The organism is Pseudooceanicola atlanticus, from assembly GCF_000768315.1.
GTDB classification, from domain to species: Bacteria; Pseudomonadota; Alphaproteobacteria; order Rhodobacterales; family Rhodobacteraceae; genus Pseudooceanicola; species Pseudooceanicola atlanticus.
Map to the genome: position 1 here is coordinate 1 of NZ_AQQX01000012.1, position 56,991 is coordinate 56,991.

At 62.2% G+C, this 56,991-nt stretch carries 55 protein-coding genes and 1 pseudogene (1 of these 56 only partly in view); 27 read left to right on the top strand and 29 right to left on the bottom strand.

The window, feature by feature from the left end:
* Positions 1-5: 5 nt before the first annotated feature.
* The 3 genes from ATO9_RS18480 to ATO9_RS25105 all read left to right on the top strand — a co-directional run bounded on the left by ATO9_RS18480 (position 6) and on the right by ATO9_RS25105 (position 2,305).
* A protein-coding gene (locus ATO9_RS18480; RefSeq protein WP_156127915.1) for an IS3 family transposase occupies positions 6-1,081 on the top strand; the annotation gives its coding sequence in 2 pieces (ribosomal slippage) (positions 6-219 and positions 219-1,081; 1,077 coding nt in all).
* A 94-nt stretch (positions 1,082-1,175) separates the two neighbouring features.
* Positions 1,176-1,328 carry a hypothetical protein gene (locus ATO9_RS24380; protein WP_156127913.1) on the top strand — a complete coding sequence of 51 codons (153 nt, stop codon included), beginning with the start codon at positions 1,176-1,178 and terminating at the stop codon, positions 1,326-1,328.
* Positions 1,329-1,723: 395 nt separating this feature from the next.
* Positions 1,724-2,305 carry an SDR family oxidoreductase gene (locus ATO9_RS25105; RefSeq protein ID WP_444544312.1) on the top strand — a complete coding sequence of 194 codons (582 nt, stop codon included), beginning with the start codon at positions 1,724-1,726 and terminating at the stop codon, positions 2,303-2,305.
* Here ATO9_RS25105 and ATO9_RS25110 read toward each other — a convergent pair whose 3' ends face one another.
* Both ATO9_RS25110 and ATO9_RS24950 read right to left on the bottom strand, forming a co-directional pair.
* Positions 2,306-2,686 (bottom strand): CoA transferase, encoded by a 381-nt coding sequence (locus tag ATO9_RS25110; protein WP_198952311.1) that lies wholly within the window; start codon positions 2,684-2,686, stop codon positions 2,306-2,308.
* Positions 2,661-3,185, bottom strand: a complete 525-nt coding sequence (locus tag ATO9_RS24950; protein WP_268892969.1) for a CoA transferase — start codon at positions 3,183-3,185, stop codon at positions 2,661-2,663. The genes ATO9_RS25110 and ATO9_RS24950 overlap by 26 nt, the downstream gene beginning before the upstream one ends.
* A gap of 249 nt (positions 3,186-3,434) precedes the next feature.
* Here ATO9_RS24950 and ATO9_RS18490 point away from each other — a divergent pair, with 249 nt between their 5' ends.
* From ATO9_RS18490 to ATO9_RS24620, 4 genes are all read left to right on the top strand, one after another.
* Positions 3,435-4,193, top strand: a complete 759-nt coding sequence (locus tag ATO9_RS18490) for an ABC transporter substrate-binding protein (protein ID WP_043752970.1) — start codon at positions 3,435-3,437, stop codon at positions 4,191-4,193.
* 60 nt (positions 4,194-4,253) lie between these two features.
* Positions 4,254-4,550 carry a hypothetical protein gene (locus tag ATO9_RS18495; RefSeq protein ID WP_133119767.1) on the top strand — a complete coding sequence of 99 codons (297 nt, stop codon included), beginning with the start codon at positions 4,254-4,256 and terminating at the stop codon, positions 4,548-4,550.
* A gap of 117 nt (positions 4,551-4,667) precedes the next feature.
* Entirely contained in the window at positions 4,668-5,024 is a 357-nt protein-coding gene (locus tag ATO9_RS25065) for an ATP-binding cassette domain-containing protein (RefSeq protein ID WP_198952313.1), read from the top strand.
* Positions 5,006-5,263, top strand: a complete 258-nt coding sequence (locus tag ATO9_RS24620; RefSeq protein ID WP_048534156.1) for an ATP-binding cassette domain-containing protein — start codon at positions 5,006-5,008, stop codon at positions 5,261-5,263. Before ATO9_RS25065 ends, ATO9_RS24620 begins: the two co-directional genes overlap by 19 nt.
* A 74-nt stretch (positions 5,264-5,337) precedes the next feature.
* On the opposite strand, the gene ATO9_RS18505 is transcribed toward ATO9_RS24620, so the two are convergent.
* From ATO9_RS18505 to ATO9_RS18555, 11 genes are all read right to left on the bottom strand, one after another.
* Positions 5,338-6,492, bottom strand: coding sequence for an acyl-CoA dehydrogenase family protein (locus ATO9_RS18505; RefSeq protein WP_043752977.1), 1,155 nt, complete (start codon positions 6,490-6,492; stop codon positions 5,338-5,340).
* 6 nt (positions 6,493-6,498) lie between these two features.
* The gene (locus ATO9_RS18510; RefSeq protein WP_043752980.1) at positions 6,499-7,620 is read right to left on the bottom strand and encodes a CaiB/BaiF CoA transferase family protein; all 1,122 of its coding nucleotides are present in this window, start codon (positions 7,618-7,620) and stop codon (positions 6,499-6,501) included.
* On the bottom strand, positions 7,617-8,435 hold the full coding sequence (locus tag ATO9_RS18515) for a citryl-CoA lyase (protein ID WP_043752984.1): 819 nt from the start codon (positions 8,433-8,435) through the stop codon (positions 7,617-7,619). Before ATO9_RS18515 ends, ATO9_RS18510 begins: the two co-directional genes overlap by 4 nt.
* A complete protein-coding gene (locus ATO9_RS18520) occupies positions 8,432-10,543 on the bottom strand; it encodes an acetate--CoA ligase family protein (RefSeq protein ID WP_202076229.1) in 2,112 nt (703 codons plus the stop codon). The genes ATO9_RS18515 and ATO9_RS18520 overlap by 4 nt, the downstream gene beginning before the upstream one ends.
* On the bottom strand, positions 10,536-11,027 hold the full coding sequence (locus ATO9_RS18525; RefSeq protein ID WP_027264371.1) for a MaoC family dehydratase: 492 nt from the start codon (positions 11,025-11,027) through the stop codon (positions 10,536-10,538). Before ATO9_RS18525 ends, ATO9_RS18520 begins: the two co-directional genes overlap by 8 nt.
* A complete protein-coding gene (locus tag ATO9_RS18530) occupies positions 11,024-12,532 on the bottom strand; it encodes a class I adenylate-forming enzyme family protein (protein ID WP_043752990.1) in 1,509 nt (502 codons plus the stop codon). The genes ATO9_RS18525 and ATO9_RS18530 overlap by 4 nt, the downstream gene beginning before the upstream one ends.
* Before the next feature lie 16 nt (positions 12,533-12,548).
* A complete protein-coding gene (locus ATO9_RS18535) occupies positions 12,549-13,721 on the bottom strand; it encodes an acyl-CoA dehydrogenase family protein (RefSeq protein ID WP_048534161.1) in 1,173 nt (390 codons plus the stop codon).
* Positions 13,714-14,463 (bottom strand): SDR family NAD(P)-dependent oxidoreductase, encoded by a 750-nt coding sequence (locus tag ATO9_RS18540; protein ID WP_027264368.1) that lies wholly within the window; start codon positions 14,461-14,463, stop codon positions 13,714-13,716. Before ATO9_RS18540 ends, ATO9_RS18535 begins: the two co-directional genes overlap by 8 nt.
* A gap of 19 nt (positions 14,464-14,482) precedes the next feature.
* On the bottom strand, positions 14,483-15,772 hold the full coding sequence (locus ATO9_RS18545; RefSeq protein WP_043752993.1) for a TRAP transporter large permease: 1,290 nt from the start codon (positions 15,770-15,772) through the stop codon (positions 14,483-14,485).
* A 2-nt stretch (positions 15,773-15,774) separates the two neighbouring features.
* A complete protein-coding gene (locus ATO9_RS18550) occupies positions 15,775-16,242 on the bottom strand; it encodes a TRAP transporter small permease (RefSeq protein ID WP_157815108.1) in 468 nt (155 codons plus the stop codon).
* A gap of 113 nt (positions 16,243-16,355) precedes the next feature.
* The gene (locus ATO9_RS18555; RefSeq protein WP_156127914.1) at positions 16,356-17,459 is read right to left on the bottom strand and encodes a TRAP transporter substrate-binding protein; all 1,104 of its coding nucleotides are present in this window, start codon (positions 17,457-17,459) and stop codon (positions 16,356-16,358) included.
* Between the two features lie 252 nt (positions 17,460-17,711).
* Between ATO9_RS18555 and tnpA the strand changes: the two genes are divergently transcribed.
* The 3 genes and pseudogenes from tnpA to tnpC all read left to right on the top strand — a co-directional run bounded on the left by tnpA (position 17,712) and on the right by tnpC (position 20,076).
* The gene (gene tnpA, locus ATO9_RS18560; protein ID WP_043752998.1) at positions 17,712-18,119 is read left to right on the top strand and encodes an IS66-like element accessory protein TnpA; all 408 of its coding nucleotides are present in this window, start codon (positions 17,712-17,714) and stop codon (positions 18,117-18,119) included.
* The gene (gene tnpB / locus ATO9_RS18565; RefSeq protein ID WP_043753001.1) at positions 18,113-18,466 is read left to right on the top strand and encodes an IS66 family insertion sequence element accessory protein TnpB; all 354 of its coding nucleotides are present in this window, start codon (positions 18,113-18,115) and stop codon (positions 18,464-18,466) included. Before tnpA ends, tnpB begins: the two co-directional genes overlap by 7 nt.
* 54 nt (positions 18,467-18,520) lie before the next feature.
* Positions 18,521-20,076, top strand: a pseudogene (gene tnpC / locus ATO9_RS18570) (IS66 family transposase).
* A gap of 332 nt (positions 20,077-20,408) precedes the next feature.
* Here the strand turns inward: tnpC and ATO9_RS18580 are convergent.
* The 4 genes from ATO9_RS18580 to ATO9_RS18595 all read right to left on the bottom strand — a co-directional run bounded on the left by ATO9_RS18580 (position 20,409) and on the right by ATO9_RS18595 (position 25,899).
* A complete protein-coding gene (locus ATO9_RS18580; protein ID WP_043753004.1) occupies positions 20,409-21,212 on the bottom strand; it encodes an IclR family transcriptional regulator in 804 nt (267 codons plus the stop codon).
* A 143-nt stretch (positions 21,213-21,355) separates the two neighbouring features.
* Entirely contained in the window at positions 21,356-23,470 is a 2,115-nt protein-coding gene (locus ATO9_RS18585; protein ID WP_337588283.1) for an acetate--CoA ligase family protein, read from the bottom strand.
* Between the two features lie 23 nt (positions 23,471-23,493).
* Entirely contained in the window at positions 23,494-24,660 is a 1,167-nt protein-coding gene (locus ATO9_RS18590) for an acyl-CoA dehydrogenase family protein (RefSeq protein WP_043753010.1), read from the bottom strand.
* Positions 24,661-24,690: 30 nt separating this feature from the next.
* On the bottom strand, positions 24,691-25,899 hold the full coding sequence (locus ATO9_RS18595; RefSeq protein ID WP_043753015.1) for a CaiB/BaiF CoA transferase family protein: 1,209 nt from the start codon (positions 25,897-25,899) through the stop codon (positions 24,691-24,693).
* A 162-nt stretch (positions 25,900-26,061) separates the two neighbouring features.
* Here ATO9_RS18595 and ATO9_RS18600 point away from each other — a divergent pair, with 162 nt between their 5' ends.
* Genes ATO9_RS18600 through ATO9_RS18625 form a run of 6 tightly spaced genes read left to right on the top strand, consistent with a single transcriptional unit; the run spans position 26,062 to position 31,410 of the window.
* Positions 26,062-27,477, top strand: a complete 1,416-nt coding sequence (locus ATO9_RS18600; RefSeq protein WP_238318806.1) for an acetate--CoA ligase family protein — start codon at positions 26,062-26,064, stop codon at positions 27,475-27,477.
* Positions 27,474-28,145, top strand: a complete 672-nt coding sequence (locus ATO9_RS18605) for an acetate--CoA ligase family protein (protein WP_043753019.1) — start codon at positions 27,474-27,476, stop codon at positions 28,143-28,145. The genes ATO9_RS18600 and ATO9_RS18605 overlap by 4 nt, the downstream gene beginning before the upstream one ends.
* 59 nt (positions 28,146-28,204) lie before the next feature.
* Complete coding sequence (locus ATO9_RS18610) at positions 28,205-28,642, top strand: MaoC/PaaZ C-terminal domain-containing protein (RefSeq protein WP_048534163.1); 438 nt, start codon at positions 28,205-28,207, stop codon at positions 28,640-28,642.
* Complete coding sequence (locus ATO9_RS18615; RefSeq protein WP_043753022.1) at positions 28,639-29,781, top strand: acyl-CoA dehydrogenase family protein; 1,143 nt, start codon at positions 28,639-28,641, stop codon at positions 29,779-29,781. The genes ATO9_RS18610 and ATO9_RS18615 overlap by 4 nt, the downstream gene beginning before the upstream one ends.
* 47 nt (positions 29,782-29,828) lie before the next feature.
* On the top strand, positions 29,829-31,001 hold the full coding sequence (locus tag ATO9_RS18620; protein WP_043753025.1) for an acetyl-CoA acetyltransferase: 1,173 nt from the start codon (positions 29,829-29,831) through the stop codon (positions 30,999-31,001).
* Positions 31,002-31,005: 4 nt separating this feature from the next.
* Complete coding sequence (locus ATO9_RS18625) at positions 31,006-31,410, top strand: Zn-ribbon domain-containing OB-fold protein (protein ID WP_043753026.1); 405 nt, start codon at positions 31,006-31,008, stop codon at positions 31,408-31,410.
* An 83-nt stretch (positions 31,411-31,493) separates the two neighbouring features.
* On the opposite strand, the gene ATO9_RS18630 is transcribed toward ATO9_RS18625, so the two are convergent.
* The 5 genes from ATO9_RS18630 to ATO9_RS18650 all read right to left on the bottom strand — a co-directional run bounded on the left by ATO9_RS18630 (position 31,494) and on the right by ATO9_RS18650 (position 37,812).
* The gene (locus ATO9_RS18630) at positions 31,494-33,437 is read right to left on the bottom strand and encodes a TRAP transporter permease (protein WP_229737788.1); all 1,944 of its coding nucleotides are present in this window, start codon (positions 33,435-33,437) and stop codon (positions 31,494-31,496) included.
* A gap of 89 nt (positions 33,438-33,526) precedes the next feature.
* Positions 33,527-34,498: a TAXI family TRAP transporter solute-binding subunit gene (locus ATO9_RS18635; RefSeq protein ID WP_043753029.1), complete on the bottom strand. Its 972-nt coding sequence runs from the start codon at positions 34,496-34,498 to the stop codon at positions 33,527-33,529.
* Positions 34,499-34,544: 46 nt separating this feature from the next.
* The gene (locus ATO9_RS18640) at positions 34,545-35,312 is read right to left on the bottom strand and encodes a CoA-transferase (RefSeq protein ID WP_043753031.1); all 768 of its coding nucleotides are present in this window, start codon (positions 35,310-35,312) and stop codon (positions 34,545-34,547) included.
* A complete protein-coding gene (locus ATO9_RS18645) occupies positions 35,309-36,169 on the bottom strand; it encodes a CoA transferase subunit A (RefSeq protein ID WP_043753034.1) in 861 nt (286 codons plus the stop codon). The genes ATO9_RS18640 and ATO9_RS18645 overlap by 4 nt, the downstream gene beginning before the upstream one ends.
* 224 nt (positions 36,170-36,393) lie before the next feature.
* Positions 36,394-37,812: a hypothetical protein gene (locus ATO9_RS18650; protein ID WP_229737786.1), complete on the bottom strand. Its 1,419-nt coding sequence runs from the start codon at positions 37,810-37,812 to the stop codon at positions 36,394-36,396.
* Positions 37,813-38,037: 225 nt separating this feature from the next.
* Between ATO9_RS18650 and ATO9_RS18655 the strand changes: the two genes are divergently transcribed.
* From ATO9_RS18655 to ATO9_RS18665, 3 genes are read left to right on the top strand one after another with little or no spacing between them, the layout of a single operon-like run.
* Entirely contained in the window at positions 38,038-39,765 is a 1,728-nt protein-coding gene (locus ATO9_RS18655) for an MmgE/PrpD family protein (protein WP_229737785.1), read from the top strand.
* A complete protein-coding gene (locus ATO9_RS18660) occupies positions 39,765-40,823 on the top strand; it encodes an acyl-CoA dehydrogenase family protein (protein ID WP_043753041.1) in 1,059 nt (352 codons plus the stop codon). The genes ATO9_RS18655 and ATO9_RS18660 overlap by 1 nt, the downstream gene beginning before the upstream one ends.
* Positions 40,820-41,968 (top strand): acyl-CoA dehydrogenase family protein, encoded by a 1,149-nt coding sequence (locus ATO9_RS18665; protein WP_043753043.1) that lies wholly within the window; start codon positions 40,820-40,822, stop codon positions 41,966-41,968. Before ATO9_RS18660 ends, ATO9_RS18665 begins: the two co-directional genes overlap by 4 nt.
* 40 nt (positions 41,969-42,008) lie before the next feature.
* On the opposite strand, the gene ATO9_RS18670 is transcribed toward ATO9_RS18665, so the two are convergent.
* Positions 42,009-42,827, bottom strand: a complete 819-nt coding sequence (locus ATO9_RS18670; protein ID WP_081979669.1) for an IclR family transcriptional regulator — start codon at positions 42,825-42,827, stop codon at positions 42,009-42,011.
* 34 nt (positions 42,828-42,861) lie between these two features.
* Positions 42,862-43,344 (bottom strand): MaoC family dehydratase, encoded by a 483-nt coding sequence (locus tag ATO9_RS18675; RefSeq protein ID WP_043753047.1) that lies wholly within the window; start codon positions 43,342-43,344, stop codon positions 42,862-42,864.
* 317 nt (positions 43,345-43,661) lie between these two features.
* Between ATO9_RS18675 and ATO9_RS18680 the strand changes: the two genes are divergently transcribed.
* The 8 genes from ATO9_RS18680 to ATO9_RS18715 all read left to right on the top strand — a co-directional run bounded on the left by ATO9_RS18680 (position 43,662) and on the right by ATO9_RS18715 (position 52,038).
* Positions 43,662-44,774, top strand: a complete 1,113-nt coding sequence (locus ATO9_RS18680) for an acyl-CoA dehydrogenase family protein (RefSeq protein WP_043753048.1) — start codon at positions 43,662-43,664, stop codon at positions 44,772-44,774.
* Positions 44,775-44,790: 16 nt separating this feature from the next.
* Positions 44,791-46,017 carry an acyl-CoA dehydrogenase family protein gene (locus ATO9_RS18685; RefSeq protein WP_043753050.1) on the top strand — a complete coding sequence of 409 codons (1,227 nt, stop codon included), beginning with the start codon at positions 44,791-44,793 and terminating at the stop codon, positions 46,015-46,017.
* 49 nt (positions 46,018-46,066) lie between these two features.
* A complete protein-coding gene (locus tag ATO9_RS18690; RefSeq protein WP_048534165.1) occupies positions 46,067-47,212 on the top strand; it encodes a TAXI family TRAP transporter solute-binding subunit in 1,146 nt (381 codons plus the stop codon).
* A gap of 67 nt (positions 47,213-47,279) precedes the next feature.
* On the top strand, positions 47,280-49,247 hold the full coding sequence (locus ATO9_RS18695) for a TRAP transporter permease (RefSeq protein WP_043753051.1): 1,968 nt from the start codon (positions 47,280-47,282) through the stop codon (positions 49,245-49,247).
* Between the two features lies 1 nt (position 49,248).
* Positions 49,249-49,662 carry a PaaI family thioesterase gene (locus ATO9_RS18700; RefSeq protein WP_043753053.1) on the top strand — a complete coding sequence of 138 codons (414 nt, stop codon included), beginning with the start codon at positions 49,249-49,251 and terminating at the stop codon, positions 49,660-49,662.
* A 60-nt stretch (positions 49,663-49,722) separates the two neighbouring features.
* The gene (locus ATO9_RS18705) at positions 49,723-50,499 is read left to right on the top strand and encodes an SDR family NAD(P)-dependent oxidoreductase (RefSeq protein WP_043753055.1); all 777 of its coding nucleotides are present in this window, start codon (positions 49,723-49,725) and stop codon (positions 50,497-50,499) included.
* Between the two features lies 1 nt (position 50,500).
* A complete protein-coding gene (locus tag ATO9_RS18710) occupies positions 50,501-50,884 on the top strand; it encodes a Zn-ribbon domain-containing OB-fold protein (RefSeq protein WP_043753056.1) in 384 nt (127 codons plus the stop codon).
* Between the two features lie 8 nt (positions 50,885-50,892).
* Complete coding sequence (locus ATO9_RS18715) at positions 50,893-52,038, top strand: thiolase (RefSeq protein ID WP_148562940.1); 1,146 nt, start codon at positions 50,893-50,895, stop codon at positions 52,036-52,038.
* A gap of 68 nt (positions 52,039-52,106) precedes the next feature.
* Here the strand turns inward: ATO9_RS18715 and ATO9_RS18720 are convergent, their stop codons facing one another.
* From ATO9_RS18720 to ATO9_RS18740, 5 genes are all read right to left on the bottom strand, one after another.
* A complete protein-coding gene (locus ATO9_RS18720) occupies positions 52,107-53,240 on the bottom strand; it encodes a C4-dicarboxylate TRAP transporter substrate-binding protein (RefSeq protein ID WP_043753061.1) in 1,134 nt (377 codons plus the stop codon).
* Between the two features lie 66 nt (positions 53,241-53,306).
* Positions 53,307-54,614 (bottom strand): TRAP transporter large permease, encoded by a 1,308-nt coding sequence (locus ATO9_RS18725; RefSeq protein WP_043753062.1) that lies wholly within the window; start codon positions 54,612-54,614, stop codon positions 53,307-53,309.
* Between the two features lie 10 nt (positions 54,615-54,624).
* The gene (locus ATO9_RS18730; RefSeq protein WP_043753064.1) at positions 54,625-55,146 is read right to left on the bottom strand and encodes a TRAP transporter small permease subunit; all 522 of its coding nucleotides are present in this window, start codon (positions 55,144-55,146) and stop codon (positions 54,625-54,627) included.
* Between the two features lie 41 nt (positions 55,147-55,187).
* Positions 55,188-55,964 (bottom strand): enoyl-CoA hydratase/isomerase family protein, encoded by a 777-nt coding sequence (locus ATO9_RS18735; protein WP_043753066.1) that lies wholly within the window; start codon positions 55,962-55,964, stop codon positions 55,188-55,190.
* 28 nt (positions 55,965-55,992) lie between these two features.
* Positions 55,993-56,991: the 3' portion of an acyl-CoA dehydrogenase family protein gene (locus ATO9_RS18740; protein WP_229737781.1), read on the bottom strand. The gene runs 144 nt beyond the window's last position; the window shows 999 of its 1,143 coding nt (coding positions 145-1,143); its start codon lies off the right edge, out of view; it ends in the stop codon at positions 55,993-55,995.

Sequence of the window (56,991 nt, forward strand, 5' to 3'; positions counted from 1 at the left end):
TGCAAATCATAGCTTATGTCAGTGTCCGAATTTCGGGGGGTAGCTCAGTTCGCCAGATCGGCGTGACGCAGCAGACTTACTATCGATGGCGCAAAGAGTATGGCGGCATGAGCCGGGACCAGCTCAAACGTCTGAAGCAGCTCGAGACTGAGAATGCCCGGCTCAGGCGCGCGGTTTCAGATCTGACGTTGGACAAGATGATCCTGACCGAGGCCGCCCGGGGAAACTACTGAGCCCCGCCCGCCGTCGTCGATGTATCGACCATGTGCGGCAGACCCTTGGCGTATCTGAGCGCCGGGCCTGCCGCACATTGGGACAGCATCGCTCGACACAGCGCAAGGTGCCCAACGGTTTGCCGGATGAAGAACGGCTGACCGATGACATCATCGCGCTGACGCGAGAGTTTGGGCGCTACGGGTATCGCATGATCACCGGGATGCTGAACAACAGCGGCTGGCATGTGAACCACAAGCGCGTCGAACGGATCTGGCGGCGGGAGGGGCTTAAAGTCCCGCTGAAACAACCCAAGAAGGGTCGGCTTTGGCTGAATGACGGCTCGTGCGTTCGGCTCCGGCCGGAACGCCCGAACCATGTCTGGTCCTATGACTTTGTCCAGGACCGGACCCACGACGGGCGAGTATATCGCACGCTCAACATCATTGACGAGTTCACGAAGGAGGCGCTGGTGATCCGTGTCAAACGCAAGCTCAATTCTGGCGATGTGGTGGATGCCTTGATTGACCTGTTCATCCTGCGCGGTCCGCCGGAATACATACGGTCCGACAATGGCGCTGAATTTATTGCCAAGAAGGTGCGGGCCTGGATTGGCGCAGTCGGTGCCAAGACGGCCTTCATTGCGCCAGGATCACCTTGGGAGAACGGTTACTGCGAAAGCTTCAACGCAAGATTCCGGGACGAGTTGCTGAACGGCGAGGTCTTCTACACGCTACGCGAAGCCCAAATCCTGATCGAGAGATGGCGTCGACACTACAACACTGTCAGGCCGCACAGCGCTCTTGGGTATCGTCCACCAGCTCCCGAGAGCATCGTCTCGATAGACCAGAGGCCGACCATGCACTAACAATCAAACCGGACCACTCGATGGGGGCAGATCAGGATGCGAAACTGCCGACCGCCAGAACCTTGAAGTCAAGCAGCAGATCGCCGAGGCGGGCGTGACCTTCGTTGACCTGCCCGCCGGAGATGTCGAAAAGCTGAACCAGATCCTGTCGACGGTTGGGTCCGAATGGGCCGAGCAACTCGATGCCCAAGGCAAGCCCGGAACCGAGATCCTGGAAGCCTTCCGGTCCGCGCTGAAAAGGAACTGATACCAGATCGTGGACGGCCCGGCTCCTGTGTCGGGCCAGGCCACCAAAAACGCGCAGAAGTCAGCCGGTGGGTGCATCTGAATCCTGCCCTTCGACACTCAGCCTGGTCGTCCGTTATGCAGCTGAAGTCCGGGCGAGCCGTGCATACGTTCGGCCACATTGATCTGGCGTAGATGCGCCTCGCCGGTCCCGATCTCGGCGACGAGTTGATGCGCGAACGGCGCGGGCGAATTGGGTTTCGGCGATATGGCGCAGATGGGCGGCAGCGAGAGTGTCCGACCTTTTGTGTATGACTGATCCGGTCCATGCTTCATCGAAAGGACGCATGAATGACCATCTCGAAAGAAATCCTGGATGGATAACGTACAGGATCTTCCGCACATTTGATTCCGGCGATGGTTCCTTTCAGACTGGCTGACCCGGACGGTCAGAAGGATATACTTGGGACAACGATCATGCAGCGCCCGGCCCAACCGGAAGAAGTAGCCGGGGCGGTGCCGTTTCTGGCGTCCGACGAGGCATCCTATATGACCGGATCCGAAATGGTGGTCGATGGCGGCTATACCGCGCAGCAAAATGGGCGGAGCCGGAAGCTTGGGACAGGCGGGTCCGGTTGGCCGCGAACCGATCCTGGCCAGCCGGGCACCGGCTGCCCGCCTGGCCTGGTTCCGTCAGGCGTCGGCACGCGGAAGGCGGATTTCGGACAGAACCTCCTCCGTGTGCTCGCCCAGCCGCGGTGGCAGCCGGCGCACCCGGCCGGGGCTGTCCGAGAACTGGACCGGTATCCGGAGCGTCACGACGGCGCCCTCTGTCGGGTGCTCGTGGCGCTCGAAATACCCGGTTTGAACCAGATAGGGATCAACCAGCAGATCCTCCAGGCTGTTGGCCGGTCCATTCGGCACGTCGGCCGCGTCGAACCGGCGGCGCCACTCGGCGGTTGTATTCCCCGCGATTGCCTCGGCGAGGAACCAATATAACTAGTCAATGTGATCGGTGCGCAACTCTGCTGTGGCAAATCGTGGATCGTCGCGCAGCTCGGGCCGGCCTATGGCGTCGAAGAGACGCAGCCACTGGTTGTCCATCGCCGCCATCACACAGATGTGCCCGTCCTGCGTTGGATAAGGCCGATGATGGGGCGAGAATACCCGGCTGTAACCCATGCCCAGATCGGGCCGGTCGAGCGTTGCGCCCCAGAGATGCTCGATCAGATTGAAGTTGACCATCGCATCCATCATCGGCACGTTTACCTGCTGCCCGTGGCCGGTGCGCTCGCGCCAGACGAAGGCCATCGCGATGGACGATGCCTGGATGTAACCGCATAGTTGTCGGCGATTACCGTGGGTAATAGCGCGGCTCATCGGTGGCCCGGGCCATCATCCCGGCTACGCCGCTGGCGCCCTGGATCACATCGTCGAAAGCAAGCCAGTCGCGGCGCTCGCCATCCAGCCGGAAGCCAGAAGACGAGGCATGAATGATGCGGGGATTGACCGCGCGGATCGCCTCGTAGTCGACGCCCAGCCGTTCGGCGGCGCCGGGGCGTATCGAATGCACCAGCACGTCCGCGGAACGCACCAGATCAAGGAGCGCGGCCCGCGCGTCGGGTTTCTTCAGGTCGAGCACGACCGAGCGTTTGTTGCGGTTTGTATTGAGGAACAGTGCCCCCATCTTCGGGTTGCGCGACGGTCCCACCTGGCGTGTGTAGTTGCCGTCGGGTGACTCGATCTTGATGACGTCGGCCCCCATGTCGCCGAGGATCTGGATCGCCACCGGTCCAAGCACGTTGACCGAAAGATCAAGCACCCTGTAACCCGCAAGCGGTCCGTCCCCCTCGGCTGGCTGCTGCGGCTGACTGTCCATTTTCTTTTCCCTTTGCGGTATCGCACCCTTCGAGTCAGCAATGCGCGCCGTAGTCTGGCGGTCAGTCGACCCGCGACCCAAGGGCTCAGCGCCGCGAGCGAAGCTTGCGATCGCTGTATTGCTGTTCTGACGGCGTGCGTGGTCGTGGCGCTTCCGTGACGAACTTGTCCCATAGGGCCTCCTTCCATTCCTGCGAAAGGATCACACCATTAAACCGTGGGATCAAACACCTAAGCCGAAGAAATCGTGATGCCGGCGATCGTCGCCATGTCGGGAGCGATCGCCGTGACCGGACAGGATGCGCAAAAGGGGATCGCAGTTGCCCTTGAGCACATCAACGCCGATGGCGGCGTCGCCGGTCGGCCGCTGAAGATCCAACTTTACGACACACAGGGCAATCCCGGGGTGGTGCGCCAGGTGATGGAGCGGTTGACCCGCCTCGAGCGGGCTCCGGTCATCCTTGGCTGCGAGATCAGCGCAGGCACATCGGCTGCGGCGCAGTTCGCCGAGCAGGCGCGGGTTCCTCACCTGAACTCGCCGGCGGTGTCGGCCGAGCTCCTCGAGCGCGGTTACAAATGGTATTTCTCCGATCAGATCACAGCCGATACCGAGGCGGCCACGGTCGTGGAATTCTTCGAACACCTGATGACGCAAGGCGACGTCGTCCCGGCGTTGCTTTATGAAGACAGCCCGCGCGGCGCCGGAACCATCGAGCGGATCGAAGTTCTGCTGGAGGAGCGGGGCATCGAGATCGCCGCCAGCGCGCCGTATTCGCGCAGCGATCGCAACCTTCTGCCGCCGGTCAAGCGGGTGCAGACATCGAGTGCCAACATGGTGATCTGGGCCGGCTACACCGAAGATGTGGTGACCAAGCTCCAGGCAATGCAGCAGCATGACTTCAAGCCCTACATTGTCGGAATCAGTGGCGGTCCGGGTGATGTGCGCACCCCGCAACTGGTGGACAGGGGCTTCGTCGAGGACGTCAATCTCAGCACGGTGGACTACTAAAATCCCGACATGGACCGCGCCCAGCGTTTTGTGAAGGCTTACGAGTAACGGCACGGCATCGTGCCGTCAAGCTATGCGTCGATGTGCAACCGCGGTGTCTACACGCTGAAGGCCGTGCTGGAGAAGACGCTTGAGTCCGGCCAGAAACTGACGACCGAGAACCTTCGCGCCGCCATCCTTAAGATCGACATCCCCGGCGATCAGCTGATCTCGCCGTTCTCGCGGATCAAATTCGACGAACACGGCAGGAACGTCGGATCGCAGAACCTGATCGCGCAATGGAAGAACGGCGGCACGAAAAAGGTCACGATCTGGCCGCCAGAGGTGGCTGTGGAAGAGCCCAATCCTCTGAACTGATGCGAAAACTATAACCGGGGCCCAAGATGAAGCTGTCGATCGAGTCTCTCGTCTCCGGTTACGGTCTGCTCGACGCGCTCCACGGCGTCAGCATCGAGATCGGCCGAGGGCGAGGTCGTGGCTGTGATCGGACCGAACGGCGCGGGCAAATCTACCCTTCTGCGCACGATTTCGGGCCTTGTGGCCGCCCGTTCCAGAGCGATCCGCCACGATGGCAAGGAAATCGGCGGTTTTGCCGCCAGCGAGATTCCGCGCCTCGGCCTCGTCCATGTTCCTGAGGCGCGGCACGTCTTCGGGTCACTCACGGTCGAGCAAAATCTGATCGTGGGTGCGAGCGCCGCACTCGACGCGAAAGACCGAAAGGACGCCCTTTCCGATGCTGAGCCAGAAGGCCCGCGAACTTGCCGGAGGGCTCTCAGGCGGTCAGCAGCAGATGCTGGCGATCGGGCGCGCTTATGGCCCGGCCCAGCATGATCATGCTCGACGAGCCGTCGCTCGGCCCCGCGCCTCTGATGGTCGAGCAGATGTACGAGGCCCTCGACGGTCGGCGCCGCACCGGCCTGAGCATTCTTCTGGTGAAACAGGATGTCTACATGGCGCTGGATTTCGCCAGCCGCGCCTATGTTCTGGAAAACGGGACAATCGCCCTCGCCGCAGCCTCTGACGTCTTGCGCCACGACGATCACGTGCGCCGTTCGTATTTGGGAATCTGACCCGCCCTGTGCCCGCATTCCGCCTGCCATTCAGACCGGCAGCGGCGACAGACCGTGCGCAAACTGCGGACCGATCAGCCCCGTAGCGCCGAGATGCCCAGGGCCCCCTGTGCCAGAAGCAGCGCCTGAAGCTGGTTGGTGCCTTCAGCGATCGTGAGATGTCGCACATCGCGATAATAGCGCTCGACGGGGAAATCACGGGTGTATCCGGCCCCGCCGTGCACTTGCAGGGCAGTCTCGCAAACCCGCAGAGCCGTATCGGAGTTGTGACGCTTGGCCATGGAACAGGCCCGGCCGCGATCCGGTGCCCCGCGATCCAGCGCGTCAGCGGCCCGGCACGCCAGCAACCGCGAGGTTTCCACGCCAGTCAACATATCTGCGATCATCTGCTGGACCAGTTGAAACCCGCCGATCTTGCGTCCGAACTGTTCTCGCGCGCCCGCATATCGCAGCGCCGCCTCATAGGCGGCAATTGACAGGCCCAGGCAGGTGAAAGAAACGAAACAGCGCCCCACGTTCAGATAATGCTTGGCGATGGCGAACGCCTCGCCCTCGGCGCCGATCAGGTGGTCTGCGGGCAGCAATACGTCCTCAAACAGCAGCTCGCCTAGCGGGCATGAATTCATGCCCATGCTGCGGACCTCTCGGGTTGAAAACCCTGCTGTTCCCGCCTCGACCACGAAGGCCGATACCTCCGCGCGTTCGCCGTCGCCCGACCGCGCGAAAACCACCCCGAGATCGGCCCCGGTCCCGCTGGAGATATACAGTTTGCGTCCGTTCAGCCGCCAGCCATCACCGTCGCGCCGGGCCCGTGTTTCCACGTTGCTGGCGTCCGAGCCGACGTTCGGCTCGGTCAGCGCAAAAAAGGCTGTCTTGCGACCCGAAACCAGATCGCCCAGCCACATTGCCTGTTGCTCCGGCGTTCCATGCTGCGCGACGATCATCAGGACAAGGTTCGACGTGCTGACGATGCTGCGCAGCGACGGCCATACCTGAGACAGCTCGCACAGCAGCGCGCAATATGTCAGATAATCAAGCCCGGCACCGCCTTGCGCCTCTGGCAAAAGACCGCCCAGCAGGCCGAACTCGCCCATCTTCTGCAACACTTCGGGCGGCGGCGGACGGTGGGCATCCTCGTGCGCCTCGACCAGGGGCGCCACCTCGGCGTCAAGGTATTTGCGGAAGCTGCGCCGCGCCGTTTCCTGCCAGTCGTCCAGCTCAAACTGCATCGGTCCTCACTCCAGCTTTTCGGCTTGGTCCAGAATTTCGGCCTGATGCTCGCCCACTGCCGGGACGTGGCCCGCCGGATCACTCATCCCAGCCATCGGCACCGGGAAGGCCATCACCTGGGCCGCGCCGGCTGAGCGCACCATCCCGCGCGCCTTGAGCTGCGGGTCCCGGGCCAGATCCTCCAGCCCGTTGACCGGGGCGAAGGGAACATCCTCGGCCTCGAAGATCTCCGCCCAATGCGCATAGGGACGCGCGGCGATCAGCGGGGTCAGGGCGGCGCGGATATCATCCGTGCGGTCGGTGCGTGCGGCGAAGTCGTCAAGCGCAGGATCGTCGAAGCCCGTCATCCCGGTGGCACGGATCAGGCGGCGGAAGAAATGCGTCTCGATCGCGCCGATGGTGATGTATTTACCGTCGGCGGTCGCGAAGATACCATAGGCGGCGCGGCGCAGGATATCGGCCTTTGTGATCTCGCGCCCGGCCTGGCGTCCGGCGTCCCACACACCGTAGCGCGGGGCGACCCAGCTGGCCAGCGCGTCGGTGATCGCCACGTCCAGATACTGGCCCCGCCCCGTGGCGTCGCGTCCGCGCAACGCAGCAAGAATGGTGATGATGGCATACATGGCTGCCGAGAGATCCCCGATCGGCACGCCCGTCGTGTATTCAGGCGGTCCGTCGGGCGCGCCCGAGATCGCCACCGCGCCCGCCATCGCCGCGTAGTTCAGATCATGCCCCGGCCAGTCGCGCGCCGGCCCGGTCTGACCATAGCCGCTGACCGAACAGTAGACGAGGCCGGGATTGAGCGCCGAAAGCGTCTCATAGTCGATGCCCAGCCGCGCGGTCACGCCCGGGCGATAACCCTCGATCACGACGTCCGCCCGTTTGGCCAGCCGCAGGAAAGCCGCGCGGTCTGTGTCATCCTTTAGGTTCAGGGCGATGCTTTTCTTGCCGCGGTTCACGGCGGCAAAGAGGCCGGGGAACATGGCGCGCGCGGCGTCGCCCGCGGGACGTTCGACCTTGATGACCTCGGCCCCCATCTCGGCCAGTTGCTGCGTTGCATAGGGCCCAGGCAGAAGCTCGGTCAGATCGAGAACGCGAAGCCCCGAAAGCGGTGCAGTGCCAGTCATTTTTGCTCTCCCGTGCTGTCTGCGCGGTCCGGGTCGGCAATCCCGGCGCATTCCGCCGAGTCGTCCTGTTCCAGGATCATGTCCCAGATCTTCTGACCCTGCGGATTTTCGAGCTCTTCCATCAGATGCGCCAGAAGCCCGGCGGATCGGCCAATCAGGGCGAAGGCCCGCGCCCAGATCGGGGCAAGCCCCATGTCCGAAACGGTGGCCCCGACCGCGCCGGCGGCGTTGATGGGCAGCAGACGTCCATATTCCTCGCGGGCGGCGGCCTCGACGGCCGCCATGAAGCGCCAGTGCCGCCCGTCGAACCCATTCTCGCCGGCGATCCGGCGCAGGACCGGCGTGCGGGGGTCGCCGTCGACATGGATCGGATGACCGAGGCCTGGCACGATCCGGCGCGCCGCGCGAAAGGCGCGCACGGCCTCTTGCGCGCGGGCGGCATAGGCTGCGTCGTCGTCGCTGTCGGACAGCTCGCCGATCTCGTCGCGGGTAAAGGCCGCGGCGTTCTGCATGGTGCCGAGAAAATGGTTCCCCGCGCCCAGCAAGCCCGCGGCCACCGCACCCTGAAGCGATTCCGGCGCGCCGAGAATGGTCATCCGCGCGGCGATGGCGCTGGGGGTAAGGCCGTGATCGGTGGCGGTGACGATGATCGCGTTGGTCATCGCGCGGGTGCGGGCATCCGGCTCTTTCCCCGTGGCGGTGAAATAGATCATGTCGACGAAATCCATCTTGCCCAGGATCTCATCGGCCAGATCGCGCCCGCGCACATAGATGCGGTCGCGGGTGGTGAAACCGATGTCCGTCTTTGCCGTCATTGCCTTGCCTTTCCTTCTATCTCGGTCGGAGCGCGCAGGATCACCGCGTCAAGCACCGTCGCACCCGCCGGACCGGCGCGCACCGGATTGAGATCCATCTCCGCGATGTCGCCGCGCGCACCCAGGGCGGCCAGGATCACGAGAAGATCGGCCAGCGCGCCCAGATCGGCGCCGGGGCGGCCGCGCAGCGGACCCAGCAGTGCGCGTCCGCGGATCTCGTCGATCATCGCCAGCGCCTCGTCCCGCCCAAAGGGCGCGGCGCGGTGCGTGACGTCAGAAAGCGCCTCGACCATCACGCCGCCGAGGCCGAAGCTCACCACCGGGCCGAACACCGGATCGCGGTGCAGTCCCGCCATCACCTCGACGCCCGGCCCATGTTCCATGCGCTCAACCAGAGCGCGCTCCAGCCTGTGCCCCTGTGCTGAAAGCGATGTCATCATCGCGCCCCAGGCCGCCGCCAGCGCCTGCTCATCCATCAGCCCGACGGCCACGGCCCCGGCTTCGGTCTTGTGCAGAAGACCGGGCACCAGCGCCTTGAGCACCACCGGAAAGCCGATCCCGCGCGCCGCCTCGCCTGCCTGTCTGGCACTGGTCACGACCCGTCCTTCGGGCACGGTCAGACCCAGGTCGGCCAGCACCGCCTTGGCGGCAGCCTCGTCAAGCTCGCCGGGCGGAAATGCGGGTAGAGCAAGCGTGGAGGTCCCCGAGGGGCTCCAGTCGCCGCGCCAGATCAGCCGCTTCAACGCCGTCACTGCCTTGCCGAGGCTGCGAAAAGGCGCCAGCCCTGCCGCGTTCAGCGTGGCATAGCCAGCGGCGCGATGCCCGCTCATCCAGACCGGCAGGAGCAGAGCCGGGCTGTCCGGCGCCAGCGCGACCATGTCGTCGGCGGACCGGTCGGTGATCGGGCCGTAGTCGGCGGGAATCGGCAGAAGCACAACATCGGTGGCCGGGTCCCGCGCCACCAGCGACAGGCAATCGCGGTTGAGCTTGTCTTGGGTGAAGACCTGGGTGGTCAGGTCCACCGGGTTATCGACCGCCGCATAAGACGGGGCCAGCGCACGCAACCCCGCGCGGGTGCCGGGGGCCAGTTCGGACAGGATCAGCCCGGCGCTGCCCACCATATCGGCGGCCAGCGCCGCTGTGCCACCCGAGAAGGAATAGACGCAGATCCCCCGCCGCGGGGCGATGCCGGCGCGCTCGAACAGCGCCGCCGTATCGATCAATTCGTCCAGATCCTCCACCTCGACGATGCCATGCTGGCGAAACAGTGCCGAGGTGACCGCCGCCGATCCGGCAAGCGCGGCGGTGTGCGAACGGGTGGCAGCAACGCCATAGTCCGACTTGCCCACCTTCATCGCCACCACCGGCTTGCCGGCGCGAGCAGCGGCGCGGGCAGCTGCCAGAAAGCGCGGCCCGTCGCGGAAGCCTTCGGCGAGAAGGGCGATTACCTTTATGTCGGGATCGCCCACCATGTGGTACACGACATCGGCCATGGTCAGGTCCGCTTCGTTGCCGGTAGAGCACCACAGGCCAACGCCGATACCCCGTTCGCTTGCCTGGATGAAGGCGCGGCCAAGTCCGCCGCCCTGGGTGACAAGCCCAATGCCGCCGCTCAGCGTGTCGTTCTTGAATACCGGTGAAAAGGTCAGCCCAAGGCGGCGGTTGATGTTGCTCAGCCCTGGCGAGTTCGGCCCGTAGATGCGCATCCCGCTTTGCCGGGCGATTTCAGCCATCTCGGCTTCGACGGCACGGCCCTCATCCCCGGTTTCGCCAAAGCCAGAGGTGAAGACCACCGCAAACCCCGTTCCTGCTGCCGCGCAATCGCGCAAGGCGCCCACCACCGCATCGGCTGGAAGGCACACCACCGCCACATCGACGGGGCCAGGCAAGGCCGACATTGCAGAATAGGCGCGCAAACCATGCACCCTTTCACGCCCGGGGTTGACCGGAAAGATCTGCCCATCGAAGTCGGAATGCTCGGCAAGGTTCAGCAAGGTGTCGCTGCCCACGCTACGGGGCCTTTCACTGGCGCCCAGGATCGCCACGCTGCGTGGCGACAAGAGCCGCGAAAGATCGGGAAAGTCGCGGGCGACCACCGGCTTAGCCACCTTGCGGCGCCCGCCGGACGAGCAGTTTCCAGACCCCTTCCACCACGGTTTCGCCACGCTGGTTGATGACCTCGCGCCGGAACGACAGGATGCCGCGTTCGGGTTTCGAAGTCTCGCGCTTCTCGGCTACGGTAACGCGCACGCCAATCGTGTCGCCGATGAAGGTGGGGTTGGGAAAGCTGCACTGCATGTCGAGCAACCCCAGAAGCGAGGGTTCCAGGAACGTGTTCATCAGCATCCGCGTGGTCAGCCCGGACATCACCGACACCACCAGAAGCCCGTGCGCGATACGCTGGCCAAAGGCCGAATCGGCGGCATATTCGGCATCGACGTGCAGCCGGTTGAAGTCGCCTGACAGGCAGGCGAAATTCGCCACGTCGGCCTCGGTGATGGTACGGGTGGGGCTATCGAACTGGTCGCCTTCGTTCAGGTCCTCCCAGTAGAGTTGCTGGCCCTTGAGGGCCGAAAGATCGGGCCGTGTCATTGGGTTTCCTCCTCTGGCAGCGCTAGCACTGCCTCTTTCAGTTCAGCCTTGAGAACGCGGCCGGTCAGGTTGCGCGGCACCGCCGTCATAAAGACCACGCGCCGCGGGCGCTTGTATCGGTCAAGCCGGGTTTCGGCATGGGCGATCACATCGGCCGCTGTCAGCTGCGCGCCCGGCGCGGGCACGATCACTGCGCAGATCGCCTCGGTCCAGTGCGGATCGGGCAGGCCGATGCAATGCGCCTCGGCAATCGCCGGGTGGCCGGCCAGCGCCTCCTCGATCTCGGGGGCGTAGACATTGATGCCGCCGCTCTTGATGATGTCGCGCTTGCGACCCGTGAACCAGAGCAGCCCTTCGTCGTCGATCCGGCCCAGATCGCCCACGGTCAGATAGTCGCCGCGCCGGGTTTCAGCGGTCAGCGCCTCATCCTTGTAATACCCGTCGTAGCGGCTTTCGCTGCGGGTGCAGATCTCGCCGACCTCGCCCTGCGGCACCTCGTTTCCATCGTCGTCGAGCAGTTTGAGTTCCACCCCGAAGAAGGGGCGGCCGACGCAGTTGCCCGCAAGGTTGCGGCGCAGATCCCGAGCGGTCAGGTTGGCATAGGGTCCTGCTTCGCTGGAGGCGGCATAGATCATCAGCGCATCGCCGAACTTGTCGAGCGCGGCACGCTTGAGGTCGAGATACATCTCGCCGCCGCCAGATTGCAAAGTCCGCAGCGACGACAGATCGGCGCTCGCGAACCCCTCGGCCTCGACCATCCGCTGGAGCATGGCGGGCAGCAGCATGGTGGCGGTCAGCCGCTCGTCTTCGATCAGCCGCAGCGCGGCGGCCCCGTCGAAGCGGCGCATCAGATAGACGCTGGCACCCAGATAAAGCGGCAGCAGCGTATAGGTGCAGCCGGCCGACAGGCAGATCGGCAGCGCCGACAGCGCCCGGTCGTCGGGGCGGAAACGCTGCTCGATGGCGCGTTCCTCCATGCCGAAGAGACTGCGCAGCGCGCCCTTGGGCTTGCCGGTGGTCCCCGACGTGTGCAGCATGATCGTGGTGCCGTCCTGCCCTTGCGGCGGATCGGGCGGTGTGTCTGCCAGAAGGTCCGACAGGCGCGGCAGTCCTTGCGGGGCCCCGTCGCCGATGGTGACGATGTCGTCCACCACGGTCCGGAACAGATCGGCATGATCCAGCGCCGCATCGCCCAGCAGCAGGGTTTTGCTGTCCGAGCGGGCAACCACATCGGCCATGACTTCGGGCGCGATGCGATAGTTGATCGGTGCGGGAATTGCGCCTAGCCCCGTCACCGCCACATAGGCGGCAAGGAAATCGGGATGATTTTCCGAGATCACCGCCACCTTGTCGCCCGGTCCGATGCCGCGCCGCGCCAGCACCGTCATCATCCGTTCCACCCGGTCAAGGAAATCTGTGTAGGTCTGGCTGCGTCCCTCAAATACCACTGCGGGTTTCGTCGGAAACCGCCGCGCATTCAGCCTGAGGGCATAGAGAAAGGTCATCGGCTTAGCCGCCTCCTCAGGTGAAGGCCGAGATCCCGAGAACCTCGCGCCCTATGATCAATGTCTGGATTTCCGATGTGCCTTCGGGGATCAGCCCGCCGCGCGTGTCGCGGAACAACCGTTCGACGGGGTAGTCGGTCGAATAGCCCAGCCCGCCGTGCGCCTGCAGCGCCATCGAGGCCACCTCATGCGCCGCCTCGCTGGCATAGAGCTTGGCGATCGAACATTCCTTGCGCCCAGGCAGACCCGCGTCCAGCGCTTGGGCGGCACGGTCAGTCAACGCGCGCGCCGCTTCGGTGCGGATGGTCATGTCGACGATCAGCTTCTGCACCAGCTGATAGCTTCCGATCACGTTGCCGAACTGCTTGCGCGTCTTGACGTAATCGGTGGACAGGTCCAACGACCGCTGCGCCGCGCCCACCGCGCCCGCCGCCACGTTGAGCCGGCCATAATTCAACCCCGTAAGGATCGCCTTGAGGCCCTTTCCCGCAGGACCCAACAGGTTTTCCTTTGGCACCTTTGCGTCTTGAAAGGCCAGCTGCGATGTCGCGGTGGCCTTGATGAACATCGTGCCCACCCGCGAAGCTTCGAAATCGGTCTCCTCGAGGTCCACGATGAACAGACTCAGATCGCCATCACAGCCTTCCGTGAATGTCCGTGCCACCAGGATTCCGACCCGGCCGTTGACGCCGTTCGTCGTCCACAGCTTGCCGCCATTGATCAGCCAGTGGTCGCCCTTGTCCTCGGCGCGGGTCTGCACCGAGGCAACATCAGAGCCGTGGTCGGGTTCGGTGATCCCCACCCAGACCGGCATCTGGCCAGCCATGACGGGTTTCAGCCACTTTTCCTTCTGGCGCGCATCGCCCAGGTGGTGGAACAGTGCGATCACGATGTTCACGGTGTTGAGCAGAACCCGGAGTGAAAGCCAGCGGTATCCTGCTTCCTCCATCATCATCGCCCAGGTGCGATAGCTGAGGCCGTAGCCACCGGCCTCTTCCGAGAGAAGCCCGCCAAGATAGCCGAACTGGCGTAGCTCGCCCATTATCGCCCAGGGCAGATCGCCCGTCGCCTCGCATTGCGAGATGCGCTCTTCGGTCAGCTCGCGCGCCATGAAGCCCCGGATGCTGTCTCGCAGCATCCGCGTCTCTTGATCCTCGACACAGGCGGAGGCCGGGACATGTTTAGCCATATCGCCCCCCGGTGATGTGAAGCGTCTCGCCCGAGATGTATTCCGCCGCATCCGAGGCGAGGAACACCACGCCGTTGGCGATGTCGCGTTCGTTGCCAAGGCGCTGCACGGTATTCATTGCCAGAGCGCGCGACTTTATCCGGTCGTAGTTTGGAAGCGCCTCGATCATCTCGGTGGCGATGAACCCCGGCGCGATGGCATTTACGGTGACATTGAAGCGCCCCTGTTCCATCCCCAGCGCCCGGGTGAAGCCGATGATGCCGGCCTTGGCGGCGGCATAGTTGGTCTGTCCCGGATTGCCGAGATAGGCGCGAGAGGAGATGTTGATCACCCGGCCCCACTTCTGTTCCATGAAGTACGGCACCACGGCGCGCGAGCAGGTATAGGCACCCTTCAGGATCACGCCCACAACAGCGTCCCAGTCCTGTTCGGGCATCTTGGTGATGTAGTTGTCGCGCGGAAATCCGGCATTGTTGACCAGGATGTGGACGGCGCCAAATGCTTCGATCGTGCGCGAGACGAGGGCTTCGACCTGTGCCTCGTTCGTGACATCGCAGACCACGCCGATCGCGTCGTATCCGTCGGCCTCAAGAGCGGCGCGGGTGGCTTCTGTGGTTTCGGGGTCGATATCGGTGATCACCACCTTCGCCCCCTCTTCGGCCAGCGCGCGGGCGGTCACTGCGCCGATCCCGCGACCCGATCCGGTGACGATAGCCACCTTGTCCTTTAGTCCCAGTTCCAAGTTACGCTCCTTCAGGTTGTCAGTATTCGCCCGAGAACACGGTTACGATCTCGGGAAAGAATGCGATCAGGGCCAAGACCGCGAACTCGGCCAGCACGAAAGGCAGCACCCCGACAAAGACCCGTTTAAGAGGCACGCCGGTGATCGAGCTGGCGACGAAAACGTTCATTCCGATTGGGGGGGTAATCAGCCCGATTTCGACCGTTTTGGTCACCAGGATGCCGAACCAGATCGGCGAATAGCCAAGCTCCATGACCATTGGAAAGACGATCGGCATGGTCAGGATCAGGATCGCCAGCTGATCCATCACGCAGCCCAGCAGGATGTAGATCAGGATCAGGATTAAAATCACCACGCCCGGCCCGATCTCAAGCCCTTGCACGTACGAAACCAGCGCCTGCGGTGCCATGGTCAGGGTGACAAAATAGCCGAAAATGTGCGCCCCGATAATAATGGTGAAGATCATTGCAGTCGGGCGCGTTGTACGTTCGAGCGCCCCCATGAATTCGCGCCAGCCCATACGTCTGAGCAACCCGGCGGCAATCATGATCGCGCCAAAGCAGCCGACCGCGGCGGCTTCGGTCACGGTGACAGCGCCAGAATAAATCCCGGCCACGACAAAGACGAACAGCAGAACCACCGGCCAGATGTCGCGCAGTGACGCGAAGCGCTCACGCCACCCATGGCTTTGCACTGGTGGCGCCAGATCGCGGTTCAGCGTCGCCCAGACCATCGTGATCCCGGCAAAGCTGAGCGCGGTAATGAGACCCGGCAGAATGCCGGCAATGAACAGCCCGCCGATCGAGGTTTCGGTGATGATACCGTAAACCATCAGCACAACCGAAGGCGGGATCATGATCGACAACGTCCCGGCGGCCGCAACCGTGCCTACGATCATGCCGCGGTCATAGCCATATTTCTCAGCCTCGGGCGCGACGGTGCGCGCCATCGTGGCCGTCGCCGCGGTGGACGAGCCCGAAACCGCCCCGAAGCCTGCGCTGGTAAAGACCGTGGCCACGGCCAGTCCGCCGGGCAAATGGCCCACCCACCTGTTGGCGGCGCGGAACATGTCCGACGAAATCCGACTGGCCGACAGGATCTCGGCCATCAAGATGAACAAGGGAATGGCGGTCAACAGCCAAGAGGCGGTGTTGCGATACGGGGCCACCGACAGGATGCCGAGCGCCAGATTGAGCCCGCCGATCAGATACAGGCCGACGGTGCCGGCGATGCCCATCGCGAAGCCTATCGGCATCCCGACGACGAGAAGCCCCGCCAGCAATAGCGACACAGGTGCAAGAAATTCCATACTCAGCCAATCCGATCCGAAGCGCCGCGAAGGTGCTGAACGTCACCCGCCGCATTTACGAGAAGGCGCAGAACGATCAGCACGCAGCCAATCGGCGCAATCACAAGCGTGGTGACGAGAGGCGCGTCGATGTCGCCGGATGTGCGATATCCGAAGTCCCACGCCTTAAGCGCCTCGCGCGAGGCACCGTAACAGATCAGCGCAAAAAACGCGGCCGCTGCCAATCGCAAGACGACATTGAAACCGGCCCGCAGCCCTTCGGGCAGAGCATCAAACACTATCCCCACTCGCACGTGGCCATCATACATTTCCAGATAGCTCAGGCTTCCGAACACGATGATGGGCATCAGATATAGCTCTGTAGCGCCAATGACCCCTTCGATCGGGTCATTCAGGATATAGCGCGTAAAGACCTGTATGAGGATCAGCACCAGCATGACCATCATCGCAGCGCGCGACAGCCAGTTCATCCCGGTATCCACCCGGTCCATCGCTCGGCCCAGAGGACCGTGCAATCCAACTCTCGGCGACGGCACGGCGTCCTCTCGGGGATCAAGATCGTGACGGGACACGGTTGCGCGCCTTACTGCGTCTGGTGCTTTTCGATGTTCGCACGAAACATCTCCAGCACTTCGCCCGCAGGCAGTCCGCGCTCTTGCAGACCAGAGACCCAGGCATCGAACACCGGCGCTGTGGCCGATTTGACCTTTTCGCGCTGCGCTTCATCCAGAACGATGACCTCGATACCGCTGTCCCGCATCTTGTCCTCAAGCTCGGCGGCCGATCGGTCGGTTTCTTCGGCAACTCGCTGCATCGCCTCCTGCGACGCCTGTTGAATGGCCTGTTGATGCTCTGGCGACAGATCCTGCCAGACCTCCTCGCGGATCGCGTAGGGCGCCCAATACACAAAAACATCCAGACCCAGAACGGCGGTATCGATTACCTCGTCCAGCTTGTAGGAATAGATGCTGGTGGTGGGAAAGATCGTGCCGTCGACGGTGCCGGTGCGGATGGCCTGATAGGTTTCCGGGCTGGGAATATCAACCGGCGCGCCCCCCAGGGCCTTGACCGACTCCGCCATGTTCCCGGCAATGGTTTTCAGTTTCAGCCCTTTGATGTCATCAATGCCGCTAACATCCTGGTCGCGGGTGAACAGGTTGTAGGTCGAGGTCATTACACCCCAGACTGGGCGCATCCCGTTGGCCAGGAAGTCGTTTTGCAGGATCGGATCCGACGTCACCGTTTCAAAAAAAGCGGGCGTCCCGACAACGCTCTGCGAGAAAAGGCCAGGAAGCGTGTGCACGCCCGCCAGCGGCATCGTGCCCCCGTTATAGGCCGGCGGAACATAGCCGATGTCCACCACGCCTGTCTGCACCATCGAGAACATATCGCGCAGCGAACCCAACTGACCGGCACCGAAATACTGAAACTTGACCTCGCCATCGGTCAGCTCGGTTACGCGGTCCATCCAGTAGGTGGTGCCGGTCTCGACGATGTAGTGGCCGGGCGGAAAGGTATCTGCAACCTTGAGTGTCACTTCGGCCGCCGCAATTTGCGGCATCGTTCCGACCGCGATCACCAGCGCCGCCCCTGCGGCAAACCGATCGAGTTTTGTGTTTCTTGTCATGGCAGTCTTCCTCCCTGTGGCGTTGTCGATCAGCGCACCATGGTGCGGTGAACCGGTCAATGTTTATGGGTGGCCGGGAGCGCAACTGTCGCGAGATCACACATATATGCGAATACGCGAACTGAATCCGCGGCGACGCAACAGAGAAGATCGAACGCCAATCGTGGGTGGGAATCTCCAGCGCTTTCACGGCCGAAAGAAAGGATTCCGTGGCCTGCCGATCAACAGTAAGCGGCGGCTGCGTCCCACGTTGTAGATGAGCTCCGGCACTGCGAGGTGATATCCATCTCATGATGGGGAGTGTGTTTCGCAATGTGCGCGACAAATTCGTTTCTCAGATCTCTGGGCGTCGAGATCTACGGGTCAGGTCATCGGCGCTGGCCGGACGACGTGAAGGCTCGCGCTGTGGCAGAGACTTTGGAGCCGGGAGCGACCGTGAATGCGATTGCCGAGCGATATGACATCCGCCCAAACCAGCTCTCGGCTTGGCGGCGTCTGGCAAAGCAGGGCCAGCTGGTTCTTCCTCCGGCGGAACTCGGAGAGCCGGTCTTCGCGCCTCTGGTCATTTGCGATCCGACTGAGACGCCCGAGCTTTCCGACGCGAAGCCCCAGCAGGTGATCCGGATCGTCAAGGGAACAACCCGGATCGAGCTGTCTTCTGACACGTCGGCAGGTCAGATCGCCGCGATCGTGCGCGCTCTGGAAGCGCCTGCATGCTGATGCCGTCTCAAGGGGTCCGCATCCTGGTGGCGACGAAGCCGGTAGACTTCCGCAAGGGGCATGATGGACTGGCAGCCTTGGTGCAGTCGACCTTGACCGAAGATCCGTTCACCGGGACGGTCTTTATCTTTCGGGCGAATCGCGCAGACCGGATGAAGATCCTGTTCTGGGACGGCAGCGGTCTCGTCATGGCCTACAAACGGCTGGAGGAGAGCACCTTCACCTGGCCCGCGATCCGGGATGGTGCGATGACCCTGAATCGCGCCCAGTTCGAGGCGCTGTTCGCCGGGCTGGACTGGCGGCGGGTGCGGTCTCTGGAGACGCGCGCCCCCGCTGTGGCAGAGTGACTCAGGGCGGGGAAAGCCGGCCTGACAAACGCAGGAGCGGGATATGATGCCGCCATGTCCAGCGCCCTATCCCTCGACCTGTCGGCCATTCCGGAAGACCAGCGTGACGCTGTTCTGGCCGTCCTGCGCGAGCGTGATGCACTCAGGGAAGCCAACAAGCGCCTCGAGCACCTCGTCGCCGAACTGAACCAGGTCGTGCATGGCAAAAGGTCCGAGAAACTGAGTGAGGACGAGCGGCATCTGGCCTTCGAAGATCTGGAAACTGCCGTCGTCGAGGCAGAGGCCCAGCAGGATGAAGACGCCACGGCCTCGTCCGGTCCGCGGCGATCCAAGGTCGCCCGCCGCAATCGGGGCAATTTGCCTGGGAGCCTCCCCCGGATCGAGCAGATGATCGAGCCGGCCAGCCTGGAGTGTCCCTGCGGCTGCGGCACGATGCACCGGATCGGCGAGGACCGCAGCGAGCGGCTGGACATCGTGCCGGCCCAGCTCCGCGTCATCGTGACGGTTCGACCCAAGTATGCCTGCCGTGCCTACGCCGAAGGGGTCACCCAGGCGCCAGCCCCTGCCTTCCTGATCGAGGGCGGGCTGCCGACCGAGGGCGCCATTGCGTATGTGCTCGTCGCCAAGTTCGCCGACCATTTGCCTCTCTATCGCCAGAGCCAGATCCTCGCGCGTTCCGGGATCGACCTTCGGCGCAGCACGCCCGCCGATTGGGTCGGCACCGCGGCCTTCCACCTTGCCCCGGTGGTCGACCGGCTCGCCGAGCACCTGAAGGGCTCGGGCAAACTCTTCATGGACGAAACGACGGCGCCGGTTCTGGAGCCCGGGCGAGGCAGGACGAAGACTGGCTTCCTCTGGGCGCTGGCCCGAGATGATCGGGGCTGGGGCGGCGATGACCCGCCCGGCGTGGTCTTCACTTACCGCCCGAGCCGCGCCGGCGTGAACGCGGAGCAGATCCTGCAGGGCTTCGACGGCATCCTGCAGCTGGACGGCTATCCCGGCTACGATCGGCTGACGCGCCCCTCGCGCAAGGGCGGCGCGCCGATCACGGTTGCGCACTGCTGGGCACATGCCCGCCGGAAGCTGAAGGAAGTCTTCGACCGTGATGGATCGGAGATCGCCGCCGAGGGGCTGCGCCGGATCGCCGAGTTCTACCGGATCGAAACCGAGATCCGCGGCATGGGACCGGGACAGCGCCTGTTTGCGAGACAGACACGCACCGCGCCGCTGGTGGCCGAGTTCGGCGAATGGTTGCAGAGCCAGCGCCGCCGATCTCCGCCAAGTCCCGCCTCGGTGAGAAACTCGCCTATATCCACCGGCAGTGGGACGGGCTACAGACCTTCCTGCAGGACGGACGCGTCGAGATCGACTCCAATGCCGTGGAGAATCTCATCAGGCCGATCGCCCTGACGCGGAAGAACGCACTCTTCGCCGGCCACGACGAAGGTGGTCGGACCTGGGGCCGCATCGCCTCGCTCATCGCCACAGCAAAGATCAACGAAATCGAACCCTTTGTCTATCTCAAGGCGACGCTCGAGGCGATCGCGGCAGGGCATCCCGCGAACCGGATCGACGAGTTGCTACCCTGGAACTTCAAGCCGTCGAGCTGAACTCCGGTGGGGCGTAGACGCCGCTTACGATCAACACGATGATGGTCGGCCTCTTTCGCGGCGCCTCTCTTCAAGCCGGTATTCTTGGGGCGGGCCGAAACCGTGGTCGCACTGCTCTGGGCAGCGCATCCTACACCGCCCGGCCTTCGGGGATGCCGGTGCTAACGACGCCCCGCCGGTCAGGCTCAACCTTGAGCCTGACGCGAAGAGGCTATTTCCGCCGCCTGAAAATGGACCCTGAAATCGGCAAATGGCGCGTTTGGTCCGCGACCCCCAAGTCCCGTTTTCATGAAGCCGGGCCATTTTGTTACGGCACTGGCTGGCGCAGACGATCAGGAAGTCAGGGACTGTTGATCCATCTTCTTCAGATTTCGAACGATTTCTTCGCGCATGATCCCTACGATCTCTGCTTCGGATCGCAAGATTACATCGGTTGGAGCGCCAACCCCGACAGCAAAAAGCCGCGAACTCAGGTGGTTAGGAAACGGCATGGAAATCAAGCCGCTCCCCTGAACCACCTGATCGGTTGAGAGGTAATAGCCCTTGGCACGGGTTTCTGCCAACGAGGCCACGAAAGCTTTCACGTCCACTGCCGGTTTGTCGGGTGCGCGATAGGCGTTGATTTTGCGGAACAAACTGCGCACTTCGTCGTCACTGAAACGACTCATCAGAACGCGCCCGACACCGGAGTTCCCCAGCGGACGACGTGTCCCGAGCGATATGTGGTGGATCGGCGAATCTTTCGGAAGGATAACTTGGACGTACTCAGCTTCGTCCCCGTTCTTGGTTGCCAGAACCACCACATGCTGCGTGCGTTCCGAGATGTTTTTGAGCAGCCGGTGGATCGTGCCTTCGCCGAACAGATCTGGATTCATCCATGACCCTAAAAGCGGAACGCGCTCGGTGGGGAAGTAGCTCTTCTTTCGGGAATCGTGGGTCAGAAATCCAAGCTTAACCAAGCTTTTGAGCAGCGCCGAGGTACTTGACTGCGGGTACCCCAGTTCCTTGGATACTTCCACGACCGACAGCGGTCGCCGAACTTCATCGAAGTACACCAAAGTCTGACAGGTGCGCGCCACCGATTTCACAATGTGATCGCCGCCTGATTTTGTTGAAATCTGTTGCGTGGTTTCCATGATCTCCTCCCTCCGCGTGCAGTTATATGCACAGCGTTCCACGCGAAAGGATGGCCGCGCTTGTGAATTCTGTCAACTGTTAGAAAACGCCGGGAGCACGCCGCAAGCGACTTGGGGATCAGGGAAGATTTCGGGTCCGGTTGTCAGTGGTCTCCTCGCATGGCGGGTATAATCACACCGTCAGCGGCGACGGCACCCTGCCCGCTTGCCCCGACGATCAATGGATTGACATCAATAGTCTCAAGCGCGGCCCCGTGATGGGCGGCAAATGCAGACAGTCGGGCAAGGGCGTTGGCGAGAGCGTCGAGGTCGCGCTCGGGTGCGCCTCGGAATGCGTCCAGCAGTTTGCGGCTGCGGATTTCGTCAATCATACGGCGCGCTTCGGCAGGTCCAAATGGTGCGACGCGGAAAGACACGTCTTCGAGGGCCTCGACAAACACCCCGCCCAGACCGAACATGACCACCGGGCCGAAAGCCGGGTCCTGGGTCACGCCGAGTATAGCCTCCAGTCCAGGTGCTGCCTGTTCCGCCACGACCAGTCCGTCGATCCGCGCACCGGGCATCTTCTCGGACGCCAGGTCCAGGATTCGTGCCCCGGCAGAGCGGACATCTTCGGCCGAATGCAAATCAAGCGCTACGCCCCCGATGTCGGATTTGTGCAGTATGTCGGGCGAGGCAATCTTCAGCACGACCGGGAATCCCATTTCTTGCGCTGCCTGGGCCGCCGCTTCGGGGGTGGTGGCCAGAGTTTCGCGCACGATCCCGATTCCGGCCTCTGCAAGCAGGGCCTTGGCCTCGATCTCGTTCACCATTCCGTCCGGCAACGGCGACAGGTTGGACAGTTCGGGGATCGGGTCCTTTTCTCCTGCCCGCGCGAAGGAACGGGCAAAATAGCGCAACGCGGCCATAGCCCGGACCGCGCGGGTCGGTTCCTCGAACACAATGAACCCCGACTTTTCATATGCGGCGCGACCCTCTGGCTCTGTCAGCGAACAGAACAGCATTGGCCGACCGGGATATTTCGCGCGGATGCGCTCAAGACCGCTTCGAATGGCTTCGTTCAGGTCGGCGACCAGACCGACCGTCGACATGAAGATGATTGCTCCGTGGATGTCGCCATCGCCGAACAACACATCCATGTTGGTTTCCAGAAGGTCGATCTGATTGACCAGCTGCGCCGTCACATCAACCGGGTTTCGGACACCGGCAAATGGCAGCACCTCTTTCAGCTTTTTCTGTGCATGATCGGGAAGCGCAGGCACGTCAAGTTTCAGCTTTTCGGCTTCGTCGGCCATCAGCACCCCAACCCCGCCCGAGACTGTCACAAGGCCCAGCCGGTCGCCCTGCATCATCGCCGCGGATTCGGCGCAGGCATAAGTCACATCGAACATTTCATCGACCGATTGCGCCCGGTAAACGCCGTACTGCCGGAAAGCCGCGTCATAGACCGAGTCTGCCCCAGCCAATGAGGCGGTATGCGATTGCGCGGCCTCTGCCCCGACCGCACTGCGCCCGACTTTCATCATGACCACCGGCTTTTCGCAGGCACGCGCCAGCTCCAGTGCCTCGACCAGCCTGTCGCGATCGGTTGCACCTTCGAGATATCCCATGATCACGCGGGTATCGTCATCTTGTGCGCAATAGGCCACGGCATCAGCAAAATCGACATCGCAGGAATTGCCCGTCGTCGCCCAGGTATTGACCCCAAGTCCGCGCATTCGAACGAGCGTCATGCAATACGAGCCGAACGCGCCGCTCTGGCTGACAATCGACACGCCGCCGGGTTTTGGCAGATGCTTCTCGACCCCGGGTGTGAATGTTGCATACAGGTTATGGCGCACATTCGCGATACCAAGGCAGTTCGGCCCCACAAGCCGCATACCGCCCTCGCGCGCGATGTCGACCATGCGCGCCTGAAGGGCGGCCCCGTCAGCATCGACCTCCGAGAAACCCGAGCTGAAGATCACCGCCCCCCGCACACCCTGGGCCGCGCACTGTTCGACCGCCTGAACGGCCAGCGGCGCGGGCAGCGCGATCACAGCCAGGTCCGGTGTCGTGGGGGCCTCCGAGATCGACGGATACGCCGTCAGGCCCTGCACCTCGGGCGATTTTGGGTTGATCGGCAGGATCGGGCCGTCGAAACCGTGCCGTTTGAGAAAATCCACCGGCCTTCCACCGATGCGCTTGGGGTCGCTTGAGGCGCCAATCACAGCTACTGAGCGAGGTTTGAAAATGGCATCCATTCCGTGAATTCGCATTGGACTTCCTTTGATGTTCGTAATTAGTAGGACTTTGGCAGGCCGAGGGCATGTTCCGCGATAAACGAAAGCACCAGTTGCGGGGTGACCGGCGCGATGCGGAACAGGATGGCTTCCCGAACAAGACGCTCGACATGGTATTCCTTGGCGTATCCGAACCCGCCGAAGGTCAGCTGCGCGGTCTGAGTCGCCTTCACCGCCGCTTCGCCCGCTAGGTATTTGCCAGCGTTGGCTTCATTACCGCAGGGCTTGCCAGCGTCATAGAGTGCGCCGGCGTGCATCGCCATCAGGTTGGCCGCCTCCAGTTCCGCCCAGCTGGCGGCCAGGGGGTGCTGTACACCCTGATTCTGACCGATTGGTCTGCCGAAAACGACGCGCTCATTGGCGTAATCCGCGGCGCGCCGAAGCGCATTCCGCCCGATTCCGACTGCTTCAGCGGCAATCAGAACCCGTTCGGGGTTCAGCCCGTGCAGGATCTGACGAAATCCCTGGCCTTCTTCGCCGATCAGATCCCCGGCAGGGATCGGAAGCCCGTCGATGAACAGTTCGTTCGAGTCGACACATTTGCGGCCCATCTTTTCGATTTCGCGCACGGTGACGAAAGATCGGTCAAGGTCGGTGTAAAAAAGGCTCAATCCTTCTGTCGGTTTCTTGACGTCCTCAAGCGGGGTCGTGCGCGCCAGCAACAGGATCTTGTCGGCCTCCTGAGCGGTTGAAATCCAGACTTTCTGGCCGTGCACCACATACCGGTCACCCTGTCGCACGGCGCGTGTTTTCAGTTTGGTGGTGTCCAGGCCGGTTGTCGGCTCGGTCACCCCGAAACACGCACGTTCGTCGCCTGCCACCAAAGGCGGAAGGTATCTCTGTTTCTGGTCATCGGTGCCGAACTTCACGACTGGGTTCAGACCGAAGATATTCATGTGAATCGCCGATGCGGCGCTGTTGCCGCCGCCGGATTCCGCAATGGCCTGCATCATAATCGCGGCATCGACGATGCCAAGACCGGCACCTCCGTACTCTTCGGGGATTGCAATCCCCAGCCAACCATCGCGGGCCAGCTTTTGATGCAGCTCTCGCGGGAAGCCGCCTACGCGATCGCGTGTCAGCCAGAACTCGTCGTCGAATTCCTCGCAGATCCGCAGGATCGCATCGCGGATTCCCTGCTGTTCGGATGTCATCTGATAGGTCATGATTTTCTCCTCACGTCTTGCAGACCGGGCTCAGCGGCCCGGTTCGGCCACAGTGCCTTGTTCGATTAGGGTGTCGATTTGCCCGGTGTCGTACGCGAGCTCTTGTAAGATTGCGCGGGTGTCGGCACCCAGTTCGCTGCGCCCAAGCCAGCGCAGCCGCCCCGGCGTCTTGTCCAGCTTTGGTACCGGCCCGACGACCTTGGTGTCGTCGCCCTCCACCCCGACAATGTCCCCCCGCGCGGCGATCTGAGGATCGGCCAGGATGTCATCGACGTCATAGACCATCGCAGCCACGGCATCGTGGGCGCTAAAAATGTCGATAACCTTCTGCGCGTCATGCTGCGCAACGAATGCCCCGAGCCGGTCAACGATTTCGTCCATATGCTTCGCAAAGCCGTCGAGGCTCTGGAACTGCGGCTGCTCCGCCCATTTTTTGCCGACTGCCGCCTCCAGGAGGCGCCGCCCGGTTGCAGCACTGCCCGCGCTGACGGTGATCCATTTACCGTCGCGGGCGCGGAACACCCCCGCAGGGGCGTAGGAATTGGGGGCCTGAAGCCCATTTCGGTCAACGGAAATCCCCGCGCCGGTGCGCGTGGGCACATGGTAGTCGATCAAGCGCAAGAGCGGCTCGAAAATGGCCAGGTCCACGACTTGCCCCCGAGCACTGCCGTTTCGCACCGCGTGCAGCGCCATCATCGTGCCGTAAGCCGCCATGAGGCCTGTGGTCGAATCCGCCGCGGGGAACCCGGGGTGCATCGGCGCATTGTCGGCAAAGCCTGTTATGTGGGCCAGCCCGCTCATTGCTTCACCCGCGCGGCCAAATCCGGGCCACGAGGCGCGCGGTCCGGTCTGGCCGTAACCCGATATCCGTACAATCACCAGATCGGGGTTCCACTCATGCAGGACCTCTGGGGCCAACCCTGCCCGTTCCAGAACACCGGGTCGAAAGTTCTCGATAAGCACATGGGCGTTTTCGACCAGCCGCCGCAGAACGGCGCGGCCATCTTCACTCTTCCAGTCCAGCGCCATCAGACGCTTGTTTCGTGCCAGGGTCTTCCACCAGGCGCCCACGCCATCGCTGGTCCGCGCGCTCAGCACCCGCAGCATGTCACCCATCCCCGGACGCTCGATCTTGACCACGTCAGCGCCAAAATCGGACAGCAATGCGCCGCACATCGGTGCCGCGATCACATGCCCCAGTTCAATCACCCTGACATCGCTCAGTGGTCCATTATCCATTTTCACGTATCTGCCTCGTTCTGCGAATTTTCCGACGTCAAGCCCTAGTTTGCGGCTCTGAAAGCCTCAGTCTGCTCGGAACCGGAATCTATTGCGAGAATAATCGAACAGCCGTTAGATCTCCGAAAGGGACCAATGTTTTTTCACTTGACGGAGGAAAGTGTGCCAGAGCCGAACACGAATCAAATGACGACACCCCGCCCCACGGTTGGCCAAGCTCTGGACGGGCTGTTCGATCCGCGCACCATCGCGGTGGTTGGCGCATCCCGCACCAAGGGCAAGTTGGGGCAGGCCGTTTTGGCCCTGCTGAAGAGCAACGGTTACAGCGGCAGGATCATCCCCGTGAACCCTTCGGGCGGCGAGATCGAAGGCCTTCCGGCTGTGCGCAGCCTGGACGAGATCGACAGCCCGATCGACGTGGTTGTGCTGGCAACGCCGGTCGGGGTCGCGCTGGACGCTCTGGAGACCTGCACCAGGCTCGATGTCAAGGTCGTGGTCGGGGTCACCTCGGGCTTTTCCGAAGCCGGCGAAGATGGGCATGAAAACGAAGAGCGCTTGCGCCGGATCATGCAAGACGCGCCCTTTCGACTGGTTGGGCCGAACTGCGAAGGTGTGGTGCGCCCCGCGTCGGACCTGCAACTGACTTTCAGCCCGATGTTCAACGATCTTCGGCCTGGTCCCGTGGCCATGATTTCCCAGTCCGGCGCACTTGCGGGCCTTATGGCTTTGCGTCTGGGCGAACGCGGCGTGGGCATCAACGCCATCGTTTCCAGCGGCAACGAAACCGACCTGACCGCAGCGGACCTGCTGGATTATCTGGGCAATGACCCCCAGACGCGGGTCGTTCTTTGCTACGTCGAGGAACTGCGTGATGGACGCCGTTTTGCCGAAGCGGCCCAGCGGCTGACCCGGGCGGGGAAGCATGTCGTCGCGGTCAAGAGCGGGCGCAGCCGCGCCGGGTCACGCGCGGTCCAATCTCATACCGGCGCCATGGCCGGGGACGACCGGGTGATCAGCGCGGTCTTTCGCGAAACCGGTGTCATCCGTGCCCGTGAGTCCGTGGCAGCCGTCGATGCCGTAACGGCGCTCGCCGCGGGTCGGCGACCGGCCGGAAACAGGGTCGGGATCATTTCTGTCACCGGCGGGCTTGGGGTCGAAATGACCGACCTGGCCGAAAGCGCGGGCTTCGAAGTTCCGGTGCTGGATGAAACGACGCAGACGGCGCTGTCGCGCTATGTGCCCTTTTATGGGTCAGTGACAAACCCGGTCGATCTGACCGGTGTGGTTTTGGCGAATCCAACATATGTCGGACGCTGTCTGGAGGCCGTTACCGCCGATCCGGGCGTGGATATTGCCATCGCAATTATCACATTTGTGCCAGATCAGCAGTTCATCGAGGCCTTGGCCGAGGCGTTCGACAACACAGACAAGCCAATCTTGATCGTCTGGACCGGTTCGGCGCGCAGCAATGCCTCGGGCGAGGCGCTGCGCGAACGAGCCGTTCCTGTCTATGATTCGCCCGCTCGGGCGGCATCGGGCCTCGCCGCCCTCGCGGTCGCGACAGGAGAAGTGGCATGACCCAAAGAGAAACACTGGAAAATTGGCAGCGTGCCGGGCGCACGGTGATCCACGAGGCCGATGCGAAGGATCTGCTGCAACGGATCGGAATCCCGGTGCCCCGACGTGACCCCGACCACGGGCGCTGTGCCGCCAAGCTGTGCCACGATGACTATCCGCATAAGTCCGATCACGGGCTCGTCCGTTTGGGTCTTTCCCCTGAAGAGGCGAAACAGGCCGCCGCGGAAATGGCGGAACGTTTTGCGGGCGGCACGGCGCTGATCGAGGAAATGGAAGAAGGGTCCGTGGCAGAATGGATCATCGGCTGCAAACGCGACGACACCTTTGGTCCGATCGTTCTGGCCGGTCCTGGCGGCATCCTTGTGGAACTGATTGATGCCGCCGAAATCAGGCTTGCGCCCGCCACGCCGCAAACTGCCGAGGCCATGGTGCGATCGGGTCCGGGGGCGCGGTTGCTGACAGGATTACGCGGCGCTGAACCGGCCGACAAAGGTGCCCTGGCAGACCTGATTTCACGCATATCTGTTTTCTTTGCCGAGAACGCCGATCTGATCTCGGAAATTGAAATCAACCCTGTGATGGTCCGGGCCGACGGGAAGGGATTGGTCGCCGCCGATGCCTTGATCGTCTTGTCTTCCAACGCGGACGAACAGGAGAAATTAACGTGATACGTCACCCTTTTGGAGAGTTGTCACTTGGCCAGACCGGCATTTCGAGTGGTCGGACGATGACCGAAACCGATGTCGTCAATTTCTGCATGTTGACTGGGAACTGGCTGGAACTTCACTCCAACGTCGAGCACGCCAAATCGTCTCTGTATGGCCAGCGCCTCGTGCAGGGCAGCCTCGTGTTCTCGATCGTCAATGCGATGATCCCCTTCGACAGTTCTGTGCTGGCCGCTTTCTATGGCTGTGACAAGCTGCGCTTTTTGCGGCCCACTTTTATCAACGACACCCTTTGGGCCCAAACCGAAATCATCGACCTGAAGGACCATGACAAAAAGCACGGTGTCGTGACCAGCAAACTGGAAGGCATCAACCAGCGGGACGAGACGGTCCTGCGCTGCGAGTTCAGCCTGTTGATCCGCAAGTCGCGTCTGGATCGCCCCGGAGAGCCGGCCAAAATCCACGCGTCGCGCGACAAAACACAAGGAGAGAGCGCATGAACTTTCTGACACCCGAGCAAGAGATGTGGCGCGCGACCGTCGAGCGTTTTGTCGAGGAAGAGATCGGCCGAGACTATATCCGCAATTGCGACCGCGAGCGCGAATACCCCTACGAAGCCTATGAAAAAGTGGCCAAGCAGGGCTGGCTCGGCATCCTGTTTTCAGAAGAGAGCGGCGGTCTTGGCGGTGACATCATGGACTATGCCCTGATGTGCGAAGGGTTGGCCAAATACGGCTTTGACTTCTCGACCGGGTTGATGGTGGCGACGTTCACCGCGATGAATGTCGAGAAATTCGGCACGCCCGAGCAAAAAGAGCGGTACATCCAGCCCTTCCTCGATGGCGACATCCGCTTTTCGATCTCGATTTCCGAACCGGGCGCGGGGTCGGATGCGGCATCGACAAAGACCCGGGCGCGGCGCGACGGCAACGGCTGGGTCGTCAACGGGCAGAAACTGTGGTGCTCGGGCGCTGCGGCCGATAACGCAATCCTTGCCATGCTGACCCGGACCGACCCCGACGCGCCCAAACACAAGGGGCTGTCGGTTTTCCTGATCCCCAATGACACCGAAGGTCTGGACATCCGCAAGCTGCCGACCATGGCGCGCCGCGCAACCGGCACCACCGAGATTTTCGTGGACGACGTGAAACTGCCGGCCGATGCGCTGCTGGGCACGGAAAACGATGGCTGGAAGATCATCACCGACCATCTGGAACTGGAACGCGTGGCCGTGGCCGCCGCCTATGTGGGCAATGCCCAGACAGCCCTAGACGATGCTCTGCGCTACGCCCACGAACGGATTCAGTTCGACAAGCCGATCTTCGACTTTCAGGTGATCCGCCACATGCTGGCCGACATGCAGACCCAGGTCGATGCCGCCCGGCTGTTGGTTTATCGCGCCGCCAGCCTGGCCGCAGCCAAGACGCCCTGCACGCGAGAGGTCTCGATGGCAAAGCTCTATGCCTCCGAGACGCTGCAGACGGTGACGCGCAACGGAATGCAGATCCTGGGTGGCCACTCGATGCTGCCCGAAGCAGATATGGAGCGGTATTTCCGCGAAGGGATGCAAAGCACCATCGGCGGCGGAACCTCGCAGATTCAGCGCACCCTCATCGCCAAGACCATGCGCCCGGGCTGACAGTTCGGGGCGCAGCGGGACAGCCCGACAAGAAGGAGAAAGAGCATATGAAGAACGGACGAGAACCGGTGGTCGTCGGCGTTGCCGATGCGCCGCTGGAGGACGGCAAGTTCGTCACAAAGGCTTCGGTCCTTGGTCATGCCGCGTTGGTGGCAAAAGCCGCCGTCGAAGAAGCCGGACTGAAACTGAGCGATGTCGACGGCCTGCTGACCGCCGGCATGTGGGGTGTCCCCGGCCCCGGCCAACTGGCCACGGTGACGCTGGGCGAATATCTGGGCATCATGCCGATATTCGTCGATGGCACGAATATTGGTGGTTCGGCATTCGAGGCCCATGTCGCACATGCTGCCATGGCGCTTCGCGAAGGCTATTGCGAGGTTGCGCTGATCGTCTACAGCTCAGACCAGAAATCCCTGCGCAGCCGCAACCTGGGGGGCCGGCCCTCGGTCCTGTCCATGCAACATGAAACACCCTTTGGGATGCCCACGCCTGTGGGCGGCTATGCGATGGCCGCGCAGCGCCACATGCACGAATACGGCACCACGTCCGAAAACCTCGCCGAAATCGCCGTCGCGACCCGGAAATGGGCACAGTTGAATCCCGAGGCGACGCGGCGCGATCCGCTGTCGATCGACGACGTACTGTCCAGCACGATGATCTCGGAGCCGCTGCACCTGCTCGATTGCTGTCTCGTCACCGACGGGGCCGGCGCCATCGTCATGACCACCGCCGAGCGGGCCAAGGACCTCAACACCCGTCCCGTCGCGGTCAAGGGCTATGGCGAGGCGCATACCCACTGGGCCATCGGCGAAATGCCGGACCTCGCCCGCCTGCTTCCCGCGCAAAAGGCCGGGGAACGCGCAATGAAAATGGCCGGGGTGAGCCATTCGGATATCGACCTGGTCGAGATCTATGACAGCTTTACCATCACCGTGCTGCTCTCGCTCGAGGCTCTCGGCTTCTGCAAGATCGGCGAGGGCGGGGATTTCGTGTCGGGCCAGCGCACTGCACCGGGCGGAGCGTTCCCAATGAACACCAGTGGCGGCGGCCTTTCGGCGCTGCATCCAGGCATGTTCGGAATGTTCTTGCTGATTGAGGCGGTCCGGCAGCTTCGCGACGAGGCCGGCGAACGCCAGGTCAAGGGCGCCGAGACCGCGCTGGTACACGGAACCGGGGGCACGCTGTCCTCTGGCGCGACCGTGATTTTGCAAAAGGACTGAACCGATGAGTACAGAAAAACCGCTTCCGGTAATCGACCATGACAGCACCCCCTACTGGGAGGCCGCGCGCCAGGGCCGCCTCGACATCCCGCTCTGCGGCGATTGCGGCAAGCATCATTTCTATCCGCGATCCGTTTGCCCGCATTGCCATTCCGACAATCTCGACTTCGATACCGTCAGCGGGCGAGGCGAGGTGCATACCTTCACCATCGCGCGCCGTCCGGCTGGGCCGGCATTCGCTGATGACGTGCCATATGTCGTGGCATTGATCGAGCTGGAGGAAGGCCCCCGGATGATGAGCCGGATCCAGACCGGCGATCCCGAGAAGGTTCATATCGGGGCCAAGGTGGAAGTGACGTTCGTCAAGGCAAACGACGAAGTGACATTTCCCTACTTCAAATTGACCTGAGGCCAGTGGCATAGCCACTTCGGGGTCGAATGTAGGAGAGCCGCCGCAGAGGGTATCTGCGGTGGCTCTTCGCTTTTCGGAGGTCACCCGGCGCGGCCGGGCTGCGGTGCTCCGTGCAGAAACCGCCACGCCAAGAGTCCGGCCAGCGCCAGCCCGCCAATGATGTCGGCCGCAGGCGCGGCGTAAAACAGCAAGGCGGCAGCCGACAGGAACAGCAACCGGCCGATGACCGGCACCTTTCCACGAAACCAGCCGCTTGTGCCGACGCTGACGGCAAAAACCGCGGCGGAGGCAACGCCCATATCCATTAGGATTTGCCCCGTGCCGCCCTGGGCCAGTATGCCCGGCCGAAACACAAACAGAAATGGCACCACATAGATCGCTCCGGCCAGCATCAGCGCGCGACCCGCCACCCGCCAGAAATTGGCCCCTGCCAGGGCGGCGGCGGCATAGACACTGGCGCAGACCGGTGGCGTGATGGCCGACAGGATCGCATAGTAGAAGACAAAAAGATGAGCCGTCAGTTCGGGTAGGCCAAGCCGCACGAGACTGGGCGCGGCGATTGCCGCCGCCAGCACATAGGAGGCCGTCGTCGGCACGTCCATGCCCAGCAGGATCGCCAGCACCGCCGCCAGCAACAGGGCCACGATCAACCCCTGACCGGACACAGAGAACAACAGGTTCGAGACTTTGACCCCGGCACCCGTCGCCGTCAGAACCTTGACGACGATGGCGGCGCAGGCAAGCAGCGCCGCGATCATCACCAGCGCCCGCCCTGCTTCGACCATCCCCTCATAGATGTCGCGGGCCAGCTTGGCCCAACAGGCCAGCACACCCTGCTTTTTTCCGTCGCGTGCGAAGGGACGCACCAGACCACAGGCCACGACCAGCACGATGATCGCACCCGCCCCTGCATAGCTTGGCGTGTAACCGTTGAAAAGGAAATAGACCATCGCCGCGATGGGAAGGAACAGCGGGATCGACTTGTCCGGCGCAAGGAATTCCGCCGGTTCGGGCATTTCGCTCCTTGGTGTCGGCTGAAGCCCTGTGCGGCGGGCATAGAGATCCACGCCGAACCATACCGCAAGGTAATAGAGAAACGCCGGACCGATCGCCGCGATGACGATATCGGTGTAGGGAATGGCCAGGAACTCGGCCATGATAAAAGCCGCCGCCCCCATCACCGGCGGCGTAAGCTGGCCGGCGGAGGAGGCGACTGCCTCAACCGCCCCGGCAAAGGCCGGCGGATAGCGCAGTCGCTTCATCGTGGGGATTGTAATCGACCCGGTCGCCATGACATTGGCCACCGCCGAGCCGGTCACCGTCCCGAACATCGCCGATGACAGGGCACAGACCTTTGCCGGACCGCCATAAGAGCGCCCGGCGATCCAGGTCGCCATTTTCATAAAGGAATCTGTCGACCCGGTGGATAACAGCAGAGCCCCCAGAAGCACATAGATCACGATGACCCGAGCCCCGATATCCGCAAGGTAGCCAAAGAGGCCAGTAGTCGAGCTGTAGAAAGTCTCGACCGCCGTACGGGCCGACACACGCGGTGGGCGCCAGGCCCCTTCGATCAGATCATGGCCGAAATAAAAATAGATCACAGTGCAAAGCGCCAGCAGCGGCAGGAACCAGCCGATCACCCGGCGCGCCGCTTCAAGAGTCAGCAGAACAGCCAACAGACCGGCCGCCTTGTCGAGCGGCCCGTAGCGCACCATGATATCCGAAAAGCGATCCCGGTTCACGATTACATAGAGGCAAACCGCGAACGCCAGTAGTCCCAGCATGATGTCCACAGCCCGTTCAATCCCGCTTCGCGCACCGGTGCGCGAGGCCCGCGCCGCATAGAGAAAGAACGCGCAGCCGATACCGAAACCGACAAAAATCGGTCGCTGAACCAGCGGTTCGAACTGTCCGAAGAGGGCATTATAGAAATGCAGCGCGACGAATGCGGCGAACAATACGCCAAGCGCCTGCTCTCCGCGCCGTTCCCAATTGGGTATTGCGGTCGATGTCTGCGTCATGTTCTCTCCGAGAGCGGTAACGGCGGGGTGCCCGCAGCACCCCGTCTGGATCAGCCTATGGCCGCCGTCGTGACGGCCCGCGATTCCGGTCAGCTTCCGGCCGCCTCTCTCCAGTAACGTTCCGCACCTGGATGATAGGTAATTCCTGCCTCCATCGTGGCGACGGCATCGGCGGCAATGTCATAGTCCGCCAGTTGTGGCCAGGCTTCGGTCAGCAGGCTCATGTTCTGGTGGATGCTGCGAGCGATGTCGTAGGCGGTCTGGTCATCCATGACACCGGTGCGGGTCAGAAAGAAAACGTTGAGCTTCGGAACGCGCATTGCTTCGGAGCCGGGAATGAGTTCTGCCGGAAGAGTTGTGAAACCGACGCCCTCCATAGCCCCAGTCGCCGCTTTCTCCTGCTCTTCGGTAAAGCCGATCAAGCGCATCTTGGTGCTGGTCATCAATTCCTGTAGACTTGCATCGACGGAGTCTGCGGCCCCGTATTTACTGTAACCGACGATTTGGCGGTTCTTGATGCCTTCCACCGCGTCCCCAACGGCGCCATGCACCAGGTCCGCGTTGATATCGAACATCGACAGGACACCGGTCGTCAACGTCTCGGCCGCCGATCCGCGGATGCCGGGATTGAACTTCTTCCCGTCCAGTTCGTCCAGCGTCGTCACACCAGACTCGTCGGTGACCGCGATCAGCAGGATCGAAGCGCTGTAAGGATAAAGCGCAACCGTATCTGGGATTGCGTTACCTTCGAACTTGCCGGTCCCGTTTCTGGCGGAGATCAGAATGTCGGTGGTGGCAAGCCCAAGGTCGATCTCGTCGCGCGCCAGCCGCAGCACATTGTCCACGCTGGCCCCGGTTTCGATCACGCTGACATTGGTGCCTTCCATACCGGTCTCGATTGCCTTGCTCATCGCAACCGAAATGGTGAAATGGCTCGACGTCGGGCTGGTCGTGCCCATCGTGAGATCCTTGGCAGATGCCGCGCCGCCAAGGGCCATCGCCCCCACAGCCGAAATAGCACCCATCGCCGCCCGGAACCCGGTCAACTTGTGTTGGAACATTTTATCCTCCCGTTTTTGACTTTAAGAGAATCGTCAGCCCGGCCGCTCAAGCACGCAAGGCCCCCGATATGTCGATCCGCTCTCTCAGAACGCGCAATTCTTCCTCCGTTGGTGGCCGCGTTTGCGGCACCTCGCCTCTGATCGCCAGATCGAACCCCGTATGACGCTGGACCTCTTCGGGCGTATTGCCCCCATGCACCGATTTCAGTTGCATTCGCAGCGTCGTCTTGTCGAATTCCATAACCGCTCGCGGCGTCACCACCAGGCGCGGCCCTTCATTGACCAACCCGGCGTCGCGTTTCGCGGCAGGCCCGGACAGATGTCCGGGTATTGTAATGAAATCGACCGTTTCCACAAAGTTTCGCGCCGTGTGCACGGTGGGGCAAATGTAATACCGCGACGAGGTGTGGCAGTATGACAGGTTCGCCGCTCCCGGCCCGCGCATCTTTGGTGCGTGCAGTGTGCCGCCGACGTGGTGCAGGTTGATGTTGCCGTACACATCGTGCTGCAAACCACTGTGAAAGAAAAAATCCAGCCCGTGATGGCTGTGGCCGAACAACTCGATAAAGGTCTCGGCGGCCTCGCAGCGGCCGAGCGCACGATCGTCCAGCATCGACGGATACAAACGCCCCGGCTCGGGGTTGAAGAACATCTCGCCGCCGACCGTCAGGTTCGGTGCATGCAGCTCGCGGGCTAGCGCAATGGCCGCCATCGGCACCAACGCGGCTGCACCCGCCGCACCCAGTTCTCCGTCGGCCAGATCGCGGGCCAACACGACGACCATCTGTTCAATTGGGGAAACCGCTGCACTCATTCGTTCCGTGCCTCGGCTTCGAGCACGGCGAAATACCCGGTTCCCCCGACCGCTTCGATGTAGTCGCTCTGGTTTTTCGGCTCGGTCAGGTGGCGGGTGATATAGGCGTCCAGCCCCGTGCTGTCGCCGGTCCGGGCGGCATCCCCCAGATCGGCGTAGGCATCAATATGTTCCTCGTCCATCGCATAGTTGGGAAAGCTCGCCGTTGGGTGCGCGCCATAGGGCACCTCGACCACGGCATCGACATAATTAGAAGGCACGGTAACCCGCGAGGGATCGTCCAGAACGACCTCGTCCGGCACGATCCGGTCCACGCTGGCAATGACCATGTCAGACGCGCGTGCCATCAGCTGATCGGCGTAGACCATCGTGCTGAGATGGCGCAGGTTTCCCCAACGGTCGGCTTCCTGCGCGTGCAAGAACGTCACTCTGGGGCGGATCGGCCCGACGGCGTGAATACGGCGGCCGGAGAACGGGCAGTCGATTTCGTGCAAAAGCGGGTTGTGCTTCAGAACGTCCGATCCGCGCAGCGCGTCGATTGGCTGGAACGGCACGCCATGAGCCGACGCCATCAGCCCGCCCACCACGGTCAGCGCATCCAGCGCGTGCGCGGTCACCTGCCCTGCCTCGACCGCGCGGCGGAAGTTCGGGCAAAGCCGGTTTTCCAGCGTAACGCCGGGAATAAAGACCTGTGCGACCGCGCCTGCCGCAATCATCAGGTCGACATCATACCCCGCGCCCGGCGAGGAATACACATGCAGACCATCTGCGCCCGCGGCCAGCAACGCGCGCACCAGTGCGACAGGGCGGCTTTGCTTGAACAGACCACCGAGACAAAGCTCGGGGCGTTCTTCCAAAGCGCCTCGTGCCAGCCGGGCTGCGTCTTGCAGGCCTGTGACCTTGCTGCGACGTGTGGGTTTCGCTTGGCCTTCCATCGTTGGGCGTGACACTCCGATAGTGATTGCGCTGACCAATCCTAGTTGACGCTATGGGGTCCATCACCTTCCGACTGGCGCAAAGCCTGATCGAACACATATGTGGAAATGCTTGCGCCCGGTCCCTCACAGGCAATTGAGACCGGTCAGAACCACCCTGCCGCGACACCGCCGCCAACGATGAGCGTGATGAGGAGGATGCTCGCAACACCGAAGATCCCGTTCCACCGCAAGCCGATGGTCAGCGGCCGCTCGCCCACGATGGAGGAGGCGTAGACCACCGCCGTGATGGCCGGTCCCATGCAGATGATGCTGCTCCAGCCACCAGCCAGCGCAAGGCCCAGAGCAAGCGGCGACAAACCTTCCACGCCGACGCGGTTGACCACCTCTGCCAGCAGGACCACCGAGATCATCGGATGCACGCCCAGCAGCCCCGTCAGAAACACCGTCATGATCAACAGCACAACAGTCGTGACCGGCCGCGTGGCCATCCAGCCCAAATGGTCGGCAATCCATTCGACCGGGGCGACTTCCAATGCGACAAGACCAATGAATCCCGCCGATGCGATCACGCTCATTTCGGTCGCGAAACCCGGTGCCTGGGTCACAAACCGGCGCGATATACCGGCAAGGCTGCCACTGCCGCTGCGCATAACCGACCAGAGCAGCGCATAGATCGGCACGATGGTGATCAGGACGGTCTGGAAACTGTACTGGGTCAACCGGTCCAGCGTGATCACGGCGGCGCCCAAAAAAAGCACATGCCCGGACACGATCAGGACGGCCCAGCGGCTCCAGTCCGGCAAGTCACCGGTCAGGGCCGGTGCCCGGCCGCGCGCCGAGGGCGGGCGCCACCATTCCACCGTGTCGAACAGCCATCCCAGAAGAAACAGAATCCCGGCCAGAGCAATCCCGTAAGGCGCTAGCTTCGTCCATTCGAGCCCCGGTATTGTGAGAATCATCAGATTGAGAGCGAATCCGAACGGCGTCCAGAAAGCGATCGAGGAAAACCCCCGCATACAGGCGCTTACCATCCTGCGCTTGCGAGCCTGGAACACGAATTCGTCCATCTCGTGCCGATGCGCCGCCAGCCCTTTCATTATGATCTCCAGCATCACCCCAAGCCCGCCGAGATTTAGAAGCACCCCGAACAGATGCCCGCCCGCACCCAGAGAGGCGTAGCGACGGGTCGGCGGCTGCAGTGTCAGGAATTCACCGGCAACCTCGACGATCGGGTCTTGGGTGGCCGCGATGCGCAGGAAGGCGACAGCCGTGAGCAGCGCGGACAGGAACACGACACGCCCGGCCGCTTCGACAAAGATGCCGGCTCGGATCCCGTCTGCCAGCGCCAGAAGGGCAATCGCGAGGGAAAAGAAAAGCAGTACCCATCCGATGCGGGCGATATAGCGAGATGCAATAACGAGATAGAGTCCGAAGAACGGCACGGCTGCAATGGACGCAATGCTGGAGGAGAAAACGCCCTGCACGATGGCTGCGCCGAGACAAATCAACAGACATAGGGCAGTAATGCGCGTGGCGGAAGGCTTCACGGATTTATTGGACAACAACTCGCCCCACCGTTCCGAAAGCGTCCCTCATGTCTGCGAGGCGACGGCAACTGAGTTCGCTCAAGGCAAGAACGCGGAGCAAATGCGAGGTCGACTATTGCACCCTACAAGCTGTGACACGCAGGGCGTCGATCTCGTGAACGCGGGAATGGCACGAAACAACTCTCGTCGGAGCCGACCGCATTTTTCTTTGGTCTTCGAGGATACATCGTCTGGCGAAAAATGACACGACGGCACCTCGAAATATCTATTCGCAATCGCGCGCTAGTCCTCTGGACCTTATACGCCACCACCCTCAGCCAGATTTGCCATTCTTTCCGAAGCTTTACTGGTCAGGGTCAATTTCCGATTCAGCGCCGATACGGGTGGAAGTTCGACATCCAGAATGTCCAACTGCCGCAAGTATCACAATACGAAATCCTGTTCCAACACATATGTGCGAAAGTGTTGCGCCGAGAGTTGATTGCGTCTTCCTTTATCAGGCAATGTGCAGTGCAGTGCAGTGCAGTGAAGGACAATATGGTCAGCGATTTCACCAGCCGTTTGTCGCGGTTCGTTGCCGCGCCGCACCGGCTGAGCGATGCGGACGCCGAGCAGGCCGCGCTTTGCGTTGAGGATACCATAGCCGCCATCTATGGCGGGTGGCATGAGCCGGTGGTTCGCCGGCTGGCCGCGCTCGACGCAGGTGGACCGGCAGTCCCAGCGGGGAATACTGCAGGTGGCAGCCCCGAACAGGCTGCGTTCCTGAACGCGGTTGCCGGGCATGCGCTCGATTTTGACGATGTCCACACGGTCAGCGTCACTCATCCCAGTGTTGTGATCGTGCCGGCGCTGCTGGCCATTGCGGATGTCCGGCCGGATACGGTCGATCGCATTGCCCCTGCGCTTGCGGTCGGAACAGCCGTCAATGTCGCGCTCGGTCAGATCCTGGGTTTTGACCACTACAACAAGGGCTGGCACGCAACGTCGACCATTGGGGTTCTGGCATCGGCGGCAGCGGTCGCGCATCAGCTTGGGCTCGGCGACGACGCGGTTCGCAACGCTCTGTCCCTCGCGGCGTCGCTGGCCGGGGGGATGCAGATCAATTTCGGCGCCATGGCGAAACCGATCCAGGCCGGAAACGCCGCCCTTGTCGGATTGCGGGCCACCCGGATGGCCGAGGCCGGCATCACAGGCGCCCCGGATATCTTCGCGGCGCGCGGCTTCTTCGACCTTTATGCCGGCCCGGACGGGATTGCGGCCGACCCCGCAGCGGTGGAACCGCGGATCGATCTGGGCACGGTGTCCCGCAAGCTGTATCCCTGCTGCTACCTCACCCACAGGATGATCGCCGCCGGGCGGCACCTTCACGCCGAACGCGGCGGCGAGGCGGTGCCCGAAGGATCGGTGATTGAAATGACAGTGCCCGAAAGCGTCATGGTCCCGTTGCACGTCACCGACCCCAAAGATGGAATGCAGGCCAAGTTCTGTGCCGCCTATACGCTCGCCGTGGCCCTGCAGCAGGGCCAGGTCGGGCTGGTGGATTTCGAAGGGGACAACCCCCATCGCCCCGCGGTGCGCCGGCTTATGGACATGATCAGTATCCAAACAACACCGGAATCGGGGCGGGATCACGCTGGCGTGGACCATGGGACGGTCCATGTCCGCCTGCGCAAAGGGAACGTAACCCTGGCCGAAACCTCGGTCGCGGCGCACCCCGGCTCTCCCTCGGATCCGGCAACCCCTGCCGCGATCGGCGACAAAATCGCCGATTGCCTCGGAAAATATCGCAGGGACGGGGGCGCGGCGCCCTCTGCCAGTGCGTTCCGCCGGGATCTGCGCACGCGGCTGCATCTGCCGCCACTGCGAGAGGCGTCGGCCCCCGACGGGCAAAAAAACCATGCGCGGCAGGACAAGCCCGTGAAGGAAATGTCCAGCGCCGATCAAACACCGTCTGAAAGGACCGTCTGATGGAATCGATGATTCATGACATGGCAGAGCGACTGTTCCGCGACCATGTCACCCACCGCATGCGCGAAGACGCCGCCTCGGGACAATGCCCCGAGGCGCTCTGGACGCAGATCGAGGAGGCAGGGTTAACCATGGCGCTGGTGCCAGAGGACGCAGGCGGTTTCGGCGTGCCACCCGCCGAGGCGCTCGGACTTTTGCGTATTGCCGGGGCGCATGGCCTCCCCTTGCCTCTGGCTGAAACCCTGATCGCAAATGCCGTGCTGGCGACCGCGAATATGGCCCTTCCCGGTGGCAGGCTGACCATCGCCGAAGGCGAAGCCCTGCGGTTGGAACAGCGCGGCAAGAGGGTCCATGCGAGCGGGCATCTGACACTGGTGCCCTTTGCCCGCTGGGCGAGCCTCATCGTGACCATTGCCGTCCTGGACGGTACCGATCACGTCCTGTCCCTGCCGGTGAAGGTTCTGAACGTTGCCCCGGCGCAGGATCTCGCCGGGATGCCGCGCGACGACATCAAGCTCGATCATACCCTGGCAGAGACCGATGCGGTGCCCCTACCACGACCCATGGGCGGGATGCGCCAGCTCGGCGCTCTTATCCGCAGTCTTGCCGCCGCCGGCGCGATGGAGACCATCCTGGAGATGAGCATTCAATACGCCAACGACCGGGTGCAGTTCGGACGGCCAATCGGCAAGTTTCAGGCGATCCAGCACAATCTGGCGACCATGGCCGGGGAAACCGCTGCCTCGCGCACGGCCGCCGAAATGGCGGCCGGCAGCTATGACACACCGGCCTTTGCGCTGACCGTTGCCGCCGCCAAGGCCCGCGCCGGAGAAGCGGCGGAGAAGGTCGGGGCCCTGGCCCACCAGATTCACGGGGCCATCGGTTATACGCAGGAACACGCGCTTCATCATTTCACCAAACGGATCTGGGGATGGCGTGACGACTTCGGTACCGAGCTTGACTGGACCAGGGAACTTGGGCGCGCCGCCCTGTCGAGCCCCCACGACACGTTCTGGCATTTCATCACCGACAGCGCGGCAAAAGGGGCCCCGGCATGACACTCACCGCCTTTTCGCCACCCCCGCCCGGTACCGATTTTGACGACCTCCGGCAGGAGGTCCGCACGTTCCTGGCCGAAGAGCTGGCCGATTTCCCCCCCGAAAAGCGCGCGAAATCGTGGAATGGGTTCAGCCGCGATTTTTCACGAAAGCTCGCACAGCGCGGTTGGGTCGGCATGACCTTTCCCAAGGAATACGGCGGCCACGCGCGCAATGCGTTGGAGCGCTATGTCGTGTCCGAAGAGCTGCTGGCCGCCGGTGCCCCGGTGATTTCGCACTGGATCGCAGATCGGCAGAGCGGTCCGCTCATACTTGCCAAGGGCACCGATGATCAGAAACGCCGGATCGTACCGCGCATCGCCGCGGGCGAACTGTGTTTCTGCATCGGGATGAGCGAGCCGGATTCCGGCTCGGACCTGGCGGCGACGCGCACGATGGCCACCGAGGTCGAAGGGGGGTTCCGGATCAACGGCACGAAGGTCTGGACGACCTATGCGCATGTCGCCGATTACATGATCCTGTTCTGCCGCACCGGCAAGAGCGACGACCGCCACGGCGGGATGAGCCAATTTCTGGTCGATCTCAAGGCCACCGACAACATTCAGATCACCCCGATCATCGACCTGAGCGGCGAGCATCATTTCAACCAGGTGGTATTCGACGATACCTTTTTGCCCTCCGATGCACTGCTGGGCGAAAAGGGCGAGGGCTGGTCACAGGTCATGAGCGAACTGGCGTTCGAGCGCAGCGGCCCCGAGCGGTTCCTGTCGTCGTTTGCCCTTATCGAGGAACTGATCCGATTGCTGCGCGACGACGCAACCGAAGCGCAGCAGGCCGAGATTGGCCGTTTGTCCGCGCATCTGATGGTGCTGCGGCAGATGTCACGATCGGTGGCCGGAATGTTGAACGAAGGAGAGAACCCGTCACTTCAGGCCGCCATTGTCAAAGATCTGGGAGCGCTTTTCGAAAAGGACATTCCGCGCCTGGCCCGAAGTCTTGTGTCGCGCCCGGCGGTGCCTGGCGGGAGCGATAGCTATGCGGCTGTTCTGGCGTATACGGAACTCGCCGTTCCGTCGTTTTCGTTGCGCGGCGGCACACGCGAAATTCTTCGCGGTATCATTGCGCGGGGACTCGGACTGAGATGATCCCGCCTGCGGAATGACAACAACGGCGGGCGGCACACGTCTAGTGTCGGCCGGTTTCCCCAACCTCCGAACGATAGCCGAGTGCTCGGGAGAGCTGTTCAGCGGCCGTTTTGGCAGCGGCAACATATCGCTTCTTGTTACGCTTGGCGCGCTCCAGAGGAGCACCAATCACCAATGCCCCTGCCAAGTGTCCGTCGGCGCGAAAGACCGGAACCCCGAACCCCGCTGCATCTACATGCGCGGTTCCAGCTGTACTGGAATACCCGGTCTTGCGAATCTCCGAAATTAACCCGCGCAGTTCATTTTCATCGGTGATCGAATTAGGCGTCAGCGGCTTTAATTCAGTGCGCCGAAAATAATCGTCCAGTTCCTGCTGCGTGTCAAAGGCCAGCATGACCAGCCCCGATGCCGAACAGAACAATGGCCGGTTGATCCCCTGTTGGGCGACATACCGAACGGGCTGGGGGCTTTCGATGACCGACGAATAAATGACTTTCTCGCCGTCCCGGACAGCAAACAGGATGGTTTCACCGGTCTGGTTAACCACATCATTCATCACCCCGCGCAGGACCGATTCGAACGGATGGTTGGTCAGAATTGACTGGGCGAACTGAAAAATCCTCGGACCCAGAAAGTAATTGTCTTCCTCGCGCATCAGATACCCCTTCTCGGTGAGGGGCCGAAGCAGCACCAGCAAACTGCTTTTGGGGCAATCAATCGCGATACTGAGTTCCGAAAGAGACATGTGACGTTTGCAGCGCGCCAAAAGATCGAACAACGCAAGGATACGCGTCAAGGACCGGGGCCCTTCCGATGTGCGCCCGGCGGCTTCGGCTGGGTCAGATTGCGCGGTTTTCATAGTCATGTCTCCAGTGCCGCTATCCGGAACAGGCCTATGCCTTTCCTGGCTCTTTATCCGTCGTGCGGGCCTTGATCATCCGCAGCGGCGTATACTCCAATACCTGTTCTCCGGTTTGCTTGAACACCTTGTTTCGCGTCCGCACCAATCCGCGGTTCGGACGGCTCTTCGACCGGCGCGATTCTGTTACCTCGACCTCACAATGGATGGTGTCCCCGGCAAATGTGGGTCCCATGACCTTCAGTTCCATGTCCAGAAAGGCAAAGCCTGTATGTTGCATTGTGGATTGGGTCAAGAGCCCTTCCATGAAGGTATAGACCAGCGCACCGGGCGCGGCGAAACCGGGGATATTGGATTCCTTCTCCTGGAAGTCACGATTGATGAACAAGACCTCAAGCATGCCGGTGACGCTGACAAAATTCGTGATATCGGTTTCGGTCACGGTGCGCCCAATGGTCCGAAACCTGCGCCCCACAGGCAAATCTTCGTAACAAAACCCGAGTCCTACAGTTTCCATTCCGCAAAAATCCCTTGATCAGTTCCATTTTCTGAGAGGGTTCGGCCACATGTCCTGCGCCCGGAACACGCCCCGGTTCCTTCACGCTAGGCGGCAAGCTCCGCAGCAATCAATCGACTGCCTCGTTTTTGCGGCTTTCACGTCGATTGAGCACATTCTTGATGAATCGCATTCTTAGCTCCATTGGCCCCTTTTTCCACGCCGCAGCACATATGTGGTTTTACGCGGCTGGGGCCGGATAGCGGTTGGGACATACCGAACGCGGGCCTTACCTTTTGTGAACAGGCGCCAAATGCCATGACCCGAAGAGGACCAGCATGAATTTCGGCTTTTCCGACGAACACGATGCCATACGCGACACGCTGGCACGAATGCTGAGAGATCACGCCACTCTCGCGGTGGCGCATGACTGTCTTGAGGCTGCCGACGGGTTCGATTCCGCAACCTGGACCGCCTTGGCGGACGGCGGATGGCTGGGCCTTGCAATTGCCGAAGACTACGGGGGGGCGGCGATGGGGGCGATCGAACTGGCCATTGTCGCCGAAGAGATCGGCCGTAGCCTGGCCGCCATACCTTTTGGCCCGGTTCTTGGCCTGGCGATCCCCGCGATTCAGGACTTGGGCACGCAAAGCCAAAGGGAAAATCTGCTTCCCCGGATCGCCGAAGGCCGCATGATCGTTACCGCCGCGCTTGCCGAGGATGGAGGGTCTGCACCGGAACGGGTCTCGGCAAAAGTACTGCAGGATCGCCTTTCGGGAAGGAAATCGCCAGTTTCGTTCGCATCCGATGCGTCATTCGCGATCGTCGCCGCCCTGGACGAAGGCGGCACCGCGCGCTTTTATCTGGCGGATCTTTCGGACCCCTCGGTGTCGATCAGCGCGCTGGATGCGATCGACCGCACCCGTCCGACGTCCGAGATTGTCTTTCACGACACGCCGGTTGAACTGCTTCCCGGTTCCGATCCCGCAGCGATCCGGACTCTTTTGGATGGCGCCGCAGTGTTGGCCGCCTTCGAACAGATCGGCCTGGCCGAGCGGGCGCTTTTCCTGACCAGAGACTATGCCTGCGAGCGGCAGGCGTTCGGACGCCAGATCGGCAGTTTTCAGGCGGTCAAGCACCGGCTCGCGGACATGTTCGCCAAGATCGAGCTGGCACGGTCCAATGCTTTTTTCGGCGCCTGGGCGCTGGCGAGCGGGGATGAACGGCTGTCCGAAGCGGCGGCGGTAGCACGCCTCGCGGCTCTCGATGCAGTGCAATTCACCACTGAGGAATCGGTGCAGCTTCACGGTGGGATCGGGTTCACCTGGGCGGCCGACCCGCATTTGTTTCTGCGGCGAGGATGGCAGTTGAAGGCCGAACTCGGCCTGGCCGATTTGTGGCGCGAGCGGCTGCTTTGCAATCTGGCGGACGGCCAAAGGGCCGCGAACTGACAAGGACAAAGTGCAGATGGATTTCAGCGACAGCCCGGAAGAAGCCGCGTTCCGCGCCAAGGCGCGCGACTGGCTTGATGCCAACACGACCCGCCGCAATGGAAGCGAAAAGGCCCAGGACCATTTCATGGCCCGCGACGCCGACGAAGTTGCCCGTGCGCGCGACTGGCAGGCACGAAAGGCCGACGCAGGCTGGGCGGGGCTGACATGGCCCCGTGCTTTCGGTGGGCGTGACGCCACTCCGATCGAGCAAGTGATCTGGAATCAAGAGGAAGGGCGCTACGCCGTCCCGCCCAACGTCTTTCTGATCGGGATCGGGCTGGTTGGGCCTACGGTCATGATCCACGGCACCGAAGACCAGAAAACAAGATTCTTGCCCCGGGCTCTCACGGGCGAAGACATCTGGTGCCAGCTTTTTTCCGAACCCGCCGCCGGGTCCGATTTGGCCGGTATCCGCACCCGTGCACGCCGCGAAGACGACGAATGGGTGATCTCCGGTCAGAAGGTTTGGACCTCGGGGGCGCAATATTCCACTCACGGCATCCTGCTGGCGCGCACCGATCCACAGGTGCCCAAGCACAAGGGAATGACCATGTTCCTTGTGGACATGTCCGACCCGGCCATCGAAACCCGTCCTATTCGCCAGATTTCGGGCAGCTCCAGTTTCAACGAAGTGTTCATCGACAACCTGCGCGTGCCAGACAGCGCCCGCTTGGGCGGTGTATCCGAAGGGTGGAAGGTGGCGCTGACCACACTCATGAACGAACGGTTCAGTATTTCCGTCGGCCGGGCCAGTGGCGGTGCGCGGGCCGAGGAATTGATTGATCTGGCTACCCGTGTCGAACGGAACGGTCGCCCGGCCATCGAGGACGACGAGGTGCGCGCGCGCATTGCCGATTTCATCGCGCGTCAACGCGGACTGGAATTCACCTCTTACCGGGTCATGACGTCGCTTTCGCGCGGCCAGGCACCGGGTGAAGAGGGCTCGATCGGCAAGCTGTTGCTGGGCAAGCTGCGGCAGGAAATGGGCGCTTTCGGGATGGATCTGGCGGGAACTTCGGCGGGCATATCGGCCAAGGTCGGGGATGACGTGGCGCGCTGGCGCAACGAATACCTGACCGCGCCCGGCAACCGGATTGCCGGGGGGTCGGACGAAATCCAGCGCACCATCATCGGAGAACGCATTCTCGGGCTGCCGCCCGAAGTACGCGTCGACAAGGATGTCGCATTTTCGGAGCTTTGATCCGAAAATGCGAATTCCCGGAGTAAGAACCAACAAGGAGTAGAAAATCATGAACTTCAAGTCAACTGGTATCGCTGCTGCCTTTCTGGCGATTGCCGCGTCGGCCAATGCCCAGGAAATCGAATTGCCTGACGTGATCGCTTGGTCGGCCTATGACACGGGATCAGCCGGTCATGCACATTCCATAGCCATCGGTAACATGATGCGCAGCAAATACGGATCGACGGTCCGCGTGCTTCCGGGGCGAAACGACGTCTCGCGGATGACCCCGCTCAAAAACGGGACGGTCGATTACTGCCTGTGCGGCATTGCCTCATATTTCGCCGCCGAAGGGGTTTTCCTTTTTGCTGCGCCTGAATGGGGGCCGCAGCCAATCCGGGCAGTTCTTCAGGCCGTCGGCGATTACGGACTGGGTGTCGCTGTCGCCGCCGATGCAGGCATCGAAACCATCGCGGATCTCAAGGGGAAACGGGTCGCTCGTGCCGTCAGTTCTCCCGCGATTGGCAACAACATGGAGGGACTGCTGGCCTTTGGCGACCTGACATGGGACGACGTAGAAACCGTGGAGTTTTCGGGCTATGTGAACTCTCTCAAGGGTATTCTCGAAAATCGCGTGGATGCGGCGTTTGCCCTGACGACGACGACCGTGAATTATCAGATCGAATCGAGCCCGCGCGGTCTCAAATGGCTTGAAACACCCGCGGACCAAGACGAAGCGTGGCAGCGTTATACCAGCGTGACGCCCTTCGTGACACCGCACATGGTGTCGGTGGGACCCGCCATCGACCCCGACTCGCCTCTGCCCATGGCGCTGTATCCCTATCCGCTTCTCGTCACTGAAACCGATCAGAATACCAGCGAGGTGCGCAACATCGTCGCCGCGCTTGACGCCGGGTTCGACGATTACAAGGATGCCGCCCCCGGTGCCAATGCATATGCGATCGATCGCCAGATCCTGTCTTGGGTGATGCCGTGGAGCGATGGCAGCGTTGCGTATTTCAAGGAAAAGGGCCTCTGGACCCCGGAGGCCCAGGCCAACCAAGACAAGTTGGTGGAACGGCAAGAGGTGCTCCTCCAGGCCTGGAACGCATTTGTCGACGGCGCTCCCGAGGGTGAAGAAGAATTTGCCCCTGCATGGATGGAAGCCCGTGCCGCCGCACTGGAAGAGGCCGGCCACGAAGTCTTCTTTCGCTGATGCGACACAGCGCGGCGTCCAGGGGCGCCGCGCCGGATGAAACGCAGCACAGAACGGGAGTACGGGCATGACACCAAAATCGCAGGACACGCCGGCGCAACCGACCGAAATGGGCACGCTGCCCGCCTTCGTTCGCTGGTTGCTCGTCGTCTCGGCAGTGCTGTTGACCGCGGCCTCGGTCAATCACCTCTTCAATCTGGGGTTCTTCATGAACGTCCGGTTGCTTGAAATTCACTACCTCTATGTGATGCTTCTGCTGACGCTGCCGCTGGTGTTTCTTGTCTTTCCCTGTTCAAAGTCAGATTCCTACGGATCGACGCGGTGGTGGGATTACTTTCTGGCCCTGCTGGCCCTGATCACCTGCGCCTTCTTTGCCTACTACGGGCGCAGCGTGGTGAACAAAGGGTGGGATTTCGCCGCTCCTCTTAATGCCGTGATCGCCAGCTTCGCCTTCTGGTTCCTGCTGCTCGTGGCCGCGCGCCGCACCGGCGGCTGGATGCTCTTCGCGGTAATTCTAGTGTTTTCCATCTACCCCATGGTCGCCAGCTATGCGCCCGGCCCGATCCAGGGCTTCCAGCGCTCACCCGTCGAGACGGCGATTTTCCACGCGATGAGCGGCGAAAGTGTGCTGGGCATACCGATGCGCAGCTTTGTCAATCTTGTCGTGGGGTTCATGATCTTCGGGGTCGCGATGCAACATACCGGCGCAGGTCCGTTTTTTATCGACATCGCCTTTGCCGCGCTCGGACATGTCCGGGGCGGGCCGGCCAAGGTAGGAGTTCTGACCAGCGGGCTGACCGGTTCGATGAGCGGCAGCGTGATCACCAATGTGCTGACGACCGGATCAATTACCATTCCAGCGATGAAAAAGGTGGGGTTCAGGCCCACTTATGCGGCAGGGATCGAAGCGGCGGCGTCGACGGGGGCGGTGCTGATGCCCCCTATCATGGGCGCCACGGCCTTTGTCATGGCGACATTCCTGGCGACCGACTACACCAACATCGTTTTGGCGGCGGTGCTTCCTTCGCTGTTCTACTTTTTCGGCCTGTTCGCACAAATCGACGCATACTCCGCGCGCAACGGACTGAAAGGCGTTCCGCGCGCCGACCTTCCCAGGATCGGCAAGGTGCTGCGCGAAGGCTGGTACTTTCTCGCCGTCTTCGGGCTGCTGATCTGGATGCTGCTCTACCTCAAGCGCGAGGCGATCGCTCCATTCTATGCGACCGCGCTGCTTCTTTTCCTGAACCAGCTGCTCTCAAAATCACGCTGGGGGCGAAAAGAGCTGATGAACTTTCTGATAGCCACGGGACGTTTGTTCGTCGAACTGGTTGCCATTCTTGCGGCGGTTGGGCTGATCGTCGGCGGGCTGGCGGTGACCGGGATGTCCGGGACAATCTCGAACGATCTGCTGTTCATCGCGGGCGGCAACATCTTTCTGCTTCTGCTGCTCGGGGCATTGACCAGTTTCATTCTTGGAATGGGCATGACCGTGACCGCCGCCTATGTGATTCTCGCGGTGTCGCTGGCACCCGCCCTGGTCGCCGGCGGACTCGATCCGATCGGCGTCCATTTATTTATCCTTTACTGGAGCATGCTGAGCTATATCACTCCCCCGGTCGCGCTGGCGGCTTTTGCCGCGGCGGCCATCGCCCAGGCCAAACCCTTTGCGTCTGCCTTCGAAGCGATGAAGCTTGGAGGCATCGTCTATATAATTCCCTTCTTCTTCGTCCTTGATCCGGCGTTCATCCTGCAAGCCGGTCCACTCGAAAGCCTGCTTACGGTTCTGCGCGCCGGTCTCGGCATTCTGCTGATCTGCGCCGGTATTCAGGGGTATCTGTTTGGCGTCGGGCGGATCGAAACCGGGCTGCCAGGAACAATCGCCCGCGTCCTTCTTGGTATTGCCGGTCTGGCCTTCGCCTTTCCCTCGAACGCGGGTCTGGCGGTTCCGATCCTCGGCGCGGTGGGCGCAGGTGCCGCTATGGCGGCAGTGGCGGTCGCTTTGGTGATGGTCTCGGCCAAGCAGGAGAAAGCGTAATATGAGCGCACAAGACGGCAGACCGGACATCCCCGCCCCGTTCAACGCATTGCTCGGCGTGCGCTTCGTCTCGTGGTCCGGTGGCAAAGCCGAGTTGCGGTTGCCCATCGGACGCGATCACCTGAACGGCGCTTTTTCGGTGCATGGCGGTGTCTACGCGACCATGCTGGACAACGCGGTCACCTTTTGCGCGTCCTACGCGGGGGATGGCCGCCCCGGTCATCGCTGCCTTACGCTTTCGCTTACCACCAGTTTCGTCGCCCCGGCGGCCGAAGGAGACACGCTGACGGCCCGCGCGCGCATTGTCGGGGGCGGACGCAAACTGGTTTTTGTACAGGGCGAGATCTTCAATCAGGACGGGCACCATCTGGCCCATGGCGATGCCGTGATCAAGCGGCTCGCACCACCGTCGTGACCACCTGAGTGATCCGATGGTGAGCGAGACCAAACAAACGAAGGACAAAAGGAGACAGAAATGATCAACCCGATGGCATTGGACAATCAAGTGGTTATCGTCACAGGCGCCGGACAGGGTATCGGCCGCGGTGTGGCGGCGCTGTCGGCAGAGCTGGGCGCCAAGGTCGTGGTGAACGATCTGAACGAGGACGGCGTCAAGGAAACCGCCGAACAGATCGGTGGCAATGCCCGCGCCATCGTGGGGAATGTGGCCGACCCGGACTTTCCCGGGAAGCTCGTGAAATTCGCCCTCGACGAATTCGGCGACATCAACGGGCTTGTGAACAACGCCGGGATCGTGCGCGCCGCGATGATCCACAAGATGGACCGGGCCACCTGGCAACAGGTCATCGACGTGAACCTCACCGGTGTCTTCGCCTGCCTGCAGGCCGTTGGGACCTATTACAAGGAACAGGCCGAAAAAGACCCTGAAAGCGCCGCGCGCCGTGCCATCGTCAATATCTCATCCGATGCCGGGCGTCGCGGCACCATCGGTCAGATCAATTATGGCGCGGCAAAATCCGGGGTTCTGGGTCTGACAATGAGCGCCGCGCGTGAATGGGGCCGTTACCGCATTAACGTCAATTCGGTCTGTTTCGGAATGGTCGAGACGCCAATGACTGAGACCATCCGCTCTGAAAAATTCGCCGACAGGTATATGGCGCAGATCCCGATGGGACGGATGAGCACCCCAGAAGAAGTCGCGCAGCCCGTCTGTTTCCTGTTGTCCAACGCGGCATCCTATATCACCGGCCAGCACCTGAGCGTGAACGGTGGCTTCCACATCGGGTTCTGAGATGGCCGGCATTGGACAAGGCCCAGGGCCGGACGCCGTCTTCGCCGCGAAGCTGGCCGAGGGCGTCTTCGAGATTCAGAAATGTGGCGGCTGCGGCACCCATGTATTCCATCCGCGCGTGATCTGTCCGGCCTGCGGCAGCGCGGATCTGGGATGGATCGCGCCAACCGGGAGGGGCACCGTCTATGCGCGAACGGTCGTGCGCCGAAAACCGGAACGAGGCGGCGATTACAACGTGGTTCTGGTGGACCTGGAGGAAGGGGTACGAATGATGTCGCGCATCGACGGTATCGCGCATGACCAGATTGTCGCCGGGCTGAAAGTAACCGCGTCGATCGGCGAAGGCGCCGAAGGTGACCCCGCCGTGGTTTTCCGGCCAGAATGAGAAGCAAATTGAGTTTACGGGGAAAAGCCGCCATCGTCGGTGCAGCGCTGGCAGGCTGCGGCGAGGCCCATGGCAAAAGCTCGATGGAGATCACAATCGAGGGGGTGCATGGCGCGCTTGCCGATGCGGGGATCGCACTTGGCGAGGTCGATGCCATTGCCACCTGCCAGCCGCTGGATATGCTGTCGGGTCTTACACTGGCGCAGGAATTGGGCTTGAACCCCAGGTTTACGATGAACAATCGCATGGGCGGCTCGTCGTTCCTGTCGCACACGCTCTGGGCCGCGATGCTGCTCGAATTGCGGCTCGCTGATACCGTGTTGATCTGCTACGGATCGAACCAGCGCACCGCCTCGGGCAAGCTGATGACCGCGCTTGGCCTGCCGACCTACGAGGCCCCCTACAAGCCGCTGTTCCCGCTGTCGTCCTACGCGCTTGCCGCGGACCGTCACATGACGCAATTCGGCACAACGCGCGAACAGCTGGCCGACGTGGCGGTGGCGGCCCGCGCCTGGGCAAAAAAGAACCCCGACGCTTTCATGCGCGATCCTCTGACGCGCGAGGATGTGATCGCCTCGCGGCCGGTTTCGGACCCTCTGCGGGTGCGCGACTGCTGCCTTGTGACCGATGGCGGCGGGGCGATAGTTATGCGGCGGGCCGAGACGGCCAAGGATCACCCCAGGCCACCGGTGTATCTGCTGGGCGGCGGCGAGGGCACGACGCACCGCGACATCTCCGAAATGGCGGACCTGACCGTGACCGGCGCTGCGCAATCGGGGCGAACGGCCATGGACATGGCGGGTGTCAAACCCGCGGACATCGACGTGGTCCAGCTCTACGACGCGTTCACCATCAATGTGATCCTTTTTCTAGAAGATCTGGGCTTTTGCAAGAAAGGTGAAGGCGGTGCGTTTGTGGCGAACGGCGGCATCGCGCCCGGCGGTCATCTGCCGGTCAACACCAATGGCGGCGGGCTGTCCTGCGTCCATCCCGGCATGTACGGCATCTTCACGCTGGTCGAAGCGGTGCGACAGCTGCGCGGCGAAGCCGGAGACCGCCAGATCGACGGCGCCGAGCTGGTCCTGGCCCATGGCAACGGCGGTGTCCTGTCCAGCCAGGTGACGAATATCCTGGGCACCGAAGCCACCCTCTGAACAGACGAAGGAAGCAATGAAGCGGCCCTTCTTGCGAAGGGCCGCTGTGTATTCAGGCCTGAAACGGCTCAGTTCGGGTAGGTTGCGAAGTCGATCTTGGAATAAATCTCCTGACGCAGAAGGTCTGCATAAGGCTGATGATTGTCCCGGATCGGTTGCAGCGGCTGAACCAGACCGTGCCATTTCACGATCAGTTCGCGATAGCTTGCGATCAGCGGTTCCGGATCTTCGATGCCGCGTTCCTCGCGCGAGATGCGGGCGATCTCTTCAAGATCGGCGGTGCGGAAATCGATCAGATCCTGAAGAAACTCGGGCGAGGGTTCGTGCACCTCAAGACCAAGGTCGCCGGCCTCTTTCAGCACGTCCAGATCGTCGGTTTCGTAATACACCTCGGTCTGCGCAAGGGCGTCGGGCAGGTTCTTGGCGAATTGCTCGCGTTGCTCCGGCGAAAGTGAGGCCCAGAATGTCGGGCTGGCGGCAAAGATCGAACCGGAATGGTAGGTGCCCAGCGGCAACTCCGTCAGGTGCTTGGCGACCTCGATCAGACTGTGCCCCTTGAGCGCACCGACCGGCTGCACCGCAGCGGTGACGACACCGTGGCTCATCGTGTCGTACATCTCGCTCGTCGGCACGTTTACCGGCTCTGCCCCAAGGCGTGTCGCCCAGCGGTCCCAGACCGACCCGCCCGTGCGCAGCTTGACCCCTTGCATATCCTCGATGGTCACAATCGGCTGGGTCGTCAGCAATACATAAGGCGCAGTGCTGATCCCGCTAAGCGCCACCATACCGTTCTTGGCAAACTCGTCCTTGCATGGCTGACAGTGCAGCATGACGAATTCGCTGGTCGCGCCGGCCATGGCATAGTGGTCCTCGCCCAAAAGAGCGAGATCGGCGACGAGCTGCGCATAGGGCATTTCCGACCTGAAATAGGTCAACGCCAGCAGACCTACATCGGCGACACCGTCGCGCAGGCCGGACAGTGTTGGCTTGGGGCCAAGCAAGGCGCCGCCGGTAAACAGCTTGAAGTCGAAGGCATCCGGAAATTCAGATTCGGTCATTTCGGCAAAGGCGGCATGGCCACGCGATGTCGCGTGATTGGGTGACGTCCAGTTGGATATAGTCACCCGCTTTTCGGCCAGGGCCGGTGTCGCCGCTAGAACGGCCGTCGCCGCCAGCGCGGCAAACGCATTGGTCAGTTTCATGTGGTCTCCTCCTCTTTTTCAAGACCCCGCTATTGCGCGGGGTTCGTCACGGCCGGGATGGCCAAATCAGTTGCCGAGCTCTGGCAGGAACATGATCAGTTCGGGAAATGCGACCATGATGATAAGGACCACCACATCCGCAGCCAAAAACCACAAAACACCCTTGAAAATCAGTGAAATCGGGACCGCATCTCCGACGATGCCCTTGATCACGAACACGTTCAGCCCCACCGGTGGGGTAATCAGAGCCATCTCGACCAGCTTGGTTGCAAGCACGCCCAGCCAGATCAGGCTGATATGGTTCGCCTCGTAGATCGGCAGAAGGATTGGCAGCGTCAGCAGCAGGATGCCCAGCGGATCGAGGATCATGCCCAGCAGGCAAAAGATCACGGCGGTGCCAAAAACCAGCATCACATAGCTGGCCCCCAGGTCAATCACCAAGTCCGTCATCGCTTCGGGGATACCGCTGATCGCCAGAAACCTCGAAAACAGGTTGGCACCGACCGCAATGATGAAGATCGCCGCGGTCATTTTCGCAGTGTCCATCAGCGCGATCCTGGAAACTTTCCAGTTCAGGGTGCCGCGCGCCGCCGCAATCGCGAAGGACAACGCCGCCCCGACAGCCCCGGCCTGCGTGGGTGTGAATATCCCGGTGAACAGACCGCCGAAAACGCCCACCACCAGCAAGAGCACGGGCCATGTCTCGCTCAGGGCCTCCAGCCGTTCGGACCATGTCGCGCTTTCGTCGTGCGACGGCGCGAGCGCGGGATTGATCCACACACGAACGATGATTACGGCCCAGTACCCCAGCATCGTCAGTACGCCCGGCACGATCGCGGCCAGAAACAGCTTGCTGATCGCGACCTCGGCAAAAATACCGTAGATGATCAGAAGGATGCTCGGCGGGATGAGCGACCCCATGGTGCCGGCTGCGGCAACCACGGCGGTACTCAGCCCGGGATCGTAGTCGCGCTTCAGCATTTCCGGCACCGCGATCCGGCCCATTGCCGCGGCGCAGGCCAGGCTGGAGCCGGCCGCCGCCGAAAACAGCGCCGCGCCGCCCACGCTGGCGACCGCCAGCCCCCCCGGCAGGAACGACAGCCAGACCCTGGCGGCCTTGAATATCCCGCGCGTGATGTCGGTCTGGTAACAGACGTAGCCCATCAAGAGGAACATCGGGATCGAGCTCAGCGTCCAGTGCGCGGCGAAGTCATAGGGCACCGCCGTCAGCAGGCCGAAAGCCGCGCCGCTTCCCAGCATCGCCCAGAACCCGAAGAAGGACACGATACCCAGCGCGACCGCGATCGGAACGCGCAGCAAGACCAGCAGGATGACAGAAACGATGCCGCAAAGGCCGATCTGGAAAAAGCTCACCGTTCCACTCCTATTCGTACATGTCGTGATTGGGGCCGGCCATGCCAGCGTCGGTGAAAGGCCTCTGGATCAGCTTGGCCAGCAAAAGCAGAACCATCAGCCCTGCACCAAGAGGCAGACAGAAGCGACCGGGCCAGACGGTCACCGCCGCCATACCCATGGATTTTTCTCCAATGGCGTATTTCTCGAGCGCGTCTATCCAGGTTTGCCAGGTCAGCAGGCCATAGAACACAGCCGACAATGCCAGCGCCAGCATGTCCAGAACGGTCCTGCCCGCCGCCGGGATCAGATCGTGAATCAGATCAACCTTGACGTGCTCGTTGGTAAATTCGACGAAGGGCAGCGGCAGGAAGACCAAGCCGACCATGTAATAGTATGACACGTAGTCCACCATTCCCGGCAGCGGCTCGGCGACAAACTGGCTCAGAACGACATCGATCGTCACATGGACCATCATCAGCGCCGCCAGGGCAGTCGCAATATAGGTAATAATCCGCGACACCCTGCCAAGTCGTGCAATAACTGTTTCCATCACTATCTCTTCCCTGTCGTAAAAAGGGCCAATCCGCTTGGTCATGCGCCACGGAAAACCGGTTTTCTCTTGCTCAGAAAGGCGTCGATGCCTTCGGCGTGATCCGCGCTCTTGATGATTTGCCCCTGAATGATGGCTTCTGTTTCAAGAAAGTTCTCCAGAGACGGTTGCATCGCGGCGCGCATCAGCCGCTTGGTACCGGCCAGGGCAAAGGTTGGCCCCGCGGCCAGGTCTGTCGCATAGTCCAGGGCCGCCCGGTCGAGGGCATCATCGGGATGAACCTGGCTTGCCAATCCCAGGCTCAGGGCTTCATCCGCCGGCACCATCCGCGCTGAGAAGGCAAGGTCCGTCGCACGTTGCCGACCGATCAGATTCTGAAGGAAAAACGCCGCGCCGCCATCGGGGGCCAGCCCGATCTTGCGAAAAACCTGACCGAATCTTGCCGTCTCGGAGAGCAGGATAACGTCGCAGGCGAGCGCCATGCTCAGACCGATCCCGACCGCCGGACCGCGCACCGCGACAACCACAGGCTTCTCGCAATTGAATATGGAAAGGATCATCTGGTGTGCCCTGTACAAGCGCGCCCGATCACCCCAGACATCGTCCTTGCCCATGGTCGAAATATCCGCACCCGCACAAAAAGCGCGGCCCTCGCCCCGCAGTAATACGGCGCGAATCCGCGGGTCAGTTTGGATATCGCGAAACGCGTCCAGGAGTTCGACGCGCATGTCGAGGGTCAGCGCATTCAGCTTGTCGGGCCGGTTCAACGACACGACGGCCAGACCTTCTGAGTGTTCCACAGTGATATCGCTTGTCATGACCGCCCCTCCCTTTGGCGAAGATTCGTCAGTCAGTGAAGAGCGCCCGAGCAATCCCGTTCTTGTGTATCTGGGTCGTTCCCCCGGTGATCGTCAGCATCCGCACATCCCTCACCATCCGCTCCAACGGAAGCGAACCGAAATAGCCGTAGCCACCGAACATCTGCATGGCGTCATGGGTGACGCGCTGTGCCATTTCGGTGGCCTGAACCTTGGCGATCGAAGACAATGTTGGATCGGCCTGGCCGCGGTCGATCAGCGACAGCGCCGTATAACACAACGACCGCGCGGCCTCGATCTGCACCTTCATGTCCGACATCATCCATTGCAGCCCCTGCATCTCGGACAGCGCCTTGCCGAATTGCCGACGGGTCTTCATGTAGTCGCGTGCAAGGTCGAACGCCCCCTCGGCGACACCAAGCGCCAGTATCCCCATGCCGACGCGCGTGGCGTTATAGACACCCAGCGGGCGGACAAAGCCGCTGGAGTTGCCGGCCAGCCCTTCGGTCACGACGTTTTCGGACGGCACCCGCACATCGTCGAAATGGATCTCGCATTCGTTGCAGCCGCGCGCGCCCATCTTCTGTTCAAGAATATGGACCGAAACGCCGGGGCTTTTGCGGTGCACCAAAACGGTTCCGATGCCTCGCGCGCCTTTGCTTTCGCAGAACCGAGCATAGACCAGAAGGTAATCGGCCCTGTCGCCGAAAGTGGTAAAGATCTTGCCGCCGTTCAGCACAAACCCGTCCCCGTCCGGGCGCAGCGATGTCGTCACCGCGGTGGCGTCCGACCCGGCCTCTGGCTCGGTCCAGGAGATCGCGCATTCGATCTCGCCCGCGGCGAAGCGGGGCAGGAAAGACTGCTTCAACGCCTCGCTGCCGCAGGTGGCGATGATCCGGGGCGAGACGTTCTGATCGTGAACGATCAGCGCGGTATTGAAATCCACCTTGGCCAGTTCCTCGATCACGAGATAGCAATCCACCAGCGGCGCACCGCCACCGCCGTATTCTTCGGGAATGGTCATGCC

Excerpts from the sequence above, each read along its gene's own strand:
- ATO9_RS25105 (WP_444544312.1), top strand. The coding sequence starts at position 1,724 with ATGGTTCCTTTCAGACTGGCTGACCCGGACGGTCAGAAGGATATACTT.
- ATO9_RS25110 (WP_198952311.1), bottom strand. The coding sequence starts at position 2,686 with ATGAGCCGCGCTATTACCCACGGTAATCGCCGACAACTATGCGGTTAC.
- ATO9_RS24950 (WP_268892969.1), bottom strand. The coding sequence starts at position 3,185 with ATGGACAGTCAGCCGCAGCAGCCAGCCGAGGGGGACGGACCGCTTGCG.
- ATO9_RS18490 (WP_043752970.1), top strand. The coding sequence starts at position 3,435 with ATGCCGGCGATCGTCGCCATGTCGGGAGCGATCGCCGTGACCGGACAG.
- ATO9_RS24620 (WP_048534156.1), top strand. The coding sequence starts at position 5,006 with ATGGCCCGGCCCAGCATGATCATGCTCGACGAGCCGTCGCTCGGCCCC.
- ATO9_RS18505 (WP_043752977.1), bottom strand. The coding sequence starts at position 6,492 with ATGCAGTTTGAGCTGGACGACTGGCAGGAAACGGCGCGGCGCAGCTTC.
- ATO9_RS18510 (WP_043752980.1), bottom strand. The coding sequence starts at position 7,620 with ATGACTGGCACTGCACCGCTTTCGGGGCTTCGCGTTCTCGATCTGACC.
- ATO9_RS18515 (WP_043752984.1), bottom strand. The coding sequence starts at position 8,435 with ATGACGGCAAAGACGGACATCGGTTTCACCACCCGCGACCGCATCTAT.
- ATO9_RS18525 (WP_027264371.1), bottom strand. The coding sequence starts at position 11,027 with ATGACACGGCCCGATCTTTCGGCCCTCAAGGGCCAGCAACTCTACTGG.
- ATO9_RS18530 (WP_043752990.1), bottom strand. The coding sequence starts at position 12,532 with ATGACCTTTCTCTATGCCCTCAGGCTGAATGCGCGGCGGTTTCCGACG.
- ATO9_RS18535 (WP_048534161.1), bottom strand. The coding sequence starts at position 13,721 with ATGGCTAAACATGTCCCGGCCTCCGCCTGTGTCGAGGATCAAGAGACG.
- ATO9_RS18545 (WP_043752993.1), bottom strand. The coding sequence starts at position 15,772 with ATGGAATTTCTTGCACCTGTGTCGCTATTGCTGGCGGGGCTTCTCGTC.
- ATO9_RS18550 (WP_157815108.1), bottom strand. The coding sequence starts at position 16,242 with ATGAACTGGCTGTCGCGCGCTGCGATGATGGTCATGCTGGTGCTGATC.
- tnpA (WP_043752998.1), top strand. The coding sequence starts at position 17,712 with ATGTGCGCGACAAATTCGTTTCTCAGATCTCTGGGCGTCGAGATCTAC.
- tnpB (WP_043753001.1), top strand. The coding sequence starts at position 18,113 with ATGCTGATGCCGTCTCAAGGGGTCCGCATCCTGGTGGCGACGAAGCCG.
- ATO9_RS18580 (WP_043753004.1), bottom strand. The coding sequence starts at position 21,212 with ATGGAAACCACGCAACAGATTTCAACAAAATCAGGCGGCGATCACATT.
- ATO9_RS18585 (WP_337588283.1), bottom strand. The coding sequence starts at position 23,470 with ATGCGAATTCACGGAATGGATGCCATTTTCAAACCTCGCTCAGTAGCT.
- ATO9_RS18590 (WP_043753010.1), bottom strand. The coding sequence starts at position 24,660 with ATGACCTATCAGATGACATCCGAACAGCAGGGAATCCGCGATGCGATC.
- ATO9_RS18595 (WP_043753015.1), bottom strand. The coding sequence starts at position 25,899 with ATGGATAATGGACCACTGAGCGATGTCAGGGTGATTGAACTGGGGCAT.
- ATO9_RS18605 (WP_043753019.1), top strand. The coding sequence starts at position 27,474 with ATGACCCAAAGAGAAACACTGGAAAATTGGCAGCGTGCCGGGCGCACG.
- ATO9_RS18610 (WP_048534163.1), top strand. The coding sequence starts at position 28,205 with ATGACCGAAACCGATGTCGTCAATTTCTGCATGTTGACTGGGAACTGG.
- ATO9_RS18615 (WP_043753022.1), top strand. The coding sequence starts at position 28,639 with ATGAACTTTCTGACACCCGAGCAAGAGATGTGGCGCGCGACCGTCGAG.
- ATO9_RS18620 (WP_043753025.1), top strand. The coding sequence starts at position 29,829 with ATGAAGAACGGACGAGAACCGGTGGTCGTCGGCGTTGCCGATGCGCCG.
- ATO9_RS18625 (WP_043753026.1), top strand. The coding sequence starts at position 31,006 with ATGAGTACAGAAAAACCGCTTCCGGTAATCGACCATGACAGCACCCCC.
- ATO9_RS18630 (WP_229737788.1), bottom strand. The coding sequence starts at position 33,437 with ATGACGCAGACATCGACCGCAATACCCAATTGGGAACGGCGCGGAGAG.
- ATO9_RS18635 (WP_043753029.1), bottom strand. The coding sequence starts at position 34,498 with ATGTTCCAACACAAGTTGACCGGGTTCCGGGCGGCGATGGGTGCTATT.
- ATO9_RS18640 (WP_043753031.1), bottom strand. The coding sequence starts at position 35,312 with ATGAGTGCAGCGGTTTCCCCAATTGAACAGATGGTCGTCGTGTTGGCC.
- ATO9_RS18655 (WP_229737785.1), top strand. The coding sequence starts at position 38,038 with ATGACACGACGGCACCTCGAAATATCTATTCGCAATCGCGCGCTAGTC.
- ATO9_RS18660 (WP_043753041.1), top strand. The coding sequence starts at position 39,765 with ATGGAATCGATGATTCATGACATGGCAGAGCGACTGTTCCGCGACCAT.
- ATO9_RS18665 (WP_043753043.1), top strand. The coding sequence starts at position 40,820 with ATGACACTCACCGCCTTTTCGCCACCCCCGCCCGGTACCGATTTTGAC.
- ATO9_RS18670 (WP_081979669.1), bottom strand. The coding sequence starts at position 42,827 with ATGAAAACCGCGCAATCTGACCCAGCCGAAGCCGCCGGGCGCACATCG.
- ATO9_RS18675 (WP_043753047.1), bottom strand. The coding sequence starts at position 43,344 with ATGGAAACTGTAGGACTCGGGTTTTGTTACGAAGATTTGCCTGTGGGG.
- ATO9_RS18680 (WP_043753048.1), top strand. The coding sequence starts at position 43,662 with ATGAATTTCGGCTTTTCCGACGAACACGATGCCATACGCGACACGCTG.
- ATO9_RS18685 (WP_043753050.1), top strand. The coding sequence starts at position 44,791 with ATGGATTTCAGCGACAGCCCGGAAGAAGCCGCGTTCCGCGCCAAGGCG.
- ATO9_RS18690 (WP_048534165.1), top strand. The coding sequence starts at position 46,067 with ATGAACTTCAAGTCAACTGGTATCGCTGCTGCCTTTCTGGCGATTGCC.
- ATO9_RS18695 (WP_043753051.1), top strand. The coding sequence starts at position 47,280 with ATGACACCAAAATCGCAGGACACGCCGGCGCAACCGACCGAAATGGGC.
- ATO9_RS18700 (WP_043753053.1), top strand. The coding sequence starts at position 49,249 with ATGAGCGCACAAGACGGCAGACCGGACATCCCCGCCCCGTTCAACGCA.
- ATO9_RS18705 (WP_043753055.1), top strand. The coding sequence starts at position 49,723 with ATGATCAACCCGATGGCATTGGACAATCAAGTGGTTATCGTCACAGGC.
- ATO9_RS18710 (WP_043753056.1), top strand. The coding sequence starts at position 50,501 with ATGGCCGGCATTGGACAAGGCCCAGGGCCGGACGCCGTCTTCGCCGCG.
- ATO9_RS18720 (WP_043753061.1), bottom strand. The coding sequence starts at position 53,240 with ATGAAACTGACCAATGCGTTTGCCGCGCTGGCGGCGACGGCCGTTCTA.
- ATO9_RS18730 (WP_043753064.1), bottom strand. The coding sequence starts at position 55,146 with ATGGAAACAGTTATTGCACGACTTGGCAGGGTGTCGCGGATTATTACC.
- ATO9_RS18735 (WP_043753066.1), bottom strand. The coding sequence starts at position 55,964 with ATGACAAGCGATATCACTGTGGAACACTCAGAAGGTCTGGCCGTCGTG.